The organism is Oricola nitratireducens (assembly GCF_014904745.1).
GTDB lineage: Bacteria > Pseudomonadota > Alphaproteobacteria > Rhizobiales > Rhizobiaceae > Oricola > Oricola nitratireducens.
Genome location: NZ_JACZCS010000018.1, coordinates 1 through 55,370, shown reverse-complemented (window position 1 = coordinate 55,370; position 55,370 = coordinate 1). Strand labels below are relative to the sequence as shown.

Annotated in this window: 58 protein-coding genes, 2 tRNA genes and 1 pseudogene (1 of these 61 running past the window's edge); 27 read left to right on the top strand and 34 right to left on the bottom strand. The window is 64.0% G+C overall.

What is annotated here, in order from left to right:
* The 5 genes from aroC to IG169_RS10685 all read right to left on the bottom strand — a co-directional run.
* Positions 1-139, bottom strand: the 5' end (the start) of a protein-coding gene (gene aroC, locus IG169_RS10705; protein WP_193176199.1) for a chorismate synthase. Its footprint begins 956 nt before the window's first position; 139 of the gene's 1,095 nt are visible here — the first part of the coding sequence; its start codon is at positions 137-139; the stop codon falls past the left edge of the window.
* A 76-nt stretch (positions 140-215) separates the two neighbouring features.
* A complete protein-coding gene (locus IG169_RS10700; protein ID WP_193176198.1) occupies positions 216-824 on the bottom strand; it encodes a histidine phosphatase family protein in 609 nt (202 codons plus the stop codon).
* 37 nt (positions 825-861) lie between these two features.
* The gene (gene fabI, locus IG169_RS10695; protein ID WP_193176197.1) at positions 862-1,674 is read right to left on the bottom strand and encodes an enoyl-ACP reductase FabI; all 813 of its coding nucleotides are present in this window, start codon (positions 1,672-1,674) and stop codon (positions 862-864) included.
* Between the two features lie 131 nt (positions 1,675-1,805).
* Positions 1,806-2,765 carry a DnaJ C-terminal domain-containing protein gene (locus IG169_RS10690; RefSeq protein ID WP_193176196.1) on the bottom strand — a complete coding sequence of 320 codons (960 nt, stop codon included), beginning with the start codon at positions 2,763-2,765 and terminating at the stop codon, positions 1,806-1,808.
* A gap of 92 nt (positions 2,766-2,857) precedes the next feature.
* The gene (locus IG169_RS10685; RefSeq protein ID WP_193176195.1) at positions 2,858-3,262 is read right to left on the bottom strand and encodes an RT0821/Lpp0805 family surface protein; all 405 of its coding nucleotides are present in this window, start codon (positions 3,260-3,262) and stop codon (positions 2,858-2,860) included.
* Positions 3,263-3,429: 167 nt separating this feature from the next.
* On the opposite strand from IG169_RS10685, the gene pdxH reads away from it, so the two are divergent.
* Positions 3,430-4,050, top strand: coding sequence for a pyridoxamine 5'-phosphate oxidase (gene pdxH / locus IG169_RS10680; protein WP_193176194.1), 621 nt, complete (start codon positions 3,430-3,432; stop codon positions 4,048-4,050).
* A gap of 72 nt (positions 4,051-4,122) precedes the next feature.
* Here the strand turns inward: pdxH and IG169_RS10675 are convergent, their stop codons facing one another.
* Positions 4,123-5,013 carry an outer membrane beta-barrel protein gene (locus IG169_RS10675; protein ID WP_193176193.1) on the bottom strand — a complete coding sequence of 297 codons (891 nt, stop codon included), beginning with the start codon at positions 5,011-5,013 and terminating at the stop codon, positions 4,123-4,125.
* Positions 5,014-5,165: 152 nt separating this feature from the next.
* Positions 5,166-5,861: an NAD-dependent deacylase gene (locus IG169_RS10670; protein ID WP_193176192.1), complete on the bottom strand. Its 696-nt coding sequence runs from the start codon at positions 5,859-5,861 to the stop codon at positions 5,166-5,168.
* A gap of 108 nt (positions 5,862-5,969) precedes the next feature.
* Between IG169_RS10670 and IG169_RS10665 the strand changes: the two genes are divergently transcribed.
* From IG169_RS10665 to IG169_RS10645, 5 genes are all read left to right on the top strand, one after another.
* On the top strand, positions 5,970-6,791 hold the full coding sequence (locus IG169_RS10665) for an arylamine N-acetyltransferase family protein (protein ID WP_193176191.1): 822 nt from the start codon (positions 5,970-5,972) through the stop codon (positions 6,789-6,791).
* A gap of 286 nt (positions 6,792-7,077) precedes the next feature.
* Positions 7,078-8,157, top strand: a complete 1,080-nt coding sequence (locus IG169_RS10660) for a coiled-coil domain-containing protein (protein ID WP_193176190.1) — start codon at positions 7,078-7,080, stop codon at positions 8,155-8,157.
* A gap of 117 nt (positions 8,158-8,274) precedes the next feature.
* On the top strand, positions 8,275-8,496 hold the full coding sequence (locus tag IG169_RS10655; RefSeq protein ID WP_193176189.1) for a hypothetical protein: 222 nt from the start codon (positions 8,275-8,277) through the stop codon (positions 8,494-8,496).
* A 13-nt stretch (positions 8,497-8,509) separates the two neighbouring features.
* A complete protein-coding gene (locus tag IG169_RS10650; RefSeq protein ID WP_246717309.1) occupies positions 8,510-10,054 on the top strand; it encodes a peptide ligase PGM1-related protein in 1,545 nt (514 codons plus the stop codon).
* Positions 10,055-10,128: 74 nt separating this feature from the next.
* On the top strand, positions 10,129-10,635 hold the full coding sequence (locus IG169_RS10645; protein ID WP_193176188.1) for a DUF805 domain-containing protein: 507 nt from the start codon (positions 10,129-10,131) through the stop codon (positions 10,633-10,635).
* Positions 10,636-10,642: 7 nt separating this feature from the next.
* Here the strand turns inward: IG169_RS10645 and IG169_RS10640 are convergent, their stop codons facing one another.
* From IG169_RS10640 to IG169_RS10605, 8 genes are all read right to left on the bottom strand, one after another.
* Positions 10,643-12,601 carry a glycosyltransferase gene (locus IG169_RS10640; protein WP_246717308.1) on the bottom strand — a complete coding sequence of 653 codons (1,959 nt, stop codon included), beginning with the start codon at positions 12,599-12,601 and terminating at the stop codon, positions 10,643-10,645.
* Positions 12,602-12,638: 37 nt separating this feature from the next.
* A complete protein-coding gene (locus IG169_RS10635) occupies positions 12,639-14,114 on the bottom strand; it encodes an HlyD family secretion protein (RefSeq protein WP_193176187.1) in 1,476 nt (491 codons plus the stop codon).
* A gap of 181 nt (positions 14,115-14,295) precedes the next feature.
* Positions 14,296-14,370 (bottom strand) — tRNA-Glu (locus IG169_RS10630).
* A gap of 68 nt (positions 14,371-14,438) precedes the next feature.
* Positions 14,439-14,828 (bottom strand): DUF302 domain-containing protein, encoded by a 390-nt coding sequence (locus IG169_RS10625; protein ID WP_193176186.1) that lies wholly within the window; start codon positions 14,826-14,828, stop codon positions 14,439-14,441.
* A gap of 116 nt (positions 14,829-14,944) precedes the next feature.
* Entirely contained in the window at positions 14,945-15,934 is a 990-nt protein-coding gene (locus tag IG169_RS10620; protein WP_193176185.1) for a GSU2403 family nucleotidyltransferase fold protein, read from the bottom strand.
* A gap of 93 nt (positions 15,935-16,027) precedes the next feature.
* Complete coding sequence (locus IG169_RS10615) at positions 16,028-16,504, bottom strand: plastocyanin/azurin family copper-binding protein (protein WP_193176184.1); 477 nt, start codon at positions 16,502-16,504, stop codon at positions 16,028-16,030.
* Between the two features lie 105 nt (positions 16,505-16,609).
* A complete protein-coding gene (gene tldD, locus IG169_RS10610; RefSeq protein WP_193176183.1) occupies positions 16,610-18,043 on the bottom strand; it encodes a metalloprotease TldD in 1,434 nt (477 codons plus the stop codon).
* 77 nt (positions 18,044-18,120) lie between these two features.
* The gene (locus IG169_RS10605; RefSeq protein WP_193176182.1) at positions 18,121-18,642 is read right to left on the bottom strand and encodes an invasion associated locus B family protein; all 522 of its coding nucleotides are present in this window, start codon (positions 18,640-18,642) and stop codon (positions 18,121-18,123) included.
* A 337-nt stretch (positions 18,643-18,979) separates the two neighbouring features.
* Between IG169_RS10605 and coxB the strand changes: the two genes are divergently transcribed.
* The 10 genes from coxB (at position 18,980) to rnhA (ending at position 27,629) form a co-directional block, all read left to right on the top strand.
* Positions 18,980-19,846: a cytochrome c oxidase subunit II gene (gene coxB / locus IG169_RS10600; RefSeq protein WP_193176224.1), complete on the top strand. Its 867-nt coding sequence runs from the start codon at positions 18,980-18,982 to the stop codon at positions 19,844-19,846.
* Positions 19,847-19,881: 35 nt separating this feature from the next.
* On the top strand, positions 19,882-21,537 hold the full coding sequence (gene ctaD, locus IG169_RS10595) for a cytochrome c oxidase subunit I (RefSeq protein ID WP_193176181.1): 1,656 nt from the start codon (positions 19,882-19,884) through the stop codon (positions 21,535-21,537).
* A 114-nt stretch (positions 21,538-21,651) separates the two neighbouring features.
* Positions 21,652-22,581, top strand: coding sequence for a heme o synthase (gene cyoE, locus IG169_RS10590; RefSeq protein ID WP_193176180.1), 930 nt, complete (start codon positions 21,652-21,654; stop codon positions 22,579-22,581).
* Between the two features lie 5 nt (positions 22,582-22,586).
* Positions 22,587-22,751 (top strand): hypothetical protein, encoded by a 165-nt coding sequence (locus tag IG169_RS10585; protein WP_193176228.1) that lies wholly within the window; start codon positions 22,587-22,589, stop codon positions 22,749-22,751.
* A gap of 13 nt (positions 22,752-22,764) precedes the next feature.
* Positions 22,765-23,373, top strand: coding sequence for a cytochrome c oxidase assembly protein (locus IG169_RS10580; RefSeq protein WP_193176179.1), 609 nt, complete (start codon positions 22,765-22,767; stop codon positions 23,371-23,373).
* A 15-nt stretch (positions 23,374-23,388) separates the two neighbouring features.
* Positions 23,389-24,267: a cytochrome c oxidase subunit 3 gene (locus tag IG169_RS10575; protein ID WP_193176178.1), complete on the top strand. Its 879-nt coding sequence runs from the start codon at positions 23,389-23,391 to the stop codon at positions 24,265-24,267.
* Positions 24,268-24,334: 67 nt separating this feature from the next.
* Positions 24,335-25,084 carry an SURF1 family protein gene (locus IG169_RS10570; RefSeq protein ID WP_343225637.1) on the top strand — a complete coding sequence of 250 codons (750 nt, stop codon included), beginning with the start codon at positions 24,335-24,337 and terminating at the stop codon, positions 25,082-25,084.
* A gap of 110 nt (positions 25,085-25,194) precedes the next feature.
* Positions 25,195-26,205, top strand: a complete 1,011-nt coding sequence (gene ispH, locus IG169_RS10565) for a 4-hydroxy-3-methylbut-2-enyl diphosphate reductase (RefSeq protein WP_193176176.1) — start codon at positions 25,195-25,197, stop codon at positions 26,203-26,205.
* A 3-nt stretch (positions 26,206-26,208) separates the two neighbouring features.
* A complete protein-coding gene (locus IG169_RS10560) occupies positions 26,209-27,171 on the top strand; it encodes a homoserine kinase (RefSeq protein ID WP_193176175.1) in 963 nt (320 codons plus the stop codon).
* An 8-nt stretch (positions 27,172-27,179) separates the two neighbouring features.
* On the top strand, positions 27,180-27,629 hold the full coding sequence (gene rnhA / locus IG169_RS10555) for a ribonuclease HI (protein WP_246717306.1): 450 nt from the start codon (positions 27,180-27,182) through the stop codon (positions 27,627-27,629).
* A gap of 19 nt (positions 27,630-27,648) precedes the next feature.
* Here rnhA and IG169_RS10550 read toward each other — a convergent pair whose 3' ends face one another.
* The 3 genes from IG169_RS10550 to IG169_RS10540 form a co-directional block, all read right to left on the bottom strand.
* Positions 27,649-28,725 (bottom strand): D-alanine--D-alanine ligase family protein, encoded by a 1,077-nt coding sequence (locus IG169_RS10550; protein WP_193176173.1) that lies wholly within the window; start codon positions 28,723-28,725, stop codon positions 27,649-27,651.
* Positions 28,726-28,971: 246 nt separating this feature from the next.
* A complete protein-coding gene (locus IG169_RS10545) occupies positions 28,972-29,454 on the bottom strand; it encodes a peroxiredoxin (RefSeq protein ID WP_193176172.1) in 483 nt (160 codons plus the stop codon).
* Positions 29,455-29,540: 86 nt separating this feature from the next.
* Positions 29,541-30,359: a protein-disulfide reductase DsbD domain-containing protein gene (locus IG169_RS10540; RefSeq protein ID WP_193176171.1), complete on the bottom strand. Its 819-nt coding sequence runs from the start codon at positions 30,357-30,359 to the stop codon at positions 29,541-29,543.
* A 159-nt stretch (positions 30,360-30,518) separates the two neighbouring features.
* Here IG169_RS10540 and IG169_RS10535 point away from each other — a divergent pair, with 159 nt between their 5' ends.
* Positions 30,519-31,118, top strand: a complete 600-nt coding sequence (locus tag IG169_RS10535; RefSeq protein WP_193176170.1) for a YqgE/AlgH family protein — start codon at positions 30,519-30,521, stop codon at positions 31,116-31,118.
* A gap of 13 nt (positions 31,119-31,131) precedes the next feature.
* Here the strand turns inward: IG169_RS10535 and IG169_RS10530 are convergent, their stop codons facing one another.
* The 4 genes from IG169_RS10530 to thrC all read right to left on the bottom strand — a co-directional run bounded on the left by IG169_RS10530 (position 31,132) and on the right by thrC (position 37,502).
* A complete protein-coding gene (locus IG169_RS10530; protein ID WP_210325962.1) occupies positions 31,132-34,026 on the bottom strand; it encodes a putative bifunctional diguanylate cyclase/phosphodiesterase in 2,895 nt (964 codons plus the stop codon).
* A 41-nt stretch (positions 34,027-34,067) separates the two neighbouring features.
* On the bottom strand, positions 34,068-34,682 hold the full coding sequence (locus IG169_RS10525; protein WP_193176169.1) for a GNAT family N-acetyltransferase: 615 nt from the start codon (positions 34,680-34,682) through the stop codon (positions 34,068-34,070).
* Between the two features lie 35 nt (positions 34,683-34,717).
* A complete protein-coding gene (locus tag IG169_RS10520) occupies positions 34,718-36,040 on the bottom strand; it encodes a M16 family metallopeptidase (RefSeq protein WP_193176168.1) in 1,323 nt (440 codons plus the stop codon).
* 64 nt (positions 36,041-36,104) lie between these two features.
* Complete coding sequence (gene thrC / locus IG169_RS10515) at positions 36,105-37,502, bottom strand: threonine synthase (protein WP_193176167.1); 1,398 nt, start codon at positions 37,500-37,502, stop codon at positions 36,105-36,107.
* A 212-nt stretch (positions 37,503-37,714) separates the two neighbouring features.
* Between thrC and IG169_RS10510 the strand changes: the two genes are divergently transcribed.
* Together IG169_RS10510 and IG169_RS10505 are read left to right on the top strand one after the other, a co-directional pair.
* Entirely contained in the window at positions 37,715-38,272 is a 558-nt protein-coding gene (locus IG169_RS10510; protein WP_193176166.1) for a hypothetical protein, read from the top strand.
* Between the two features lie 175 nt (positions 38,273-38,447).
* On the top strand, positions 38,448-39,605 hold the full coding sequence (locus IG169_RS10505; RefSeq protein WP_193176165.1) for a site-specific DNA-methyltransferase: 1,158 nt from the start codon (positions 38,448-38,450) through the stop codon (positions 39,603-39,605).
* 7 nt (positions 39,606-39,612) lie between these two features.
* Here the strand turns inward: IG169_RS10505 and IG169_RS10500 are convergent, their stop codons facing one another.
* The 3 genes from IG169_RS10500 to mutY are packed head-to-tail and all read right to left on the bottom strand — an operon-like array spanning position 39,613 to position 41,865.
* Complete coding sequence (locus IG169_RS10500) at positions 39,613-40,143, bottom strand: NADPH-dependent FMN reductase (RefSeq protein WP_193176164.1); 531 nt, start codon at positions 40,141-40,143, stop codon at positions 39,613-39,615.
* 5 nt (positions 40,144-40,148) lie between these two features.
* Positions 40,149-40,760: an HAD family hydrolase gene (locus tag IG169_RS10495; protein WP_193176163.1), complete on the bottom strand. Its 612-nt coding sequence runs from the start codon at positions 40,758-40,760 to the stop codon at positions 40,149-40,151.
* A gap of 13 nt (positions 40,761-40,773) precedes the next feature.
* Positions 40,774-41,865, bottom strand: coding sequence for an A/G-specific adenine glycosylase (mutY, locus tag IG169_RS10490; RefSeq protein ID WP_193176162.1), 1,092 nt, complete (start codon positions 41,863-41,865; stop codon positions 40,774-40,776).
* 102 nt (positions 41,866-41,967) lie between these two features.
* Here mutY and IG169_RS10485 point away from each other — a divergent pair, with 102 nt between their 5' ends.
* Positions 41,968-42,480 (top strand): DciA family protein, encoded by a 513-nt coding sequence (locus IG169_RS10485; protein WP_193176161.1) that lies wholly within the window; start codon positions 41,968-41,970, stop codon positions 42,478-42,480.
* Positions 42,481-42,491: 11 nt separating this feature from the next.
* On the opposite strand, the gene IG169_RS10480 is transcribed toward IG169_RS10485, so the two are convergent.
* Positions 42,492-43,196 carry an SDR family oxidoreductase gene (locus IG169_RS10480; protein WP_193176160.1) on the bottom strand — a complete coding sequence of 235 codons (705 nt, stop codon included), beginning with the start codon at positions 43,194-43,196 and terminating at the stop codon, positions 42,492-42,494.
* A 107-nt stretch (positions 43,197-43,303) separates the two neighbouring features.
* On the opposite strand from IG169_RS10480, the gene IG169_RS10475 reads away from it, so the two are divergent.
* The 4 genes from IG169_RS10475 (at position 43,304) to IG169_RS10460 (ending at position 45,392) form a co-directional block, all read left to right on the top strand.
* Complete coding sequence (locus IG169_RS10475) at positions 43,304-43,777, top strand: YcgN family cysteine cluster protein (RefSeq protein WP_193176159.1); 474 nt, start codon at positions 43,304-43,306, stop codon at positions 43,775-43,777.
* A gap of 57 nt (positions 43,778-43,834) precedes the next feature.
* A complete protein-coding gene (locus IG169_RS10470) occupies positions 43,835-44,251 on the top strand; it encodes a ketosteroid isomerase-related protein (RefSeq protein ID WP_193176158.1) in 417 nt (138 codons plus the stop codon).
* Positions 44,251-44,841, top strand: a complete 591-nt coding sequence (locus IG169_RS10465) for a GNAT family N-acetyltransferase (protein WP_193176157.1) — start codon at positions 44,251-44,253, stop codon at positions 44,839-44,841. Before IG169_RS10470 ends, IG169_RS10465 begins: the two co-directional genes overlap by 1 nt.
* Before the next feature lie 92 nt (positions 44,842-44,933).
* The gene (locus IG169_RS10460; RefSeq protein WP_193176156.1) at positions 44,934-45,392 is read left to right on the top strand and encodes a YHS domain-containing (seleno)protein; all 459 of its coding nucleotides are present in this window, start codon (positions 44,934-44,936) and stop codon (positions 45,390-45,392) included.
* 21 nt (positions 45,393-45,413) lie between these two features.
* Here the strand turns inward: IG169_RS10460 and IG169_RS10455 are convergent, their stop codons facing one another.
* The gene (locus IG169_RS10455) at positions 45,414-46,166 is read right to left on the bottom strand and encodes an SIMPL domain-containing protein (protein ID WP_193176222.1); all 753 of its coding nucleotides are present in this window, start codon (positions 46,164-46,166) and stop codon (positions 45,414-45,416) included.
* Between the two features lie 129 nt (positions 46,167-46,295).
* Between IG169_RS10455 and IG169_RS10450 the strand changes: the two genes are divergently transcribed.
* The 3 genes from IG169_RS10450 (at position 46,296) to IG169_RS10440 (ending at position 48,112) form a co-directional block, all read left to right on the top strand.
* Positions 46,296-46,372, top strand: a tRNA-Ile gene (locus IG169_RS10450).
* 76 nt (positions 46,373-46,448) lie between these two features.
* Positions 46,449-47,081 carry a DUF1007 family protein gene (locus tag IG169_RS10445; protein WP_193176155.1) on the top strand — a complete coding sequence of 211 codons (633 nt, stop codon included), beginning with the start codon at positions 46,449-46,451 and terminating at the stop codon, positions 47,079-47,081.
* Positions 47,078-48,112 carry a HoxN/HupN/NixA family nickel/cobalt transporter gene (locus tag IG169_RS10440; RefSeq protein ID WP_193176154.1) on the top strand — a complete coding sequence of 345 codons (1,035 nt, stop codon included), beginning with the start codon at positions 47,078-47,080 and terminating at the stop codon, positions 48,110-48,112. Before IG169_RS10445 ends, IG169_RS10440 begins: the two co-directional genes overlap by 4 nt.
* Before the next feature lie 29 nt (positions 48,113-48,141).
* Here IG169_RS10440 and IG169_RS10435 read toward each other — a convergent pair whose 3' ends face one another.
* The 7 genes and pseudogenes from IG169_RS10435 to IG169_RS10405 form a co-directional block, all read right to left on the bottom strand.
* A complete protein-coding gene (locus IG169_RS10435) occupies positions 48,142-49,116 on the bottom strand; it encodes a quinone oxidoreductase family protein (RefSeq protein WP_193176153.1) in 975 nt (324 codons plus the stop codon).
* Positions 49,117-49,120: 4 nt separating this feature from the next.
* Entirely contained in the window at positions 49,121-49,531 is a 411-nt protein-coding gene (locus tag IG169_RS10430; RefSeq protein WP_193176152.1) for a carboxymuconolactone decarboxylase family protein, read from the bottom strand.
* A gap of 16 nt (positions 49,532-49,547) precedes the next feature.
* On the bottom strand, positions 49,548-50,396 hold the full coding sequence (locus IG169_RS10425) for a branched-chain amino acid aminotransferase (protein ID WP_428982245.1): 849 nt from the start codon (positions 50,394-50,396) through the stop codon (positions 49,548-49,550).
* 18 nt (positions 50,397-50,414) lie between these two features.
* Entirely contained in the window at positions 50,415-51,911 is a 1,497-nt protein-coding gene (locus IG169_RS10420) for a sugar ABC transporter ATP-binding protein (RefSeq protein ID WP_193176151.1), read from the bottom strand.
* The gene (locus IG169_RS10415; protein WP_193176150.1) at positions 51,911-52,945 is read right to left on the bottom strand and encodes an SMP-30/gluconolactonase/LRE family protein; all 1,035 of its coding nucleotides are present in this window, start codon (positions 52,943-52,945) and stop codon (positions 51,911-51,913) included. Before IG169_RS10415 ends, IG169_RS10420 begins: the two co-directional genes overlap by 1 nt.
* Positions 52,942-55,065: an ABC transporter permease gene (locus IG169_RS10410; protein WP_193176149.1), complete on the bottom strand. Its 2,124-nt coding sequence runs from the start codon at positions 55,063-55,065 to the stop codon at positions 52,942-52,944. Before IG169_RS10410 ends, IG169_RS10415 begins: the two co-directional genes overlap by 4 nt.
* 74 nt (positions 55,066-55,139) lie before the next feature.
* A pseudogene (locus tag IG169_RS10405) lies at positions 55,140-55,370 on the bottom strand (sugar ABC transporter substrate-binding protein); the annotation flags it as partial.

Sequence of the window (55,370 nt, the reverse complement as noted above, 5' to 3'; positions counted from 1 at the left end):
TGTCCAGATAGGCCTGAACCTCGGCCTCGGTGAAGCTGATGCCCGGAGGGCAGCCGTCGATCACGCAGCCGAGCGCGATGCCGTGGCTCTCGCCCCATGTGGTGACTCGGAAAAGATGGCCGAAGGTGTTGTGCGACATGAGAAAAGCCCGTTCTGCGCCCGCTTTTAAGCCGGTTCGCGGCGAAATGGAAAGGGTTCTGTCAGTTTGATGACAATCAGGCCGGTTTGCCCACCAGCCATTGTGTCGCGCTCCCGTCGAACTGGTAGATCTTGTCCTGGGGAACCGGCGTGTCGGCGATGCTGCGTGCGTCTTCCTGTTCGAGCAGGAAACGCGTCGCCCGCACGATGCCGCCGTGGCAGACGATCACCGCCGGCTGCTCGAGATCGCCGAGAAAACCCGCGACGCGCTCGACCGCCTGGGCGTAGCTCTCGCCGCCGGGCGGTGCGTGTTCCCACTTGTTGGCATTGCGCCGCGCCATTTCGCCGGGCTCTTCGGCCTCCAGTTCGACGAGGCGCTTGCGCTCCCAGTCGCCGAAGGTGATCTCGATCAGGCGCTCGTCGATGGCGTAGTCCTCCGGCGCAAGTCCCATCTCCCGGCGCATGATTTCCATCGTGTCGCGGGCGCGCCCGAGCGGACTGGAGACGAAGCGCCAGCTGTTCCAGTCATGGCCGAGCGCCGCCAGCAGGCGTCCGTTGCCGGCTGCCTGTTCGCGTCCGAGCGCGTTGAGCGGAATGTCGACCTGGCCCTGATACCGGCCTTCGCGGTTCCAGTCGGTTTGGCCGTGCCGGATCATCAGGAACGGCGGCCTCGTACCGGCATTCATCGCGAAGTTCGTCCCCTTGGCCGCGTTGGAGCGGTGGTTAGTCCTTGGTGATATCCGGCGCGTCCACGGCCTTCATGCCGACGACGTGGTAACCGGAATCGACGTGGTGGATCTCTCCGGTGACCGACCGCGACAGGTCGCTGAGGAGATACAGCGCGGCATCGCCCACTTCCTCGATCGTTACCGTCTTGCGCAGCGGCGAGTTGTATTCGTTCCACTTCAGGATGTAGCGGAAATCGCCGATGCCGGAGGCGGCGAGCGTCTTGATCGGTCCGGCCGACAGCGCATTGACGCGGATGTTGTTCGGCCCGAGGTCGACGGCGAGATAGCGCACGCTTGCCTCCAGCGCGGCCTTGGCGACGCCCATGACATTGTAATGCGGCATCACTTTTTCAGCGCCGTAATAGGTCAGCGTCAGGATTGAACCGCCGTTCGACATCAGCGGTTCGGCGCGCTTGGCGACCGCCGTCAGCGAATAGACGGAGATGTCCATCGTGCGGCCGAAATTTTCGCGGCTCGTGTCGACATAGCGGCCGGTCAACTCGTCCTTGTCGGAGAAGGCGACGGCGTGAACGACGAAGTCGAGCCGGCCCCAGGTCTTCTCCAGATGCGCGAAGACCGCCTCGATCGTTTCCGGCTCGGTAACGTCGCAATGGCCGCAAACGATGGCGTTCAGTTCCGCGGCGAGCGGCTCGACGCGCTTTTTCAGCGCGTCGCCCTGATAGGTGAATGCCAGCTCTGCGCCCTGGTCGGCGCAGGATTTCGCGATGCCCCATGCGATGGATTTGTTGTTGGCGAGGCCGATAATGAGGCCTCGCTTGCCTTTCATGAGGCCCGAACCGGTGGTCATGGCATGTTTCCCGTCGACAGTCATCGTGTGCCGCGTGCATATCGCACAGCGGCATGACGCCATCAAGCGCGTTTGCGCGCCATGCCCTTAAATCGGTTCATGCCGTCATCGACACGATTTGCGCGCAGATGTCAGACCGTCGATTTCTTGAACAGCGCTTCGAGTGCTTCGCGCTTTTCGTCCGGAAGCTGGATCTGCAGCACCGCGAGAAGATCGCCATGCCCCGATTTGGCGTGCGGCAGTCCCTTGCCCTTCAGCCGGAGCGTCTGCCCCGACGAGGTCCAGGCGGGAATCGTCAGCGCCACCTTCTTGCCATCCGGCGTCGCGAGCGAAACCTTGCCGCCGAAGACCGCCGTTTCCAGCGGCACCTCGACGTCGGCATAGATGTTCGCGCCGTCGATGCGCATGCCTTCGCCGGCCTTGATGCGGACTTTCGCGAGAATGTCGCCACGGTGCCCGGTCGGGCCGGCGATCCCCTGGCCCTTCAGCCGGATGACCTGGCCGTCGACGACGCCTTCGGGAATCTTGACCGCGATCGTCCGCCCGTCGGGAAGCGTCAGCGGCGCCTTGCGGTCGCCGAGAATGTCCTCGACGCCGACGGCGAGGTTCGCCTCGATGTCCTTGCCGCGCGGCGGTGTGGCACCGGCGCGCTTGCCGGCGCCGCCGCCGGCATTCGTGAACGGTCCGGCACCGAAGGGACCGGATGCCCGTCTCGCTCCGCCGCCGAAGGCCGAGCCGAACAGTTCGGACAGGATGTCTTCCGTTGCGCCTTCGCCGCCGCGGAACTGGAATCCGCCGGTACCGCCGCGTGCGGCGAAGCCGTCATAGGCGGTATGGGGATTGCCGCCCGCGAAGCCCTGGAAGGTCTCGCGACCCTCGGCATCGATCTCGCCGCGGTCGAATTGCTTGCGCTTTGTCTCGTCCCCGACGATCTCATAGGCGCGCGAAATTTCCGAAAAGCGTTCCTGCGTTTTCGGGTCGTTCTTGTTCGCGTCCGGATGATACTTCTTGGCGAGCTTGCGGAACGCTGACTTGATTTCGGAAGCGCTGGCCGTCTTTGCGACGCCGAGCACTGCATACGGGTCTCTCATGGCACTCTTGCGCTGTTAAAGCTGGTTTCATCGGGTATATGGCGATGAAACATGGTCAATTCCAGATATGACGGAAAAAAATGGCGCGCCGTTCAGGCGTCCGCGCCCAGGCCGAGCGGCTTGAGGATGCGCGTCCACCAGCCGGTTCGCCGGTCGAGGCAGAGATCGCCCTTGTACAGCGTCACACCGTCATAGGCGTTGCGCGTGGCCGAAAAGCTGCGGCAGGTCTGGCCGGCGACTTTGCGCTGCTCGATTTCGGTGATCACGCCGGATGAGCCGGTCGACTGGTTGGCCCAGGAAAGCGGCCCGCTTTTCCGGGCGCCGAGATCGGCAGAGGTGACGGCATGCCGGATCGTGTCCTCGTCGAGGAGCCGGTCGCGTTCCGCGCCCTCGGCATTTTCGGTGGGGTTGAAGGGATCGTTGGTGATGACGGAAGAATTGTCGTCGACAATGGCGATGGCGCCGACCGACGCCTCGTCGAGGCCTTTGCCGGTCATGCTGCATGCCTGCACAGCCAGCGCGGCCGCGCCAAGCGCGGCGGCGCGGAATGCGGGAACGGACAAGCTCTTGAATGCTTGCGCAAATGCCCCGAATGTGTGCAACACAAAACGCATATAGTCCGACCAATGCCCACCGCGGCAAAGCCGCTGTCCCGGAAGAGATTATGACGTCCGCAGAGTTAACAAACACTGACTTCACGACCCGCGACGATCCTTTTGCCCTGTTCGGCGAATGGCTCGCCGAAGCCGGGGAATCCGAGATCAACGATCCCAATGCGACGGCGCTCGCAACGGTCGACGCCGACGGATTGCCCGACGTGCGCATGGTGCTGTTGAAGGATTTCGACGAGAACGGCTTCGTCTTCTACACGAATTTCGAAAGCCAGAAGGGCGAGGAGATCCTCGCCAGCCGCAAGGCGGCGATGTGTTTCCACTGGAAATCGCTGCGCCGCCAGGTCCGGGTGAGAGGCCCGGTCTCGATCGTCAGCGACGCCGAGGCGGACGCCTATTTTGCGTCGCGCGCCCGCACCAGCCGCATCGGCGCATGGGCGTCGAAACAGTCGCGGCCGCTGGAAAGCCGGTTCGCGCTGGAAAAGGAAGTTGCCAGATACGCGGCCAAATATCCCGTCGGTGAAGTGCCTCGTCCGCCCTACTGGTCGGGCTTTCGCATTGCGCCGGTCTATATCGAGTTCTGGAAGGACGGCGCGTTTCGCCTGCATGACAGGGCGGTCTTCCGCCGGCAGGGCGAGGGCGAGCCCTGGACGAAAACCCGGTTCTATCCCTGAACGGCAGTTCCGCAGCCGGAATAAAAAAAGCGCCGGGAAAACCCGGCGCTTTTTTTAGTGTAATGCTGTGTCTTAGCGGCCGAACGGGATGCGCAGGCCGACGAAAACCGAATGCGTGACGATGTCCGCGCTGTAGGCATTCTGTGGAATGCCGTTGCCGTTACCCGGAAGCGGCTGGTCCGAACCCTGGGCCGTGCCTGCATCGGTGAAGCGGTAGGTCACGTCGAGGAACATCGGCCGCTTGGTGGTCTTGGTCATGTCGACCGAAACGCCTGCGCCGAGGGTCCATGCGAAGTCCCACTTGTTCTTGCCTTCGAAGTTTCGGCCAGTCGTCGCAAATTGGGGCGCCAAACCGCTTCCCATGTGGTTCCACGTTCCGAAATCGTGCAGGGCGGCGCCGATACCGGCGGTCAGGAACGGCGTGATCATGCTGGTACCGACAGCGATCGGGGTTTCCTTTTCCAGGTAGCCGTTCAGCATAAACAGGTGGCTGTTCACCGTACCGGTATTGTGGGACTCGCCGCAGGTAGCGTTCCCGCGCGGAATCTTACAGGAGTCGAGATCGAAATTCCCGAGATAGGTGTAGGAAAAATCGGTGCGCAGATACGGCTTCACATAGGTGCCGACCGCAATGCCGCCGGCGAACGAACCCGAATTGTTGAGGTCCATCATCTGGTACTCGCCGCCTGGCGTTGTCCAGGTCGCGGTGTCGCTCGACGACCACGATCCGCCGAGTTCGCCGCGGATATAGTATCCGTCGCCGGCCGACGCTGTTGCCAGCGATGCGCCAAGCGCGCCGACTGCCAGAATTGCGGTGAGTGAATGACGAAGAATTTTCATGCCCAGCTCTCGATTTTCCCGCCACCCTTTGAATCGAGGATGGACGTTGTTGTTGTCTGAATCTTCTATCTGGAAACCTACCGCGGATGGCAACCGCTTACCGAGCGGTATTCGGAAATTCACATTCTATTTTCGGGATTTATCGCTCGGCGTTGCGATTCCGCAACATCGGGGGAGGTTCGGTTTCTTTTTTCGTAACGGAAGGTTAGCGGTCATCTCCGGTGAGCCATGCCGACGAAATGGACGCCGGATCGATCCCGACTCGCAAGGGTCGTTCAGGGCCGTCCGATCAGTTCGTCCACGAAGGCGGGGACGATCCGCGTCGCCGCACCATGGCGGTAATCGTTGAACAAGGCGGTGCCGTCGGACGGCTGCAGGTTGAGTTCGATGGTCTCCGCGCCGGCATTCGCCGCGATGTCGACGAATCCGGCGGCGGGGTAGACCGCGCCGCTGGTGCCGATCGCGATGAACAGGTCGCAACAGTCGAGCGCGCGCAGGATTTCGTCCATCCGGTAGGGCATTTCGCCGAACCAGACGATGTCGGGCCGCATCAGCCCGGTCTTTCCGCAGGCGGGGCAGGCGGTTTCGGTCGAAAGATCGTCATCCCAGTCATGGCGGGTGTCGCAGGCGCGGCACCACGCGCTGCGCAACCGGCCGTGCATGTGGACGAGGTCTTTCGAGCCGGCGCGCTCGTGCAGGTCGTCGACATTCTGGGTGACGAGCAGAAAATCGCGCCCGAATGCGGCTTCGAGGCGGACAAGCGCTTGGTGCGCCTCGTTGGGGGCGACGTCGCGCAACTGGGCGCGCCGCGCATTGTAGAAGGCATGCACGAGCGCCGGATCGGCGGCGAAGGCCTCGGGCGTTGCCAGCTTCTGCGGGTCGTGTTTCGCCCAGGCGCCGTCCGGATCGCGAAAGGTGGCCAGTCCGCTTTCCGCCGAAATCCCGGCGCCGGTAAGAACGACGATTTTCATGGCGTGATCCGGTTGTCGAACAGGCCCAAGGGTGCCCCGATTGCATTTGCGCGGTCAATCGGCGAAAGCTTCGGCGTTTTTTCAGGGGATCGGATCAAGGGATCGCATATGGATATCGACCGCTATCTGAAGCGCATCGGACTTGAGGGTTGTGACGCGACGGCCGGCGGGTTGCGGGCGCTGCAGGCGGCGCAGATGTGCGCCATTGCCTTCGAGAACATCGATCCGCTGCTCGGGATCGTGCCGGACGTCTCGCTGGACGGCATCGAGGACAAGCTGATCGCCCAGGGGCGGGGCGGCTATTGTTTCGAACTCAACACGCTGTTCGGGGCGGCGTTGTCGGCTTTCGGGTTCCGGGCGGCGCGGGTGATGGCGCGGGTGCGCAACGGCGCGCCGCAAGGCGGTCAGCGCAGCCACCTTGCCTGGATCGTGACGCTTGATGGCGAGGAATGGCTCGCCGATACGGGCTTCGGCGGAGCTGGCGCCTCGGTCCCGCTGAGGATCGGCGCGCGCGACGTTCAGGCTGCCCCGACAGGCCGCTACCGGTTTGCCGAGGATGAAGCCGCCGGCGAACTGGTGCTGGAGCGCGAGACGCCGGAGGGCTGGTTTTCGCTTTACGGTTTCGACCGCGTGCCGGTGCGCGACGCCGACATAGAGGCCGCCAATTTCGTCTGCGCGCGTTGGGAAAAGGCGCCGTTTCCGGCAAACCTGATGCTGAGCCGTCATCGCGAGGACGGCCGGATCAGCCTGCTCAATACGGCGCTGCGCGTGGAAAACCGCGCCTGCGTGACGAAGAGTGTGATCGGGTCACTTGCGCAGTTGCACGAGACGCTCGCCGGTGAATTCGCCCTGCCATGCGACCGCGACATGGTGGCCGCCGTCTGGAGGCGGCTCGAGGTGCTCGGTCATCTGGAAGAGGCCGGCGTGTAGCGTTGCTCCCGGACCGGGGGACAACATGCCCCAAGTCATCAATCCGCATGTGCCATGTAGCGTAGATACAATTTCTCTAAAATTTTACGCTTAATCATAATCTATTGCTCACATTGACCGAGGGTCATGCATAGTAATATTAACGATTTATTGACGATAAGGGTTATTGAGGTTCGTGATGGGTACGGTTGAGCGTTTGAAGAACGGCGTTTTCGGATCAGCTGCAGTGATGAATGCTGAATCGGGCGCGTCGAATGGCCAGAACTTGGCAGGGATACATACGGACATGACCGGGCTTGACGAGTTGGAACAGCAGATCGTGCTCCAGTTGGAAGAGGAGTTCGGCTCCAAGGACAGCCCGATGGAGCTGGACATGCCGGCGATCCCGGAGATCACGGATCTGCCGGAGAACGAAACGTCGAGCCGGCTTCTGGAGATCCGCCGCAAGCGCGATCTGAGTTCGGAAATTGAAGACGAGATCCGCGAAGGTGCGGGGCTTCTCGGAAATCTGGCCAAGCAGATCGGTACGCTGTCCGATTATCTCGAAAAGGCGGAAACGGATCTGAAGCGGCTCGAGCGGATCGAAGCAAGTTCGACCAAGCTGCGTATCGCAAGCGAAGGGCTCGTCCGCAACAACCACGAGATGAAGGCGACGATCGAGGAGCAGCGTAAAAAGATCACGCTGCTGGAATCGAAGATCGCTTCGCTGCGCGACGCCAATGAAATCGCGCGCACCAATCTTGCCCGGCTGATGGAAGAAAAGCGGATCGCGACCGTCGATCTCTCCGCGTTGCAGTCCGATATCGCACGGATGGAGAACGATAAGCGCATCGTGACCGAGCGCGCCGAGCAGGCCGAAGAGGAAAACCGCGCTCTCAAGGGCGACCTGTCCCGCGCGAAGGACCGCGAAAAGATGGCCGCGCTCGAAATGCGCAAGCAGGAAGACGATAACTCGCGCAAATCGGCCGAGATCGACGAATTGCGTGAACTCAAGACGCAGGCATCGATCGAGATCGAGGAGCTCAAGTCCAGGAATGCGGCGCTCGAAACCGTCACCGTCGAGCAGAAGTCGCGGATCGAGGAACTGACCTTCGAGCTGAAATCCGGGCGCAAGGAAATGGAAGAGGTGATCCGCCTCAAGCAGCAGCGGATCCTCGAGCTTGAAGCGCGCGGTGTCGAACACGGCAAGGACCGCCAGGAGATCGCCGAAACCCCGCCGATCGCCCCGGAAGAGGGGCACAACGGAACGCGGACGTCGAAAGCGGCGGTAAAAACCGCCCCGAAGGCACCCGCCAAGGGGGACACCAAACCGGCTTCGAAAACGGTCGCCAAGCCGGAAGTGAAACAGCCGGCAAAGGCCGTCTGAACGCCACGGATGCATCCGCGCCGCGGTCAAAGTTGGCCGGCTTGATGCCGGTCAATTCCCATGCGCGTCCGCGGATGCTATCTCAATCTGGAAAGACAACTTCCAGGACGGTGACAAATGGCATTCGAGGGACTGATCACGCGGTTGAACCTGATGTTCAGCGAAATGGAGAATCAGCCGCATGACGCGCATGAGCTTCTCGAACAGATCCATCAGGAGCTGAACCAGATGAAGGCGACCGGTCAGCCGTTGCCTCAGGATTTGCTCGACTTCGAGGAGCGCATGAACGCCGAATTCGAAAAGCGTGGCAGAACGCCGCCGCCTGCGCCGCACAAGTAGCCGGCATCCGGGAATGACTGGCGCGATGGCGGATGCGGATATCGGACCATGTAACGATGCTCCCGAAAGCGCCGCCTTCCGGCGCCTGCAGGCGCGGTTGCGAGGCCTCTACGAAAACGTATTTCCCGATCCGTCGCTGCCCCGCACCGTGCTGATCGTTCCGAGTCTGACGCTCGACAGCGACGTCCTTGCCCGGGTCGCGGGCGTTCCGCATTACGAGGAGCGCATGCTGTGCCTCCTGCTGTTGTTGCGGATGCCCCGGACGCGCGTGGTCTATGTCACCAGCGCGCCGATCGACGAGGCGACGGTCGACTATTATCTTCATCTTCTCGAAGGCGTTCCGCATCGCCATGCCCGCAATCGCCTGATCCTGCTCAATTGCCACGATTCCTCCGACCTGCCCTTGAGCACCAAGATTCTCGATCGACCCCGGCTTCTGAAACGCATCGATGACGCACTGGGCGACAAGGCGCTCGCCCACATGGTCTGTTATACCGTGACGACGGTCGAGCGGCGTCTCGCGCTCGAACTGGGAATTCCGATCTATGGCTGCGATCCGGATCTGCTGCCGCTCGGTTCGAAAAGCGGCGGCCGCAAGCTGTTTCGCGAGGCGGGCGTCACCGTTCCCGACGGTTTCGAGGACCTTGCAAGCGAGGACGAGATTGCCGATGCCTTGGCGGAACTGAAAGCGCGGCATCCGCGAATGCGCCGCGCCGTCGTCAAGCTCAACGAGGCGTTTTCGGGCGAGGGCAACGCGATCTTCTCGTTCGACGACGCTCCGAAAGGCGCGGCGCTGGTGGCATGGGTGCGCGAAAACCTGCCCGGTCTGGCTTTCGATTCGCACGACATGGATTGGGACAGCTATCGGGCCAAGTTCGCCGAAATGGGCGGCATCGTCGAGGCCTTCGTGGAAGGCGCCGACAAGTGTTCGCCCTCGGCGCAGTTCCGCATCGATCCGGCCGGCGGTGTCGAGGCCGTTTCGACGCATGACCAGGTGCTTGGCGGCAAGACCGGTCAGGAGTTTCTCGGCGCCCGCTTTCCGGCGCGCGCGGACTATCGCCTCGAAATCCAGGCCGAAGCCCTCAAGGCGGCCAATGCGCTTGCCGAACGCGGCGTGCTTGGCCGTTTCGGGATTGATTTCATCTCGGTGCGCGAGGGCGACGGCTGGAAGCACCTCGCCATCGAGATCAATCTGCGCAAGGGCGGCACGACGCACCCCTTCATCATGCTGCAATATCTGACGGATGGCGCCTATGATCCTGAGACCGGACTGTTCAACACGCCGGAGGGGCCACCGCGCTACTACTACGCCACCGACAATCTCGAATCGGAGCGCTACCGCGGCCTGCTGCCGGAAGACCTGATCGACATCGCGGTGCGCAACGGCATCCATTTTCATGGCGCGACGCAAACCGGCGTCGTCTTCCACCTGATCGGAGCATTGTCCGAATTCGGCAAGCTCGGCGCGGTTTGCGTCGGCAAGAGCCCCGAAGACGCCGAACAGCTCTACCGCGCGATGGTTGCGATCCTTGACCGGGAATGCGCCGCACCGGGCTGAACGCCGATTGCCACGGTCGCATGCCGTGGTTTAGCATCCCGGCCGGGGCGATCGTTCAAGACCGGGAGGAATCCATGGGATTTTCCGAAGCGATCCGGACCTGCTTTCGCAAATATGTCGGTTTCTCCGGCCGCGCCGCACGGCCGGAATACTGGTGGTTCGTGCTGTTCGTCTTCATCGGCAGCATCCTCGGCAACGTCATCGACCGGATTCTTTTCGGCGGTGGTCCGATGGCGAGCACGCCGGTGACCAGCATCTTTCAGCTTGCCATCTTTCTGCCGATCGTCGCCGCCGGCTGGCGGCGCATGCAGGATACCGGCAAGCCCGGCTGGCTGATCCTGCTGCCTGTCGCGGTGTCGCTCATTTCCATGGTCGGCCTGATGGGTGGGGTCTTCGGTTTCGGCATGATGCAACACGGCGGCATGGCGCCCGAGGCGCTGAACGGCCCCGCAGCGATGATGGGCGGAGCGGGCTTCATCATTGCTGTCATCGTCCAGCTGGTTGTCGCGGTGCTGATGATCTGGTGGCTGACGCGCCCCGGCGATCCCGGCGCCAATAAATACGGTCCGCCGCCCGCCTGACGGATCGCTATGACGAAAGGCGCGCAAGCACCCGGCGGGCCACCAGCGCGAGGCTGATGTTGCGCACGCTGGAGTGGAACCCGCCGGAATAGACGTGCCGCACCATCGCCGTTCGCGCCTTCAGGCTGTTTTCGACCTCGATGGCGAAGTCTGTGCCGGACCGCCGAACGATCCGGCCATCGAACCGGTCCGGACCGAGTTCGATCGTCACGGTGTCGCCGACGGCCGCGTTCACGGCGCCGAGGAGGCGCATGCCGCCGACCGAGATATCCGCCGTCGAGAAAACGCCTGTCTGTCCGCCGACGATCACCTTGACCGTCTCGCCGCCATGCAGGCGGTCGCTGCGGCGCATGCGCGGCTTCTCGATGCAGACCGCGATCGCCGCGATCAGGATCAGCATGTTGTACCAGCTCCAGTAGAGCGCGACGGCGCTGGAATCCTGCAGCGCACCGTTGCGGCCGAACGAGACGGCGATGCCGAGCACGGTCAGGAGCAGCAATGCGGAGAACATCGTCAGCATGCGCCACTGCACGACTGTCTTGCTGCGGTCGCCGCCCTTGGCGGTGACCTTGAACTTCTGCCCCTTGGGGCGGAACAGCCCGACAGCGACGCCGGTGAGGATCTCGCGCGCCGCCAGGAGCTGCGACACGTCCGTCATGACCGGAAGAACGCGCTGTCCCGACAGCCATGCCATCACGGTGATTTGCGAGAAGTAGTAGGGCAGGAAATGCGCGATGCCGTCCGCCGTTCCGACATTGACGGCATGGATGCCGAACAGGAGGTAAAGGATGGGGATCACCAGTCCGGCGACCCGGAACATATAGGCGCCTGCCCAGTAGAGCATGCTTTCCACGAGGCTGATGCGGTCGATGAAGCGCAGGCCGTTGCCCGGCCTGAAGGGCCCGTCGGCACCGCGAATGATCTGGAAAAAACCGAGGCACCAGCGGCTGCGCTGCGTGATGTATTCCTGCAGCCCCTCCGGCGCGAGGCCGAGCGACAGTTGCTCGTTAAGATAGACGGTGCGGTAGCCGAACCGCTGCAGCCGCAGCGTCAGCAGATAGTCCTCGGTGACGGATTCGGTCGGAAAGCCGCCAGCCTTGGCAAGAGCCTTCATCCGGATCACCGACGACGTACCGCAGCAAAACGCCGTGCCCCAGGCATCCTTTGCCGGCATCAGCACATCGAAAAAATAGCGCTGTTCGTCCGGCCAAGCGTCGGAGGCGCGCAAATTGGCCTGAATCGGATCCGGATTGATGAAATGCTGCGGCGTCTGCACGATCCCGACGCCTTCGTCGCGAAATAGCGTCAGCGCCCGCGACAGGAACACCGGCGTCGGCACGAAATCGGCGTCCAGCACCGAGATGAAATCCGGCGGCACGTCGAGCCCGCGCACATGTTGGATCGCATGGTTGATGTTGCCGGCCTTGGCGTGGTTGTTGTCCGGGCGGGTGAGATAGTTGCAGCCCAGTTCCGCGGCAAATTCCCTGAGCCATTCGCGCCGCCCGTCGTCGAGAACCCAGACCCGGTAATGCGGGTGATTCATCGTCATCGCGCCGAGCATCGTGCGCTCGAGGATTTCCTTGTTCTCGTTGTAGGTGCAGATGAAAACGTCGACCAGCGGCGGGCGCTTGAGACCCTTTAGCCAGGGCTTGTTGGCTTCGACATCCGGCGTGCGGTTCTTCGTGCGAGACAGCGTGACGTAGGAAATGACCGAACCGGTCACGGCCATGAGTTCCACGATGAAGAACAGCCAGCCGGCGAAGAAATCCACGAGATTGTCGGAAGTCGGGATCGTGACGGTGGCGCGCCAGTACATGTAGTGGACCGTGAAGACCAGCACCGCGGCGATCGGCAGGGCGCGCCAGCGGCCGTTACGGTCGAGCCACGGGATCACCACGAACATCGCCGCCGCGAGCAGCAGGCCCGGCGTGGCGCCCTCGAGCAGCGTGGACATCATCGGGTTCATCGGCGGTTACCGTCCGTTTCGCGCGCTTTCGCGCCGCCTATTGTCCGGCCGCGCCGAAAACGACCCGGCCAGTCCGGCCAACCGAGCAGGCGGTGGCGTTCGGCGCATCGTCAAGCGACACCGCCACCCGATAGGATTCCTTGGTCAGCGCGGAGGGCACGATCGCGAAATTGGAAGAGGCCGATGCGACGCCGCTCAGCTGGACGACATGTCCGGGCATCGCCTCGCCGCCCTCGCGGAAAATGAACCGGGCCGGTATGCCGACAGAAAGGCTGTTGTAGACGGCTTCGGAGACGGCGGCGGTGACCAGCGGCTGCGCGCAGTTGAGAACGCTGAACAGCGCCTGTCCGGCGGCGACCTGTTCGCCCGGCGCGGTCAGGACTTCCCAGACGCGGCCGCTGACGGGTGCCGAAAGATCGGCTGACTGGACAAGCGCGTAGGCGTCGCGTTCGCGCTTCAACGCGGCTTCGGCGCGCGTCACGCGCGCTTCCTGCCGGGCGAGATCGGCGCGGATCGAACCGATCGCCTGCGCGATCTCGTCGAGGCGCTGCGCCGAGCGCGGTTCGTCATTGTAGCTGTCGCCGACATAAACGCCGGAGCCCAGCGCGTCCCGCTCGACCATCAGCGCCGCGCGCTGGGCGCGCGCCTCGTCGGCCGAGGCCTGCGCGACCGAAGCCTCGCGGGTGGCGTCTTCCAGCGTGGTCTGCGCGACGAAACCCTTTTGCGTCAGCGTTGCCTGGCGCCGGCGGCTCTGCTCGACATTGCCGAGCACGGCTTCCGCCGCGGCGATGCGGGCGTCGGCCTCCGCGACGCGGGCGTCGATCTGGCGAATGCGATTGTCGCGGAATGCGGCCAGCTGCGCGGCGAGGTCGGTGCGGAGGCCCTGCAGGTTCTTCAGCTTCGCGGCCAGTGCGTCGCGTTCCTCGCGGGCATCGCCGAGTTCGGCGATCGCGTCGTCGAGCCGGTAGCGGTCGGCGCGCGGATTCGTGATTCTGGCCAGATGGCCGCCGGCCGAGACCGGCTCACCGACCGTCAGCCCGGCCGTATCGATGCCGACCACGCCGTTGATCGGCGAACGCACGGTGACGAGGCGGGCGTTGACGACGGCTTCGACGCTCGAGACCTGGAACAGGCGCTGCGCCGGCATCCAGCCGGCGATGGCGATGATGGCGAGACCGATGAAAGCCTTGATCAGGCGCGAGAGGTAGCGCGGACGCGCCGGCGGCGCTGCGGCCGGCTTCGGCGTTTCGGTCTGCTCGTCGCTTGTCTCGGCTTCGGCGGCACCGGGCTCGATGCGTTCGCGCAGCAGCGCCTGCAGCGCGGCCGCGTCGGCCTGGCTCGCGTCGAAGGGGATCGTGTTCGCGGTCTCGGTGCCTTCGGGAGCGGTATCGGCCGCGAAAATGTTGGTGCCCGCGTAAAGCGGTGTCACCGGGGCGGCGGGGCGGGCGCGCTCGCGCCGTTTCGTCGTCGTGCTCTCCGTCTTCTTGCGTGCGGAACTTGCCTGTGAAGCCATTTGCGCTCAAACCGCGTCATGCGGTCCCTGTCTGGTTGAAACCCGATGCCCGCAATCCGGCCGTGCGGCGTCACGTTGCGGTTAGGTGGCGCATGATTAGCGGGAATTGAAGTTCAATTTCCTAAACTTCGAAGCAAATCCGAAGATATGGCTAAGACTTCGTGAACGTTAGGGAAGGTTCTGGTACTCCCAAGGGGAATCGAACCCCTGTTTCCGCCGTGAGAGGGCGGCGTCCTGACCGCTAGACGATGGGAGCGTACGCGGAAGACGCGCATATAGGCGCGAGACGGCGCAACGTCAATGCGAACCGCGCAGGCGCGCTGTTCACACGCCCTCGATCGCCCCTGCCAGCATCTCGCGCACCTGGACGGCGACGTCCTTCAGCGTCTGGTTGGGGATCGCCTGCATCGAGGCGACCGGGTCGATGGCGGAGACCATCACCTCGTCGTCGCCGGTCTTGCGCACGATCACGTTGCACGGCAGCATCGCGCCGACGCGCGGCTCCAGCTTGATCGCCTCGAAAGCCATCTTCGGATTGCACGCGCCGAGGATCAGGTAGTCGCCCATCTCGACGTCGATCTTCTTCTTCATCGTCGCCTTGACGTCGATCTCGGTCAGAACGCCGAACCCCTTGTCGGCAAGCGCCGCGCGGGTGCGCTCGACAATGGTATCGAAGCTTTCGCCGGTGAAGGTGCGATCGATCGTGTAGCTCATGATGTGTTCTCCGGTTTCACATGTCTTGAACGGAATGTGAGGTCGCAGCATGGCAACGGCAAGGCGGGTGTGCCGCGTTGACGCGGGCAGGGGCGGATACCGGAGCGTGGCGGACGTCAGGCCGGGTGGAAATCCTCGCCCAGGTTTATTTCCTTCAACGACCGGCGAACGGGCGTTTCCCAGCCTTCCCTGCCTTCGGCGAAGGCCGCGTCGCGTGCGTCCTCCAGCGCATAGGGATCCGATTGTCGCAGGACGGTGACGAGGGCAGAGGCCTGGGCGAGATCCTTGTCGCGCTTGACCCTGTCCGCCGTCCGCTTCTGCGCGATGATCAGCTTGTGGATCGCATAGCGTGCCGGCTGCGGTACCAGAACGGGGATTCCGGCCGAGAACAGGACTGCGGCTCGCACGGGTTCCGCTATCAGCCATTTGAGATATTGCAGCGGCGTCGCACCGGCTTTCGGCTTTTCCATGGGCATCGGGTTGGCGTCGTCGCGGCGCAGTTGCGGTGTCAGAAGATCGACCATGAGGCCGGAGGCGGACCGGAAATGGGACGGCAGCGCTTTCCTGTTCAATCCCGGTACGGAAGTAAAGCTCGCGTCGGCGCGTTTGAGAATGGTTTCCATGTCCTCGCCTTCCTCGTCAGCCTCGATGGTGAGCGACAGCGCCGCGAAGTCGGCGTCTTGCGTCATGAGGTGCGGGGCCGGAAGGTGGACGCCCGTGAGTGGCGCATAGCATTGATAGGCCGCCGTGCCGACGACGACCATTTTCAGGAGAAGACCGGCATCGTCGAGAGCGTCGAGGACGGCGCCAAGCTGCGCGGCGGGAGCCGGCACGCCGCCGGCTTTCAGGGCGGAAATGGTTTTTCGGCGCGCCTTGGCCCGTTCGTTCTCGGCTTTTATGGCTTCGATACGGGCGACTGTTTCCGGATCGTCGGCCCGTCCGAGAAATACGTCCCGGCGTGTCGCGCCGACGGAACGTTTCGCATAGGCATAGTCGATGTCCTTGATCACGCGGGTATAGATCGAACCGGGACGTTCGCTGCGGGCATGCAACTCCTGCGTCAGGTCGGCGTAGAGCGTGCGGATGGCGGGCGGAATTGTTTTCATCGGTTACAGACAGTTTCGGAAAAACTGTCTGTAACACAGGATGGTTACAGACACAATCTTGAAAACTGTCTGTAACCTGAAGCCGGCAATCGCCTATTTCACTTCGATTGTCGTCCACATCCCGGCCATGTAGTGGCCCGGAATGTTGCAGTACAGAATGTAAAGCCCCGGCTTGAGACTGAGCGTAAGCGAGCCGCCCTGGCCCGGCTCGAGTTCGGAAACTTCTCCAAGATCGCCAGAGGCGTCCTCGTCGACACGGTTTTCGTCGGCGTTGTAGGGCAGCACGACATTCATGTCCGCGATCGGGGCCACGATCATCTCGTGTTCCGCTTCCTTCGAGACATTGGTCACATCGAACGTGACCTTGCCCGCCGGAACGGAAGCCTGGTCGACGGTGATGCCCATCGTCGCCATGGACATGTCGGCATTCATGCCGAGGCCCATATGCGCCGACATGTCCATGTCGCCGCCCTTGTCCCACAGATCGACCTTGACGGTCGCATCGGCCAGGGCGGGGGTAGCGAATGTGAATGCCAGCGCGATGCCGGCAACGGCGTTGATCAGTTTCATTATCTCCTCCTCGTCGCCCGACAGGATGCGGCGCGACAGGAGAAGCCTAGACCCTTACTCGGCGTAAGCCTTGATGTCGGTCAACACGGCGCGACGGCGGGATTTCTACCGCTCCGTCCCGCCCACCGTCATCTGGTCCATCCGAAGATGCGGCTGGCCGACGCCGACTGGCACGCCCTGGCCGGCCTTGCCGCACATGCCGATGCCCGGATCGAGCTTCATGTCGTTGCCGATCATCGAGACGCGGTGCATCGCCTCCGGGCCGTTGCCGATCAGCATCGCGCCCTTGACCGGATAGGTCACCTTGCCGTCCTCGATCATGTAGGCCTCGGTACAGCCGAACACGAACTTACCGGAGGTGATGTCAACCTGGCCGCCGCCGAAGGAGACGGCGTAAAGACCCTTCTTCACCGAGGCGATGATCTCGTCGGGCGTCTTGTCGCCGCCGAGCATGTAGGTATTGGTCATCCGCGGCATTGGCGCATGCGCGTAGGATTCGCGCCGGCCGTTGCCGGTCGGCTTGACGCCCATCAGCCGCGCATTGAGCCGGTCCTGCATGTAACCGGTGAGCTTGCCGTCCTCGATCAGCACATTGTAGCCCGACGGCGTGCCCTCGTCGTCGATGGACAGTGAGCCGCGCCGGTTCTCGATCGTGCCGTCGTCGACGACGGTGACGCCCCTGGCGGCCACCTGCTCGCCCATCAGGCCGGCAAAAGCCGAGGTGCCCTTGCGGTTGAAATCACCTTCCAGCCCGTGGCCGACGGCCTCGTGCAGCATGACGCCGGGCCAGCCGGAGCCGAGAACGATGTCGAACGTTCCGGCGGGCGCCGGCTTGGCTTCCAGATTGACCAGCGCCTGGCGCAGCGCCTCGTCGGCACCGTGCTGCCATGTGTCGGTGGCGATGAATTCCCCGAATGCCTGCCGTCCGCCCATGCCGTTCGAGCCGGTCTCCTGGCGGTCGCCGTCGCCGACCATGACCGAGATGTTGATCCGCGTCAGTGGGCGGATGTCCTTGGCGAAATGGCCGTCGGCGCGCAGGATCTCCACCACCTGCCACGAGGCGGCGAGCGAGGCGGTGACCTGGCGCACGCGCGGATCCTTCGCCCGCAGATAGGCGTCGATCTCGGTCAGAAGCTTCACCTTCGCCTCGAAGGACGGCTCGCCGATCGGGTTGGCGTCGCCATAGAGCTTGCGGTTTGTGCCCTGCGGGGCTGCGTCATATTTGCCGGAATAGCCGGTCGTCACCGCGCCCACGGCGTCCGAGGCGCGCTTCAGCGCTCCAAGCGAGAGTTCGCCCGATTCGGCGTAACCTGTCGCTTCGCCGGCGACCGCGCGCAACCCGAAGCCGCGCCCGGTGTTGAACGAACCGGTCTTCAGTCGGCCGTTGTCGAACATCAGCATCTCGGATTCCGAGTGTTCCAGGAACAGTTCGCCGTCATCTGCCTTGGCGAGCGTCTCGGCAACAATGGACTCCAGCGTCTCCCTGGAGACGTCGAAGGAATTGATCAGGTCGGGAACGGAGGTTTTTTCGGCGGGCATGGCGTGTCCTTTTTCTCGGACACTCATGTAGGCGCCGGGGAGGCGGGCGGCAACCGTCTGGCCGCCGCGCCGCGCGATTACGGCAGCGCCTTGTAGCCTTCGGCGAATCCGTTCAGGTCGACGGAGATGCCGATGCCTTCTTCCGGCGTCTGGAAGACGTAGAAGGTCGCCGTCTTGCCTTCCGACAGGCTCTTGATCAGCGAATCCTCGAGAATCACCTCGGCGTAGCAACCGTCGGTGAAGCAGCGCACGAAATAGGCGCGGCCGATATCGTTGCCGTCGATATTGAGGCCGAGCCCGTTCGGCAGCAGCACGCCGAGCGGCGCCAGCACGCGCAGGATCTGCGCCTTCTTGTCGGCGGTCTTGAGAACGACGACCGACAGGCCGAACTCCTCGCGGTCGGCGGCGACCACGTTCTGCATCAGGACGCATTGCTCGGACGAGGCGCCGGGCGGCGTGTCGCAGACGATCGACCATGCGCCATGCGTGGCGCGCACGGCGCCCTGCTGGGCGCTGGCGGGCTGGGCCAGCACCAGTCCGGCAAGGATGGCGGCGAAGAGGGGGACTGCTCCGATGGCGAGACGTGCTCTTTGGATCATAAGGCAGATACCGGTTTCACGGTTCGAATCAGGATTGCACCTTTCTTACGCAGGGTAGCGAAAAAAAGATACGCGGGTTGCGCACCGCTTCACACATCCTTTCACGTCGAAATCATGGCCGGCGTACTTTTTTGTCGCGCCGGTGCTTGGCAAAAGGCGAATTCGGCAATATGGCCGGGCTACCGGCCCGCGCGCAAAAATGACGCATGGATTCGACTTGCGTTTCAGTTGCTTCAAAATGCGGTCTATGATTGATACAGGTCAATGACGGGCGCATGCCCGGCGCAGTCGCGCACACGGCTGCCTCATGATTGGGAGTAAGAACGTGCTGAAAAAGATGGCCTGGCTCTCAGGCGTTGTTTCCACCGCATCCGTAATCCTGCCCGGCATCGCGTCGGCTGCCCAGCCCATGCCCTGGCAGGTCGATCTGCAGCCCGCCGGCACCGGCATCATGCGCGAAATCCGCTGGTTCGAGGAATACACGCTCTGGTTCCTGATCCCGATCGTGTTGCTGGTCCTTGGCTTGCTTCTTTACGTCATTGTACGCTTCAACAAGCGCTCCAATCCGACGCCGTCGCGCGTCAGCCACAACACGATGATCGAAATCATCTGGACCATCGGTCCGGTGTTGGTCCTGCTGATGTTCGCGGTGCCGTCCTTCCAGCTCCTGACCGCGCAGTACACGCCTCCCGGCGAGCCCGGCCTCACCATCAAGGCGACCGGCAACCAGTGGTATTGGGGCTACGAATACCAGGGCGACCAGGCCGAGGACGTCTCCTTTGACGCCTATATGCTTCGCGACGCGGATCGCGCCGAATACGGCAAGGAAGACAAGGCCGTCTATCCGCGCCTGCTCGCCGTCGACAACGAGATCGTCGTTCCGGTCGACACGACCGTGCGCCTGCTGGTCACCGCCGGCGACGTGCTGCATTCCTGGGCGATGCCCGCCTTTGGCGTGAAGATGGACGCCGTCCCGGGCCGCCTCAACGAGACCTGGTTCCGCGTCGACAAGGAAGGCATCTATTACGGCCAGTGCTCGGAACTGTGCGGCAAGGACCACGCCTTCATGCCGATCGCCGTGCGCGCGGTTTCGAAGGAACAATACGACAAGTGGCATGCGGCTGCGCTCGAGGATGTCGGCGTCGCCAACAAGCAGCTGATGGCTGCGATCGAATCGCAGCAGAAGCTGGCCTCCGCCGAATAAGCGGACCGGGAAAACTTTTGAGGAGCATGTAAAACATGGCTGGAACCATTGCCCACGACGGCCACGCCGATCACAAGCCGCAAGGCTTTGTGCGGCGCTGGATGTTTTCGACCAACCACAAGGACATCGGTACGCTCTACCTGATCTTCGCGATCACGGCGGGCATCCTCGGCGGTTTCCTGTCGGTTATGATGCGCTGGGAGCTTGCCGAGCCGGGCATCCAGATCTTCCACGGCCTCGCTTCGATGATCTACGGCGTCGAGGGCGATGCGGCGATTGACGCCGGCAAGTCCATGTACAATGCCTTCACCACGGCGCACGGCCTGATCATGATCTTCTTCATGGTGATGCCGGCGCTGATCGGCGGCTTCGCCAACTGGATGGTTCCGATCATGATCGGCGCGCCGGACATGGCGTTCCCGCGCATGAACAACATCTCGTTCTGGCTGCTTCCGCCGGCCTTCCTGTTGCTTCTCATCTCGATGTTCATGCCGTCCGCTCCTGGCGCGCATGGCGTCGGCGGCGGCTGGACGATTTACCCGCCGTTCTCGACCGTCGGCCAGCCCGGACCCGCGATGGACTTCGCGATCCTGTCGCTACACATCGCCGGCGCGTCCTCGATCCTCGGCGCAATCAACTTCATCACCACGATCTTCAACATGCGCGCTCCGGGCATGACGCTGCACAAGATGCCGCTGTTTGCCTGGTCGGTGCTGATCACCGCCTTCCTGCTGCTGCTGTCGCTTCCGGTCCTGGCCGGCGGCATCACCATGCTGCTGACGGACCGCAATTTCGGCACGACCTTCTTCGCGCCTGACGGCGGCGGCGACCCGCTGCTGTTCCAGCACCTGTTCTGGTTCTTCGGTCACCCGGAAGTCTACATCCTGATCCTGCCGGGCTTCGGCATCATCAGCCACATCGTGTCGACCTTCTCGCGCAAGCCCGTCTTCGGCTATCTCGGCATGGCCTACGCCATGGTCGCGATCGGCGTCGTCGGCTTCATCGTGTGGGCGCACCACATGTACACGGTCGGCCTGTCGCTCGACACGCAGCGTTACTTCGTCTTCGCGACGATGGTGATCGCGGTGCCGACCGGCGTGAAGATCTTCTCGTGGATCGCCACCATGTGGGGCGGCTCGCTGGACATGCGCACGCCGATGCTCTGGGCGATCGGCTTCATCTTCCTGTTCACCGTCGGCGGCGTGACGGGCGTCCAGCTCGCCAATGCCGGCCTCGACCGCTCCCTGCACGACACCTACTACGTGGTTGCCCACTTCCACTACGTGCTGTCGCTGGGCGCTGTCTTCGCCATCTTCGCCGCCTGGTACTACTGGTTCCCGAAGATGACCGGCTACATGTACAACTCGACGGTCGCACGCATCCACTTCTGGGTGACGTTCATCGGCGTGAACCTGATCTTCTTCCCGCAGCACTTCCTCGGTCTGGCCGGCATGCCGCGCCGCTACATTGACTATCCGGATGCGTTCGCGGGCTGGAACCACGTTTCGTCGATCGGCTCCTACATCTCGGCCGTCGGTGTGCTGATCTTCCTCTATGGCGTGTTCGAAGCCTTCGCCAAGAAGCGCGAAGCCGGCGCCAATCCCTGGGGCGAAGGTGCGACGACGCTGGAATGGCAGCTGTCTTCGCCGCCGCCGTACCACCAGTGGGAACAGCTGCCGCGCATCAAGTAAGAGGCGGCACCTGACATCGGAAAATGCTGCCCGGGTGATCGTTCCCGGGCAGCGAGCATCAAAGGCCCGCTTGGGGCCCGAACAACGGCCCGGGATGGGCCTGGCAAAGACAGCATGGCGTTAGTCGAAAACATCGAAAGCAATGAAACGCTGGTCTCCGAGGCTCTGCCCGGGGATTATTTCGCGCTTCTCAAGCCGCGCGTGATGTCGCTCGTCGTGTTCACGGCCTTTGTCGGCATGGTACTGGCACCGGCGCACATTCATCCGATGACCGCGCTGATCGCCATCCTCGCCATCGCCGTCGGCGGCGGCGCCTCCGGCGCCCTCAACATGTGGTACGACGCCGATATCGACGCCGTGATGACGCGCACGGCCAAGCGCCCGATCCCCACCGGCAAGGTGACCCGCGGCGAGGCGCTGGCCTTCGGCTTGACGCTGTCGGTCTTCTCTGTCCTGACGCTCGGCACGCTGACCAACTGGGTCGCGGGCGGGCTGCTAGCCTTCACGATCTTCTTCTACGCCGTCGTCTACACGATGTGGCTGAAGCGCTCGACGCCGCAGAACATCGTTATCGGCGGCGCTGCCGGTGCTTTCCCGCCGATGATCGGCTGGGCCGCGGTGACCGGCTCGGTCAGCGTCGAAAGCGTGATCCTGTTCCTGATCATCTTCCTGTGGACACCGCCGCATTTCTGGGCGCTGGCCCTGTTCAAGCTGCGCGACTACGACATGGCCAACGTGCCGATGCTGCCCAACGTCGCCGGCGAGCGCCACACCAAGCTCCAGATACTCCTCTATTCCGCAGTTCTGGTGACGGTCGCCGCGGCGCCGTGGCCGCTCGGGTTTGCCGGTCCCGCCTATGGCGTGACGGCGATCGTGCTCGGCGCCAATTTCCTCCGCCATGCCGTTGCCGTCTGGCGCATGGAGGACGGCGACGCGACGATGGTCCCGGCCAAGAAGATGTTCGGCTTTTCGCTCGTCTACCTTGCCGCGCTGTTCTCGGTGATGCTCGCCGAGGCGCTCGTATCCATGGCGCTCGCGGGGTGATGGCGATGGTCGACAACAAGCCGGAACTGGTCGAAATGACCAAAGCGCAGAAGAAGGCGCAGCGCCGCCGGTCCGTCGCGATCGGGCTGGTTCTAGCCGCCTTCGTCATCATCGTCTATGTCGGATCGTGGGCGAAAATGGGCGGCGCATTGTTCAGCCGGCCAATGTAGGGATGAAGCGCGAATGACGACGGAAACGAAGAAGACGGTGAACCAGGGGCGCAGGAACGGGCTCATTGCCTCGATCTGCCTCGGCGTCTTCGTCGGCATGATCGGGATGGCCTACGCCTCGGTCCCGCTCTACAAGATTTTCTGCCAGGTCACCGGCTATGGCGGCACGACGCAGCGCGTCAACGCGCCGACGGGCGTGGTCCTCGACAAGACGATCACCGTGCGCTTCGACGCCAATACCAGCCCGGGTATCAACTGGAAGTTCAGGCCCGAGCAGCGCAGCGTAACCATGAAGATCGGCGAATCGACCCAGATCGCCTACTGGGCGAAAAACATGGCCAGCCACAGCGAGACGGGAACGGCGGCGTTTAACGTCACCCCGCAGCAGGCCGGCGCCTATTTCAACAAGATCCAGTGCTTCTGCTTCACCGAGCAGACGCTGAAACCGGGCGAGGAGAAGGACATGCCGGTCGTCTTCTTCATCGATCCGGACATCGTGAATGTGCCCGAACTGAAGGACATATCCACGATCACCCTGTCCTACACACTCTTTCCTGTTGACGATCCCAAGCCCGTTGCGCAATCAGTCACGGACGGCGACGTTAAGAAAACGATACAATAAACCGGGGATAGCCATATGGCCGACGCACACACCAAACATCATGATTATCATATCATCGATCCGAGCCCGTGGCCGCTCTTCGGCTCGATCGGCGCGCTGCTGATGGCGATCGGCGGTATCGGCTGGATGCAGGCGCTGAAGGGCAACGAATTCGCCCTGCTCGGCATTCCGCTGTCCAATCCGTGGCTGTTCTTCATCGGCCTGCTGACCGTGCTCTACACCATGTTCGGCTGGTGGGGCGACACCATCAAGGAAGCTCATCAGGGCCATCACACCAAGGTCGTTTCGCTTCACCTGCGCTACGGCATGATCATGTTCATCGCCTCCGAGGTGATGTTCTTCGTCGCCTGGTTCTGGGCCGTCTTCGACGCCAGCCTTTTCTACGACCAGGCCAACGAGGTCGCCCGTCTTGCCTATACCGGCGGCACCTGGCCGCCCAAGGGCCTGGAGGTCCTCGATCCGCTGCACCTGCCGCTCTACAACACCGTGATCCTGCTGCTCTCGGGCACAACCGTCACCTGGGCACACCACGCCCTGCTGCATGGCGACCGTTCCGGCCTGAAATGGGGTCTCGCGCTCACCGTCGCGCTCGGCATGCTGTTCACCAGCGTGCAGGCTTACGAATACGCCCACGCACCGTTCGCCTTCTCCGGATCGCTCTACGGCGCGACCTTCTTCATGGCGACGGGATTCCACGGCTTCCACGTGCTGGTCGGCACGATCTTCCTGATCGTCTGCCTGCTGCGCGCCATGGCCGGCGACTTCACGCCGAAACAGCATTTCGGCTTCGAGGCGGCCGCCTGGTACTGGCACTTCGTCGACGTCGTGTGGCTGTTCCTGTTCTTCTCGATCTATGTCTGGGGTTCCTGGGGCGCGCCGATCGCGCACGGCTGATCCGGGCCAGATCGAAACAAACCGGAGGGGCGGTCGTCACGATCGCCCCTTCGCTTTTTGGGAGACTGTGTTGAACGCGCAAACCGCTGCAAAGGAAAAGACGAAGGGCTTCCCCTGGGCTCTCGTCGTGGCGACGCTGGTCGCGCTCGCCATCCTCGTCTCGCTCGGCAACTGGCAGGTGCGCAGGCTCGCCTGGAAGGGAAATCTTCTGGCGACGATCGACCAGCGCATCCATTCCGATCCGGTTCCGCTGGCGGACGCGCTGGCCCGCAAAACGGCGGGCGAAGACATCGAATATCTCCCGGTGACGGTCGGCGGCAGCTTCATACCCGGCGTCGAGGAACACGTCCTGTCGACGTGGAACGGCGCGTCGGGCTGGAACGTCTATGCGCCGCTGCGCACCGGCGGCGGAGACGTCGTCTTCGTCAATCGCGGTTTCGTGCCCTATGACCGCAAGGATCCGGCCAGCCGGCCGGACAGCCAGCCGCAGGGGCCGCAGCAGATCTCCGGACTGGCGCGCCTGCCGCTGGCCGCCAAACCGTCCTTTCTGGTTCCCGACAACGTCCCGGCGAAGAACGAGTATTACTGGAAGGATCTCGCCGCGATGACGGCGGCGGCGGGGCTCGGCGGCGAAACCGTCCTGCCGGTCTTCATCGATGCCGGTCCGTATCCCGATCCGGCGAAACTGCCGATCGGCGGTGTGACGATCATCGACCTGCCGAACAACCATCTGCAATACGCCGTGACATGGTACGGGCTGGCTGCCGTTCTCTTCGTGATCTCCGGTCTGATGATCTGGCGCCGGCTGCGCAACTGAGCGCCCGCCGCCCGGCGCGAATATCGACGGTGACAAGCGGCGCTAGCTACGCGCCCGGCTTGACTTCTCCGGCCGCGACTTCCAAATCGGCAACGAACCGGGACATTCAAATGAACATTTCCCAGAAGCCTCCGCTGACCATCCGTCTGTGCGAACCGCGCGGGTTTTGCGCCGGTGTCGACCGGGCGATTCAGATCGTCGTGCTGGCGCTGAAGAAATACGGCGCGCCGGTCTATGTCCGCCACGAGATCGTGCACAACCGCTTCGTCGTCGACGGCTTGCGCGCGCGCGGCGCGGTCTTCGTCAAGGAACTCTCCGACATCCCGGCGGAACACAAGGACAAGCCGGTCGTCTTCTCCGCCCATGGCGTGCCGAAGTCGGTGCCGGCCGATGCCGAAAACCGGCACATGTTCTATCTCGACGCGACATGTCCGCTCGTCTCCAAGGTGCACAAGCAGGCGATGCGCCACCAGCGCCTCGGCCGCCACGTGCTGCTGATCGGCCATGCCGGCCACCCGGAGGTCGTCGGCACGATGGGGCAGCTTCCCGAGGGGTCCGTAACGCTGGTCGAGACGGTCGAGCAGGTGGCGGGTCTCGTGGTTCCCGACGAGGCTCAGCTGGGCTATGTGACGCAGACGACGCTGTCCGTCGACGACACCGCCGACATCATCGCGGCACTCGAGAGCCGCTTTCCGAAACTGACCGCGCCGTCCTCGGAATCGATCTGTTACGCCACCACGAACCGCCAGGAGGCGGTCAAGATGGCTGCGCCCGGAACCGACATGTTCCTGGTCGTCGGCGCGCCGAACTCGTCGAATTCGCGCCGTCTCGTCGAGGTCGCCAAGCGCCACGGCGCGGCCGACGCCGTGCTTGTCCAGCGTGCCGGGGAAATCGACTGGGAGGGCATGCAGGGCATCACGACGATCGGCGTCTCCGCCGGCGCCTCGGCGCCTGAGATCGTTGTCCAGGAGATCGTCGACGCCTTCCGCGACCGGTTCGACGTCACCGTCGATATCGCGATGACCGTCGAGGAGACCGAGAACTTCCCCGTCATGCGCGACCTGCGCGACACCGGGCTCGCCGTTTCGGACATGGCCTTCCTCAAGGGGGCGGGCGACTGATCCATGGCCGTCTACACCGACATCACGGAAGCCGAACTCGGCGCGTTCCTGGAACAATATGACGTCGGCGCGCTGCAATCCTATCGCGGCATTGCCGAGGGTGTCGAAAATTCCAATTTCATGGTCCACACCACGGCCGGCCAGTACATCCTTACGCTTTACGAAAAGCGCGTGAACCGGGACGACCTGCCGTTCTTCCTCGGCCTGATGCAGCATCTCGCCGAGCGCGGCGTCTCGTGCCCGCTGCCGGTGCACCGTCGCGACGGGGCGATGCTCGGCGAACTCGCCGGCCGGCCTGCCGCGATGGTGACCTTTCTGGAAGGCATCTGGCTGCGCCGCCCGCAGCCGCAGCACTGCGCCGAGGTTGGCCGCGGCCTCGCCGAAATGCACCTGGCGGGCGAGGACTTCGCGTTGACGCGCCGCAACGGCCTGACGATCGGCGACTGGCGGCCGCTGTGGGAGAAATCGCGCGACCATGCCGACGCCATCGACGCGGCGCTGCGCCCCGAAACGGAAGCGCTGCTCGACAGGCTGGAGGCTGAGTGGCCGCGCGACCTGCCCGAGGGCGTCATCCATGCCGACCTGTTTCCGGACAATGTCTTTTTCCTCGGCGACAGGCTGTCCGGCTTCATCGACTTCTATTTCGCCTGCAACGACGCGCTCGCCTATGACATCGCGGTCTGCCTCAACGCCTGGTGCTTCGAACGCGACCACGCCTTCAACATCACCAAGGGCCGCGCGCTGCTGAACGCCTACAATGCCGTGCGCCCGCTGTCGGACGCCGAGATGGCGGCGCTGCCGATTCTCGCGGCCGGCGCCGCAATGCGCTTCATGCTGACGCGCCTCTACGACTGGGTGATGACCCCGGAAGGGTCGCTGGTCGTCAAGAAGGATCCGCTCGAATATCTCGCCAGGATGCGCTTCCACCGCGCCATCCGCGCGGCCAGCGAATACGGGCTCGACTGATGGCGGACATGGCGCAAACCAAGACGATCGAGATCTTCACCGACGGTGCCTGCTCGGGCAATCCGGGGCCGGGCGGCTGGGGCGCGATCCTGCGCTGGAACGGCACCGAGAAGGAGCTGAAAGGCGGCGAGGCGGAGACGACCAACAACCGCATGGAGCTGCTGGCGGCGATCCGCGCGCTGGAGGCGCTGAAGGGCGGTCCGCACCGCGTCGAGCTCTACACGGACTCCTCCTACGTCAAGGACGGCATTTCCGGCTGGATCCATGGCTGGAAGCGCAATGGCTGGAAGACGGCGGCCAGGAAACCGGTCAAGAACGCCGAACTCTGGCAGGAACTCGACGAGCTGTCGCGCCGCCACGAGATCAAGTGGAACTGGATCAAGGGCCATGCCGGCCATCCGGAAAACGAGCGCGCCGACGAACTGGCGCGCGAGGGCATGAAGCCGTTCAAGAAATAACCGGCGTTCCCGCCGGGTCTCACCGGCCCGCTCTTGCGAGCCCGTGTGCCACCAGCCGGTCGATGATTTCGGGATAGCTGACGCCGCTTGCCGCCATCGCCTTGGAATACATCGAGATATCGGTGAAGCCCGGGATCGTGTTGATTTCGTTGACGAGAAGCCGAAGGTCGGCCGTGACGAAGAAATCGACGCGCGCCATGCCGTCGCAACCGGTCGCTCTGAACGCGTTTCCGGCGATCTCGCGGAGGCGGCTCTCGATCTCCTGCGGCAGCTCCGCCGGCACCTTCAGCACCGCACCGCTTTCGTCGACATATTTCGCGTCGTAGCTGTAGAAGCCGTGGCTCTCCGCCGGCACGATTTCGCCCGGGCGCGAGACGAACAGCCCGCCGGCCGCATCCTCCAGAACGCTGCATTCGATCTCGCGGCCGGCGATGAACTCCTCGGCGAGCAGCTTGCGGTCATGCCTGAAGCCCTCTGCGAGCGCAGCCTCGAATTCGCCTTCCGTCGCCACCTTGCTGACGCCGACCGACGATCCCTGCCGCGCCGGCTTGATGAAGACCGGCAGTCCGAGCGCGCTTTCGAGATCGGCGAAGGAGGGCGGGGCGGACTGGCGAATGGTGATCGAGCGCGCCGTGGCCAGACCCGCCGCGTCGAGCAGCCGCTTGGCGATATCCTTGTCGAGCGCGACCGCCGAGCCGAGGATGCCGCATCCGGCAAGCGGCACGCCGGCGACTTCGGCAAGTCCCTGCACCGAGCCGTCCTCGCCGTGCATGCCGTGTAGGACGGGAAACAGGATGTCGATCTTTGCCACGTCGCGGGCGTCGCCGCCGGGCGCGATCGCGATCATCCGCCCGCCTCCGCCGGGGACGAGGCAGACCTCGCTCCCGTTCTCCGGCTTCGACAATTCGCCGTCCGCGAACGAGCTCAAAAGCCACTTTCCGTCGCGGGTGATGAAGACGGGCACCGCGTCATATCTGGCCGGATCCAGAGCGCGCATCACGTTCGTCGCCGAAAGCACCGACACGTCGTGTTCGGCGGATCGCCCGCCGAAGAGCACGGCAATTCGGAGCTTCGTTGGGTTTGAGGCCTTGGTCATGAAGAGTCTCGGAACAGAGTTCGGGTTGGCCGACAGTTCGCGATTCCCGGACTGTTGACAGGATTGCGCCGTGAAACTCCACAGGCAAAACGACTGTTTTACGGCGAAACAGGGCACGACCGCGAAAACGGGCGCGCCGACAGCGCCAGGATCGTCGCGGCGCGCTTTGGCGACGGGACCGATGTCACCGTCAGCGGCTCGGAACGCTTCACCTTCTCCGGTGTCGTGATCGAGGTGGTCTGGGGCTCAGTCGCCGAGCTGTTCCAGCAGCGCGGCGGCGCCGGATGTCGTCACGCCGCGGTTCTCCTCGATATTGAGCGCGGTGACGGTGCCGTCGTCGACGATCATCGAATAGCGCCGCGAACGCAGCCCGAGAACGCCGAGTTCGGCGTCGAGATCCAGCGCCTTGGTAAAGGCGGCGTCCCAGTCGGCGACGAAGCGGATCTTGCCCATCGCGCCCGACGCGTCCGCCCAGGCCTTCATGACATGATGGTCGTTGACCGAGACGCAGATGATGTCGTCGATGCCCTTGGCGAGGATGATGTCGTGGTTCTCGATGAACCCCGGCAGGTGATTGCGCGAACAGGTCGGCGTAAAGGCGCCGGGAACGCCGAACACGACGACCTTCTTGCCGCCGAACAACGCGTCGGTGGTCATGTCGGCCGGCCCGTCATCTGTAATCACCTTCAGTGTCGCCGCAGGCAACTTGTCACCGGTTTTGATGGGCATCGCATACTCCATGGAAAAATTTATACCGCAGGAGATAACTTATCGGCGGCAAATGGGAAGAGGCGCTCGGCTAAATTTCGGTGGCGTCAGGGAGCCGGCATCGGTACGGCCGTCTCGGCGGTATCGTCGCCGCGCCGCGCTGCCACGATCAACTCGACATCCCCGTTTTTGCCGGGTTCGAACAGGGGATCGGCGCGAAACACCGTCGTCGTGCCGTCGTCGGAAACCGCCACCGGCTTGCGGAACTGATGCTCGGCGCCGGCGGAAAGGAACAGCTCTGCCTTGCCGTCGCCGCCGGTGTGGACGAGGCTGATTTGCAGTCTGCCGTCGTCAGTCCATGACGGGGTGCCGATCGACAGTGACGCCGAATTGCCGCCGGGCAGGGCGGCAAAGGCTGCGTCGACCTGCATCGTCTGCAGGTTGCTGCCCGCCGATGCGGTCAACGGGACCTCGAAATGCGCGCTGACCGGAACGCAGATATCCTTGCAGATGCCGAGGAAGACGTCGGCCGCGATATCGTGCAAGGAACCGTTGCTGGAAAGCGTGAATGTCAGCGGTAGCGTCACCGGATGCTTGTAGCCCGCCCACGAGCCGTAATCGTCGTCAACCCAGTTCGGGACCGGGAAATGGATCGCCACCCGCGCGGCATCACCGGCGACTGTCACCTGCGGCGGGATACCCGCCGAGCCCGGTTCGCGCCAATAGGTTTTCCAGCCCGGTTCGAGCTCGACCTGCAACGCGCCGCGCAGCGTCGCCATGCCCGTTTGCCACGGCTCGGTGACGATCCTGAGCCGTCCGCCATCCGTCACTTCCCAGTGCGAAGCCGCGGCCATGACCGGTTGCGGCGAGAGCGTGCACGCAATGGCAATAATGACCGGGAATTTCGAATACGGGATAAAAGCCATGACCATTTCGTGATGCCAACCCGTTTGCTTTGCAAATGAATTTTGCCGGTGATGCGTCTCAACTCTTTGTGAGAGAACGAAAATCGCGGCCGAATCGCGCACCGACAAAAATTGCTGACCAAATCGGAAAGCGATGTTACGCTTTCTTCCATGGAAATTTTGACGAAACGGAAATATTCGACCGGATGCGGGCAGTTCGAGGGCAAGTTCCTCGTCGCCATGCCGTCCCTGTCGACGTCATTTTTCGCCCAGACGATCATTTATGTGTGCGCCCACAACGAAGAGGGCGCGATGGGTTTCGTCGTCAACAAGCCGCGCGGCATGACATTCTGGGACCTCGTCGAACAGACAGACGTCTTCGACGACAGCGCGATGCCGCATATGCCGAACAGCGTGGCGCACGCCCCGATCGGCCATGGCGGACCGGTGGACGAGCATCGCGGTTTCGTTTTGCATTCCGCCGATTACTGCGGCGACGCGACAATCCCGATCTCGGAATCCGTGTTTCTCACCTCCACGACCCAGGTCCTGCGCATGATCGCCAACGGGCAGGGGCCGGAACAATGCGCGATCTCGCTCGGCTATTCCGGCTGGGGGCCGGGGCAGTTGGAAACCGAGATGATGGAAAACAGCTGGCTGACGCTCGAGGCCGATCCGCGCCTCGTCTTCGACCAGGACCACGACACAAAATACGAGCGCCTGCTGCGCGCCGCCGGCATCCAGCCCGCCCATTTCGTGGCCGATTGCGGCCACGCCTGATCCCCTGACTTGACTATTCGGCCGCCGCGTCGTCGTTGGTGACGACCGGGTTTTGCGTCATGACGAGTTCGGTCGCGGCTTCGGCGGTCACCGGTACGCCAGCGACGAATCCCTGGATATACTTGCAACCCATTTCTTCGAGCTTGCGCACGTCGTCCATGTTTTCGACGCCCTCGGCGACGGTGGCGAGCCCGAGATTGTTCGCCATCGAAATGACCGACTGCAGAAGGATGTCGCGCTGCGTCCAGTCGTTGCGCACCAGCGACTGGTCCAGCTTGATCGTGTCGAACGGGAACTGCTGCAGATAGGCGAGCGACGAATAGCCGGTGCCGAAATCGTCCATCGCGAGACCGATGCCAAGCGCCTTGACCCGCTCCAGAACGCGCGCGTTGTGTTCGGGATTCTGCATCAGCACGGTCTCGGTGATCTCCAGGCGCAGCTTGTGGCGGCGCGACGAGAACCGCGCCTGCATGCCCGACAGCGTGTTGGCGAAATCGCGCATCATCACCTGCTGGCTCGATACGTTGACCGAGAGGAACAGCCCGGCATCGGGCAGCGCCAGGTCCCAGTCCATCAGCTGGCGCATCGCCAGTTCCAGCGCGTGGTTGCCGAGTTCGACGATCAGGTCGGAGCGTTCCGCCACCGCGATGAATTCCGACGGCTGGATCTCGCCGCGGCGCGGGTGGTTCCAGCGCATCAGCGCCTCGAAACCGGCGACGTCGAGCGTGCGGGCATGGACGATCGGCTGGTAGGCAAGCGAGATCTCGCCGCGCTCGATGGCGCGCCTGAGATCGGATTCGAGCTGCAGCTTGTCGGAGCCCGACGTGCGGAAGGCCGGCCGGAACGGTTCGACGCGGTCGCCGCCGAAACGCTTGGCTTGGAACAGCGCCAGCTCGGCGTCGCCGAACAGGTCCTCGTCCTGCGAACGCGCCTGTGTCCAGGTGGCAAGCCCGATCGAGGTTGTCAGGATGATCTGGCGTTCGGCGAACGAGATCGGCGCCTTGATCGTCTTCTTCACCGCGTCGGCGAACCCGGCGATCCGGCCGGGATCGGTCTCCGACAGGAGGATGATGCCGAACTGGTTTCCGGAGATGCGCGCCAGCGTGTCGTGCGGCCTGAGCAGGCGGCGCAGGCGCCGGGCGATGGTGATCAGCAGCGTGTCGCCGGCCGCCATGCCGATCGACTCGTTGACCTGCCGGAACCGGTCGATGTCGACGATCAGCGTGGTCGGGCGCATCGCCTCGTCGACATTGGCGATCGCGATCGCGTTGCGCAGCCGGTCCATGTACAATTCGCGGTTCGGCAATCCGGTCAGATTGTCGTGCACGGCATCGTGCAGCAGGCGCTCCTCGGCGCGCTTCTGGTCGCTGACGTCGATGATCGTGCCGATGCAGCGGATCACTTCACCGTTGGCGCCTACGACGGGCCGCGCGCGCACGGCGTACCAGCTGTAGTGATTGTCGGGACCGCGCAGGCGCATCGCCATGTCGATCTTGCCGCGCTTCTTTTCCAGTACCGAATCGAGCGTCATCCGGAAGCGGTCGCGGTCGTCGGAATGGATATAGGGCAGCCAGTTCTTCGGCTGTCCCTGCAGCGTGCCGGCGCCGAAGCCGATCACGGCGCCCAGGTCGGGCGTCGTGGACAGCTTGTCGCGGCCGACGTCCCAGTCCCACACGATGCCGCCGGACCCTTTCACCGCGAGCGCCTGGCGCTCGACATTGGACAACAGGTTCTGCTGGAAGGCGCCGCCCGAAAAGGCGTTCTGCATGACGGTGAAGCCGATCAGCAGGACGATCAGGACGAGACCGCCGGCGAGCGCCGGCTGGATGATGTCATTATCGATCTGGCCGGATATCGTCATGTATCCGGCCGCGATCCAGGCGATCAGCAGCGCCCAGGCGGGCACCAGCATGATCGCGCGGTCGAAGCCGCGCCAGGCAAAGACGACGATCAGCGCCAGCCCGAATACCGCGGTCGCGGCAAGCGAGAACCGCGCGATGCCGGAGGCGAGCGCCGGATCGTAGAGGACGAGCGCGGACAGGCCGGCGATCCCGAGCACCCAGGCGATCGCGCCGTAGCTGAGGTGCTCGTGCCAGCGGTTGAGATTGAGATAGGTGAACAGGAACAGCGCCAGCGTCGCCGCCAGAGACACCTCGCTCATCGCCCGCCATGTTCGGATGTCGGCGACGGGCACGTCGAAGAACCGGTCGATGAAGCCGAAATCGACGCAGATATAGGCCAGAACGGCCCAGGCGAGCGCCGCCGCGGCCGGGAACATCGACGTGCCGCGCACCACGAACAGGATGGTTAGAAACAGCGCCAGCAGGCCGGCAATGCCGAGCACGATGCCGCGGTAGAGCGTGTAGGAGTTGACGATGTCCTTGTACTGGTCGGCTTCCCACAGATAGACCTGCGGCAGGTTCGGCGAGGCGAGCTCGGCGACGAAGGTGACGACCGCGCCGGGGTTGAGCGTGATCGAGAATATGTCGGCGTCGCGGCTCTCCACCCGGTCGAGCGCGAAGCCTTCGCTCGGCGTGATCGCGACGATGCGCTTGGAGCCGAGATCCGGCCAGAAGAAATGCGAACCCACGAGCCGGAAATGCGGCGCGACGATCAGCCGGTCGATCTGGGTTTCGGTGGTGTTGGCGAGCGCGAAGACGGCCCAGTGGCCGTCGGTTCCCGGCTGCGTCGCCTGGACTTCGATCGTGCGCACGATGCCGTCGATGCCCGGTGCCGTCGAAATCCGGAAGGTTTCGCCCTTGTTGCGATAGATCGTGACGGCGCGCGAGAGGTCAAGCGCCTCGGAATTGCGGCCGATCGAGATCGGCTCGACAGCGAATGCCGGCGCGGCGAGGGTTGTCAGGATCGCGGTCAGCGCGACGAGAAACGTCACGCAAATGCGCAGCAGGCGAAAGCCGCCGCGGCATTCCGTTTTCCCGATCAATTCCTTCAAACCGTCTCACCTTGTTCCACCGGTGCGCCGACGCGCTCGTGGCGCGGGTTAATGCGCGCGTAAAGCACATGGTCGCGCCATATACCATTGATCTTTAAATAAGATCGTAAATATCCCTCGCGAGCGAATCCGGCCTTCTCCAGAATGCGGATCGAGCGTGTATTGTCCGGGATACAGGCAGCTTCAAGGCGGTGCAATCCGAATTGGGCGAAAGCATGGTCGCACAGGATTGCGAGCGCTTCGCTCATGATTCCGTGGCCCTTGTAGCGCTCCCCGATCCAGTAGCCGATCTGGCCGCATTGCGAGACGCCGCGGCGCACATTGCCGAGCGTGATGCCGCCGAGAATCGCACGGGTCTTGTGGTCGCAGATGAAGAACGGAAAGCCGGAACCCGAAGCGATTTCCTGGTTGTAGCGGCGGATGCGTGTCCGGAACGCGGCCTTCTCGAGATCGTCGTCGGGCCAGGCCGGCTCCCAGGGGCGCAGGAACGAGGCGCTTTCGGTGCGCAACGCCGCCCACTCGGCATGGTCCGACATGTCCGGATAGCGCAGATAGACATTCCTGCCGGTGATGATCTGCTGGCGCGTGCCCCGAAATGGAAAGGCGATCATGTCCGGCACCGGGTTGTTCAGCAACGGAGTTTGGGTCAGCCGACGGCGAGTCGCATGCCGGCGCGTGATGAACCGTAAACGTCGGACCCTGCGCCAGACGTGAGCTCCGTACGCATCGTGTCGATATCCATCAGCCGGTCGACCGGGCCGATGGCCGAAACCGTCGGGGCCGACGACGTGAACAGCCGGCCGGCGAGACCGCGCAGGCGCTCAACTGTCAGCTTGTCGAGCCGGTCGAGCAGTTCCTCGTTGGGGATCGGGCGGCCGAACAGCAGGATCTGGCGTGCGATCTGGCCGGCGCGGCTCGGCGCGCTTTCGCCCGACATCAGCAGGCTGGCGCGGAACTGCGCCCGGGCGCGTTCCAGTTCCGGCGTATCGATGTCCTCGGCGGCGCGGCGCAGTTCAGCCAGGACGAGGTGCACGAGTTCGTCGAGATCGCCGGGTTCCGTCGCCGCGTGGATGCCGAAAATGCCGGTGTCCGAAAAACCCCAATGGAAGGCGTAGATCGAGTAGCAGATGCCACGCTTCTCGCGCACTTCCTGGAACAGGCGCGAGGACATGCCCCCGCCGAGCAGCATGGCGAGAACCTGCGAGGCGTAGAAATCGCGTACATGATAGGCGCGGCCCTCGAAGCCGAGCAGGAACTGCGTGTCCTGCAGCGGACGGTGTTCGCGGTAGTCGCCGCCGATATAGTTGGCGAGCGAGACGGCCTTGCCGCGCGGTTTCGCCTGGACGGTGCCGAACTGGCTTTCCACCAGCTTTACGAAGGCGTCGTGATCGATCGCGCCCGTCGCCGCGATCACCATGCGCTCGCCGCAATATTCGCGGTCGATATAGGTGCGGATCTGGTCGGGCGTGAACGAGGTGATCGTGTCGCGGGTGCCGAGGATGGCGCGTCCGATCGGCTGGTGCCGGAAGGCGGCTTCGGTGAAGCGGTCGAAGACGGCATCGTCCGGCGTGTCGTTGGCGGCGCCGAGCTCCTGCAGGATGACGTGCTTCTCGCGTTCGAGCTCGTCCTCGTCGAATTTCGAATTCTGCAGGATGTCGGAGAGCAGGTCGAGCGCGAGCGGGACGTCGTCCTTCAGCACGCGGACGAAATAGGATGTGGTCTCGACGCTTGTGCCGGCGTTGATCTCGCCGCCGACATTTTCGATTTCCTCGGCGATGGTGCGGGCGTCACGCCGCGCCGTGCCCTTGAAGGCCATGTGTTCGAGCATATGCGCGATGCCATGCTCGTTTTCCAGTTCGTTGCGGGATCCGGCCTTGATCCAGACCCCGAGCGCTACACTCTCGACATGTTCGAAACGCTGAGTGGCAACGGTAATTCCGTTGGAGAGACGTGTCGTCTCTACTATCATATGCAAGCTCCCTGGATCGGTCGGTAATCCGACCGTACGCTTCCTCACAATTGGCCGCGCAATGTCAATTTGCCGCTCGCGCGTGCCGGGAAATGTGATCTTCCACTATTTTCAGGTCAGATGGAAGCTCCGTGAAGCTTTCGTGACGTTCCATCAGGTCGGACAGCCAGTCGGGCAACGCCGGATCGACACCGCAGGCCTCCTTGACGGCCGCCGGGAACTTCGCCGGGTGGGCGGTTCCGAGCACCACCATGGGCGCGGCGCTCTTCGCGGAGTGCCGTGCGACATGCACGCCGATCGCGGTATGCGGATCGAGCAGATAGCCGGATTTCTCGTTTACGTGCCGGATCGTCGTCGCGGTTTCGGAGACATGCGCCGTGCCCGCCGAAAAACCGCCGCGGATAGCGGCAAGCGTCTTTTCCGGCAATTCGAAGCGGTGTGCCTGTTTCAAATTCGCCATCGCTGCGCGCACCTGGGCGTCGTCGCGTCCGCTCGCATCGAACAGCAGCCGCTCGAAATTGGACGAGATCTGGATATCCATCGAGGGCGACGTCGTCTTGACCACGTTGCGCATCTCGTAGACGCCGGTCGAAAGCGTGCGCGCCAGGATGTCGTTGTCATTGGTCGCGATGACCAGCGTTTCTATCGGCAATCCCATCTGTTTGGCGACGTAACCGGCGAAGATGTCGCCGAAATTGCCCGTCGGCACGGTGTAGGCGACCGGCCGGTCCGGTCCGCCAAGCGATAGCGCCGAGGTGAAGTAGTAGACCACCTGCGCCATGATGCGCGCCCAGTTGATCGAATTCACGCCGGACAGCTTCACCGACTGGCGGAAGGCGGCATGGTTGAACATGTCCTTGAGGAGTGACTGGCAGTCGTCGAAATTGCCCTCGATGGCGAGCGCATGCACGTTCGATGCGGAACTGCTCGTCATCTGGCGCTGCTGCACCGGCGAGACACGGCCCTTCGGGAACAGGATGAAGATGTCGGTGCGGTCGCGCCCGGCGAAAGCCTCGATCGCGGCGCCGCCGGTATCGCCCGAGGTCGCGCCGACGATGGTCGCGCGCTCGTCGCGCGTCGCCAGCACATGGTCCATCAGCCGCCCGATCATCTGCATCGCGACGTCCTTGAAGGCGAGCGTCGGGCCGTGGAAGAGTTCGAGCACGAACTCGTTGGCGCCGGTCTGGACCAGCGGGCAGACGGCTTCGTGGCGGAAGGTAGCATAGGCCTCGCGCACAATTCTTTCGAAGGTCTCCCTCCCGATCTCGCCCTCGACGAAGGGCCACATCACCATGACCGCGATCTCCTCGTAGGACTTGCCGCGCATCGCGCGGATGTCCGCGGCGGAAAAATGCGGCCATGTCTCGGGCACATAAAGCCCGCCGTCGCTTGCGAGGCCCGCAAGCATGGTGTCGCAAAAACCGAGGACGGGCGCCTGACCGCGGGTCGAGATATAGTTCACTTGGGTTCGCTCACTTTTTGTCTGCGCGCTTGTAGCGCTTTTTTCCCGCGCTGCTTAACCGAAATCCGACAGCTTCTAAAGACCGAAGGACGTCCGCGCCCATTGACTAGCCAAACAAGAGTATGGAAGTTGCGCGCGCCACCGCATGATTGCCATTTTCGTGTTGGTAAGGCAGGGGACTTTGGATGGTTTTTCGGGATAACGGGTTCATCATGCGTTTCGCAAATATTGCAGGAGTCGCGCGTATCGGCGTGCTGTTCAGTCTCGTTGCGCTGGCGTCGTGCCAGACGGCGAAAGTGTCCGACACGCTCGGCGGGACGAAACCCGGCGACGAGAACCTGACGATCGACGATCTGCGCGCCTATTGCCCGCGCGTGACCCTGCTCGAGGGCACGGCGATCCTGCGCACCTACACGAAGGGCAAGAAGGACGATCCGGACGAGATCATTTACCAGGCGACGATCACCGACGTAACGCGTACCTGCAAATACGAGGCCGGAAATCTCTACATGCAGGTTGCCGCGGCGGGCCGCGTCGTCTTCGGTCCGAAAGGCGCCGCCGGCAATCTCGAACTGCCCGTTCGCGTCGCCGTCAAGCAGGGCGAGAACGTGCCTTATTCGCAGCTTGGCAAGATCCAGGTCGCCGTTCCCGCGGACGGCGAGGCGACGCAATTCATCTACAAGGACGAACAGGTCGTGGTGCCGGCGCCGAAGACGCCGTCGCTGCAGGTTCTCGTCGGTTTCGACGAAGGGCCCTACAACACGCCTTGAGCGCCAGCGCGGTATCGTGAGCAGAAAGAAGAGATGGTCTAAAGTTTCGGCCGTCTCTTGGCTCGCCGATCCGGAAACGGTACGTTTCACAAAGCGTTAACTACGTTTCCTAACGCGGCATTCACCCTGATGGGTAACCATGCACCCCAGTTGTTTTGCGTAAACCGGGTGTATCATGTCTGTCGTTCGCCTCGCCTCCAAGGGCCGTCCTGTCGCGGCCAGTGCCGCTCCGTCCTCCCGCTCCGTCGCCGATGTCCTCGACACGATCATCAAGGGCGATTGCGTCGCGGCGCTGGAAAGCCTTCCCGAAAAGTCGGTTGACGTCATCTTCGCCGATCCGCCCTACAATCTGCAGCTCGACGGCGATCTGCATCGCCCCGACCAGTCGAAGGTCAACGCGGTCGACGACCACTGGGACCAGTTCGATTCCTTCCAGGCCTATGACGCCTTCACCCGCGCCTGGCTGCTCGCTGCGCGCCGGGTCCTGAAGCCGACCGGCACGATCTGGGTCATCGGCTCCTATCACAATATTTTCCGCGTCGGCGCCAGCCTGCAGGACCTCGGCTTCTGGATTCTCAACGACGTGATCTGGCGCAAGACCAACCCTATGCCGAATTTCCGCGGCCGCCGCTTCCAGAATGCCCACGAGACGATGATCTGGGCCTCGCGCGACCAGAACGCCAAGGGCTACACCTTCAATTACGAGGCGCTGAAGGCGGCCAATGACGACCTGCAGATGCGCTCCGACTGGCTGTTCCCGATCTGCACCGGCGGCGAGCGCCTTAAGGACGAGAACGGCGACAAGGTTCATCCGACCCAGAAGCCCGAGGCGCTGCTCGCCCGCGTGCTGATGTCGTCGACCAAGCCCGGCGACGTGGTTCTCGACCCGTTTTTCGGATCCGGCACGACCGGCGCCGTCGCCAAGCGTCTCGGCCGCCGCTTCATCGGCATCGACCGCGAACAGGCCTATATCGACGCCGCGATGGCGCGCATCGATGCCGTCGAGCCGGCCGATCTCGCCACCCTGAAGATCGTCGCCTCCAAGCGCGCCGAACCGCGCGTCGCCTTCGTGACGCTGCTCGAAAGCGGTCTGCTCAAGCCCGGCGCAACGCTGACCGACACCAAGCGCCGCTGGATGGCGACCGTGCAGGCCGACGGATCGCTTAGCCATGGCGGCGAGCAGGCTTCGATCCACCGAATGGGCGCCAAGGTGCAGGGTCTCGATGCCTGCAACGGCTGGACCTTCTGGCATTTCGAGGACGAGGGTGCGTTGCAGCCGATCGACGCGCTGCGTCAGGAAATCCGCAAGACCATGGCTATCGCCGGGGCCTGACCGGCGGTCAGTCTCCGCTCAAAACGAAGCGTTCGAACTCTTCCAGCTTGGAGCGCATCGCCGCGCGCATCTCCGGCGCGGCGAGGATATCGCGCACTTGCTGCGGATCCTTCTTGATCAGATGTGCCTCGAAATCCGGTCCGGGAAAGAGCCGGCAGGAAATCGTCTTCAGCACTTCGCGCAGATGGTCGCGCAGATAGGCGCTGCGCGTCGAGGCGTGCACCAGCATCACCGGCTTGCCCGGGATCTCGAAGCGTGAGACCAGCCAGTCGAGCGCGTTCTTGAAGGCGCCGGGAATGCCGTGCGCATATTCCGGGCATGCGATCAGGATGCCGTCGCAGCCGGCGACCTTATCCGCCAGCCGCAGCACGCTGTCCGGCGTATCGGCCTCCAGGTCCGGCGAAAACAGCGGCAGATCGCCCATCCCGTCGAAAACCTCGACCGTAATGCCTTCCGGCGCGATGTTCGCGAAGGCATGCAGCAATGCCGTGTTGGTGGATGCGGAGCGCAAGCTGCCGGATAGGGCGAGAAACCGCATGGCCGTCAGGCGGCGAGCCGGAAGGCGGCGAGGTCCTCGCGCAATTGCTCCGCATCCTCGAAATGGATCGCCTGCCAGCCGAAATCGCGCGCCGAGACGACGTTCTTTTCCGAGTCGTCGATGAACAGCGTCGCCGCCGGATCGAGGCCGAATTGTTCGGTGTGGTGCGCGTAGATCGCCGGATCGGGCTTGATGATCCTGATGTCGCCGGACACCGTGACGCCGCGCGAGTCCTTCAGGAACGGATACATCTCCTGCGCCTCGCGGAACGTGTCGGAGGCGAAATTGGTCAGCATCGTCACGTCGCGGCCGGCATCGAGCTGTTCGCGCAGGATCGCGACGCTGTCCTCGTAGGCATAGGGCACCATCTCCGTCCAGTGACGGCGGAAGGCGCGGATATTGTCGGCCTCGTCGGGGAAGCGCGCGATCAGTTCGTCCTCGGCCTCGATCCAGCTGCGGCCACGATCCTGCTCGGCGTTCCATGCGGGCGAGCAGACTTCTTCCAGGAACCAGGCGCGGCGGCGGTCGTCGGGGATGATCCGCCGGAACGGTGCTTCCGGGTCGTAGTGCACCAGCACCTTGCCGATGTCGAAGACGATGTGACGGATGGTGGTCATGTTTTCGGCCTGGTCAGTCTTCCGATTCGCTCTCTATGGCGAGAGCCAACACTTTTTTCATGACAGTGGGTAGGGCTTCTCCGCCGAGCGACGCCGGATCGCTCCACCACTGGTTTTCGCCCGCCCGCATCTCGCGCTCGGCGCTGTAGACGGAAAGGCGCAGTTCGAAATGCGTGAAGACATGGCCGACGGTCCCGCAATGCATCCAGTCGGCATTCGCCACGGGCGCTTCCGACGTGTCGGTCGTCCCGTCCTGGCGCGCGGTCCATGCCGTCGTCGGCACCTGCGTCATGCCGGCGAGCAGGCCGCTGTCGCCCCGTTTCTCGAGCAGGAAGGCGCCGTCGCGATTGGTCAGCACGAAGGCCGCGCCACGGCGCAGGGGCTTTGTCTTCTTCGCCGGCCTGACCGGGAAGCGCTCCGGATCGCCGGCGGAAAGCGCGCGGCAGTCCTCACGCAGCGGGCAATGCATGCAGGCCGGCCGCTTCGGGGTGCACAGCGTCGCGCCGAGATCCATCATGCTTTGCGCGAAATCGCCGGGCCGCGCGGGATCGGTCAGTGACCGGGTGATCGCGCGGATTTCCTTCTTCGCCTCCGGCAGCGGCGTATCGATCGCATGGAGCCGCGTGATGACGCGCTCGACATTGCCGTCGACGACGGCGGCGGGTTCGTTAAACGCGATCGCGGCAATCGCCGCGGAGGTATAGTCGCCGATGCCCGGCAGATCGAGCAGACCCGCTGACGACGTCGGAAACGTTCCGCCATGGTCGGCCACCACCGCGTCGGCGCATTTCTTCAGGTTGCGGGCGCGCGAATAATAGCCGAGCCCGGCCCAGGCTTTCAGGATGTCGTCCTCATGCGCGGCGGCGAGCGACGCGACGTCCGGCCACTTGGCGGTAAATTTAGCGAAATAGTCCTTCACCGCGGCGACGGTGGTTTGTTGCAGCATGATCTCCGACAGCCAGACGCGGTAGGGATCCGGGCGGATGCCCCTGGCAAGATCGCCCGGCCCGACCCGCCAGGGCAGCTCGCGCGCATGCCGGTCGTACCAGGCGAGCATTTTGCACGCGACGGTGGATGCGGTGGTGTCCGGGGAGGGGCTGGCCATGTCTGTCTTGTGCGCGAAACAGCGCCCCGAGATCAAGCATTCGCTTTTGCGCGTCCGCACGATTATCATGGCGCCATCCGCAAGTGCCGAAAGCGAGGCGGCGTGACGACCGGGAAACCACGATACGGACCATGGAAGACCTACGCGCCCGAGCCCGTCGGCGGTCTCGTATCGGCCGTGCTCGACCCGGTGCTCGCCAAACGCGCCGGCATGACCAGCGCGCTTCTCGCCGCATGGCCGCAGATCGTGCCCGCGATGCTCGCCGAAACGACCCGGCCGCAGAAGATCAACTGGCCGCGCCGCGCCCACGAGGACGATCCGTTCAAGCCGGCGACCCTGATCGTCGCCGCCGAAGGCATGGCGGCGCTGCACGTCCAGCACCAGTCCGGCGAGATCATCCAGCGCGTCAACGCCTTTTTCGGCTTCCAGGCGGTCGAGCGGCTGCAACTGGTGCAGAAACCGGTCGCTCCCGAACGCAAGCCGCAACGCCGCAAGGCGCCGGTCTCAGCCGTCGACGAAAAGCGCATCGAGGCCCTTGCCGGAGGTATCGAGGACGAGGGCCTGCGCGAGGCGCTGATCCGGCTCGGCAGAAGCGTCAAGCAGGACAGGCGGTAGGCGGAACCGGTTCAACTCGGCCCGGTCACCGGGACCAGCGCGCCGTGGATATCGGCGGCGTCATCCGAGCAGAGAAAGGCAATGACGCCGGCGAGGCTCTCAGGCGTCACCCATTTTCCCGGATCGGCCTTCGGCATCGCCGCACGGTTTTCCGGCGTATCGATGATCGACGGCAGCACGCAGTTGACGTTGACGCCGTGTCCTTTCAGCTCCGCGGATGCGCTCTCGGTCACCCGCATCACCGCCGATTTCGAGGCCGCATACGGCCCCATGGTCTTGCCGCCGGTTTTCGCGCCATTCGCGCCGACGGTGACGATCTTGCCGGCGCCGCGCTCGATCATGCCGGGCGTGACGGCGGCAAGCGCCGAAAGCAGCGTGCCCAGGTTGAGATCCATCATTTTCTGCCAGGTTTCGGCGGCGACTTCATGCACCGGCGTGCCCATGTCGAAGCCGCCGGCGATCGCGCAGAGGATCGTCGGCGGCCCGAGCGTCTCGGTCGCCTGCGCGACGGCCTGTTTCGTCGCTTCGCGGTCGGTCAGGTCGACGCCGAAGGCCGCATGCTTGCCGTCCAGGCCGGCGGCGACGGTCTCCACCTTCTCGAGCCTGTGCCCGAACAGCGCGACCGATGCGCCTTCCGCGGCAAACCGGCTCGCGACGGCGCTGCCGAGGTTTCCGGCGGCGCCGGTGACGATCACGGTGTCTCCCTTGAAGCGCATGGGCCTTCTCCTTTCGTGTCGAACTAGGTCGCGGGAGACAATAATCGAGTGCGGCCCGCGTTCCATCCCGCCTTGCCAGCGTCACCGCGATGTGATTGTTCGCGGCAATGACCGCAAACGCAAAGACAACCGAAATCCGCGACCGTTTCTGGGAGACGGTGCCGCTCGAGGAGATGAATGCCGCCGAGTGGGAGGCGCTCTGCGACGGCTGCGGCAAGTGCTGCATGTCGAAGCTGATCGACGACGACACCGACGAGATCTACTATACGACAGTCGCCTGCCGCCTGTTCGATGCCGGGGCATGCCGCTGCACCGACTACGAGAACCGCCTGGAGCAAGTGCCGGACTGCGTGCGGCTGACGCCCGAGAACGTGCGCACCATTCCGTGGCTGCCGAAGACCTGCGCCTACCGGCTGCTCGCCGAGGACCGTCCGCTGCATAACTGGCATCCGCTGCTCACGGGTGATCGGGACTCGGTGCACCGGGCGCATGTCTCGATGCGCCATCGCGTCACCGCCTTCGAGCAGGACATGGCGCATGAAGGCGAATATCTCGACCACATGGTCGAGGAGGGAATGTAGGCGGGAACCGCGCGCGAAGCGAAGCGTTTTCCCCCAAGAACAGCAAAGAGGACAGATATGGCCGAGACCGAAACCGGGACGCTGATCGAACGCTATCTCGCCGCCTTCAATGCGGGCGATACTGATGCGATGCTCGACTGCCTGCACGAGGATGTCGCCCACGACATCAATCAGGGCGGCCGCGAGATCGGCAAGGAGAAATTCCGCTGGTTCAACGCCGAGATGACCCGCCATTATGACGAGCGGCTGGCCGACATCGTCGTCATGGTCGCGGAAGGCGGCGTGCGCGCCGCCGCCGAGTTCACTGTACACGGCAAGTATCTGGCGACCGCGGAGGGCCTGCCGGCGGCCAACGGCCAGTCCTACACGCTGCCCGCCGGCATCTTCTTCGAAATCGACGACGGGCTGATCAGCCGCGTGACGACCTATTACAATCTGCAGGACTGGATCGCGCAGGTTTCCAAGGAAGGCTGATGACTGTCGAGGTCCGTCCGCTGCCGCGCGACGAGGTCGTCGCGCGCTTCGACGATCTGGCGCGCCTGCGCATCGCGGTCTTTCGCGCCTGGCCCTATCTCTATGACGGCGACATGGACTACGAGCGCCGCTATCTGGAAACCTATCTGGAAGCGCCCGGCGCTTTCGTCTGCGGCGCCTTCGATGGCGGCAGGCTGGTCGGCGCGGCGACGGCTTCACCCTTGGCGGAGCACAAGGCCGAGTTCGCCGAGCCCTTCGCGAGGCTCGGCTTGCGTGTCGACGACTTTTTCTATTTCGGCGAATCCGTCCTGCTGCCGGACTATCGCGGGCAGGGCGTCGGCGTCCGCTTCTTCGGGGAGCGCGAGGCGGAGGCCCGGGCCCAGGGCTTTTCGAAATGCATCTTTTCCGCCGTCATCCGCCCGGACGACCACCCGATGCGGCCGGACGATTACGTGCCGCTCGACGCCTTCTGGCAAAAGCGCGGTTACGCCCGCGTCGAGGGCCTGACGACCGCCTATTCATGGAAGGACATCGGCGCGTCGGACGAGACCGCGAAGCCGATGCAGTACTGGATGCGCGACCTGGGCTGAGCCTCACGCACATGTGTTTGGATTCAGGCCGGCGCGTCTTGCGGATCGTTTCCCGGCGCGATAGCAGGCTCACGCATTGGGGGAGAGGAACGATGATCACAACCAGACGCGCATCGCTGCGGGTCCTGCTTGCCGGCGTGACGATCTTCGCGATCGGCAGGACCGCTCTCGCCGGAAAGATGAACCTCGCCGTCGATGGCCTCGCGATCGAGGGCTACGATCCGGTCGCCTATTTCACGCAGGACAAGGCGTTGGAGGGTTCGCCGAAGATCACGGCCGTCCACGACGGCGCGACCTACCGCTTTGCGAGCGCCGAAAACCGCGACGCCTTTCTCGCCGATCCGGCGAAATACGTGCCGCAATATGGCGGTTTCTGCGCCTTCGCGGTGTCGCGCGGCGCCACCGCCGCGGTCGATCCGCAGGCCTTCTCCGTCGTCGACGGCAAGCTCTATCTGAACTTCACGAAACGGGTCCGCAGCCAGTGGCAGACCGACATTCCCGGCAATATCGCGAAGGCGGATGCCAACTGGCCGGGCTTGTCGGGCGAGTGAGGGGCATAACGCCCCTCTGCGCTACTGGTCGATGGCGAAGGTGACGTTGACGGTCACCGAATAGGCGTTCTCGCCGGTCGCGACCGGAACCGGCGCGGCGTCCGAGGCTTCCATCATCGCGACCTTGGCGCGCGCCAGTGGCACCGGCTGCGGCCGGAAGGAATTCTCCGAAATTTCCAGCACCTTGCCGAGGCCGACGCCGGCGGTCTCCGTCAGCGTCTTCGCCTTGGCCATCGCCTCCCGCATCGCCTTGACGCGCGCTTCCTTGATCGCGCCTGAGGGATCGTCATTGGTGAACGCGATGCCGCCGCCCTGGTTGACGCCGAGCGTCACCGACCTGTCGAGGATCGCGCCGACCTTGTCGAGATCGCGGACCCGGACCGTCAGCGAGTTGCGCACGGTGTAGCCGACGATTTTCGGCGGCTGGCGGTCGCCGTTGGAGGAATTCTTCGGGTAGAGATATTTCGGCTCGATGGAAAAGCCCGAGGTCTGCAGGTCGCGATCCTCGATGCCTTCCGCCTTCATCGCGGCAAGCACGTCGCTCATCGCCGCCGTGTTGTCGTCGAGCGCGGCACGCGCCGTGTCCGCTTCGCGCATCACCGTCAGCGAAAGCACCGCCATGTCCGGCGCGACGGTGGCCATGCCTTCGCCCGATACCATGATGCGCGGCGTCGGCTCGCTGTCCTGCGCCAGCGCGACGCCTGGGGCAGTGGCCGCGACCGTTGCGAGCACGAGGGTGGAGAAAAATGCGTTGCGTGTGAAAATCATCGAAATGTGGTCCCGTAAAAAGCCCTTCGCATCCGGCGGTGCCACGCCAATGCGCCGCAATCAAGGCGCGCAATCCATGCCCGGCGCAAACCCGCTTGTGAAGCGCGAACGATTCGGATAATTGATCCCGGCGTGGGGCCTGTAGCTCAGTTGGTTAGAGCCGGCGGCTCATAACCGCTTGGTCGTAGGTTCGAGTCCTACCGGGCCCACCACCTCTCCCATCTTTCTGCCTTATTTGTTTCCCTTTTTTGCAGCGTGGGCAAAGCAGGTGACATCGTCGGAAAAATCGTGGCTGCCGGGGCGGGCGTTGCGTGCCTGGCAGGGCCTGTCGCCGCACATCCCCACGTCTTTGCCGACGGCCATGTGGTGCTCGACGTCAACGCGAAACACGAACTTGTCGCCGTCACCAACATATGGAAGTTCGACGCGCCGTTTTCCGCCCTCGCGGTGACCGGCCTCGACACGAATCGTGACGGCAAGCTGCAGCCGGCCGAATTGAAACCGCTCGCCGAAACGTCCATGGATTCGCTCAAGGACTATCACTTCTTCACCTGGGCGACGGACGGCGGCGTCGATTCGCAATTCTCCCGTCCGCGCAATTACACATATCGCATGGTCGGCGGCCGGCTGATCCTCGATTTCACCATGCCGCTCAAAGCGCCGCTCCGGCTGGACAAGAACCTGAAGGTCGAGGTTTTCGATCCCGAATATTTCGTCGCCTACTCCTTTCCCGATCGCGGTGCGGTAGAGATAAAGGGCGGCGCCGCGGATTGCGCCGCGGTTTACACGCCGCCAAAGCCGTTGGATGCCGAAATGATGGCCAAACTGGCCGCTATCCCGGCGGAGCAACACGATTTGCCTTCCGCGCTTGCGGATGCGGCGGTGGGTCTGGCGCATATCTTCACGGTAGATTGCCCGTGAGACGGGTCGCGCTTATCTCGGTCGCGGCAGCGATGCCGATCGCGTTCGCGCCGGCATTCGCATGGGCGGGGTCCGGCCCGTTCGGGGTCGCCACGCCGGATTCGCCTTTGGGAAACGGCATTGGCGGTCCGTTTGCTCCAGTACTTCTGTTCGCCATGCGCATGCAGACGCAGTTCTACCAGAAGCTTGTCGCGGCATTGGACGCCTTCTCCGGCAATGCCCATGCCGGCGTCTGGTTGATGGGGCTGAGTTTTCTTTATGGCGTGTTTCATGCGGTCGGCCCCGGTCATGGCAAGGCGGTGATCGCGTCCTATCTGGTCGCGACCGGTGACACCCGACGCCGTGCGGTGCTCTTGTCGATCGCCGCCAGTGTCCTTCAGGCCGTGACGGCGATCGTCATCGTCTCGGTGGCGGTGATCGTTTTCAACACGACTGCGGCCGCCATGGCGCAGGTTACCGACGGCATTGAAATATTCAGCTACGCACTGGTCGCGCTTCTGGGGCTGGCGCTGATCGTGTCAAAGGGGCAGGCGATGCTGGCCGCCTGGCGGGTACGGCAAGTCAACAGAAGCGCATTTTCCTGCGATGCCATACCCGCTGGCGTGACCTCCGCCGACGCCCTCGAGCCGGACATGGTGCGTCATGGTGTCAACTGCGCATGCGTGGAAATGAGCCGGCTCGCCGTCGCGGGACCGAAAGCGAGCTCGCGGCAAATGCTCGCCACCGTTTTCTCGATGGGAATGCGGCCATGCTCCGGTGCCCTCATCGTTCTGGTGTTTTCCCTGTCGCGCCACCTTTATCCCGCCGGAATGGCCTCGGTCTTCGCCATGGCGGCGGGCACGGCCTTGACGGTCAGTCTCGTTGCGCTGCTGTCCGGTACGGCCCGTGATCTCCTCGGCCGGCTGGCCTCGTCGGACAACGCCGGAGCGGCTGTCTTTTCCGCCTCCCTGCAGGTTGTCGCGGCCTTCGTCGTCTTCGCTTTCGGACTGACCATGGCAGCGGGCGTTCTGGCCGCCGACGGATTGCTTTAACGCGCCGCGTTCGCTAAATCCTGTGTCTCTCACACCAGCAGGATCGTCGATCCCACCGTGCGCCGCGCCTCGAGGTCGGCATGCGCGGCGGCCGCCTCCCTGAGCGGGCGGGTCGCCGCGATGTCGAGGCGGATCGTGCCGTCGAGGATGCGGGCGAACAGGTCGGCCGACCGTTCCAGCAATTCGCCGCGCTCGGCGATATAGTCGAACAGCACCGGCCGGTTGGCCGACAGCGATCCGCCGGCGGCGAGGTCGGCGAGCGAGAAATCGCGGATCAGGCCGGAGGACTGGCCGAAATTGACGAACATGCCGCGCCGTTTCAGGCATTTCAGCGATCCGCGCCAGGTATCGGCGCCGACGCTGTCATAGACCGCCGCGCAGCCTTTTCCGCCGGTCAGCCGCTCGACCTCGGCGACGAAATCCTGCGCCTTGTAATCGATCACGTGCGCGTAGCCGTGCTTCGATGCCAGCGCGACCTTCTTCGGGCCGCCGGCCGTGCCGATGGCATGCGCGCCGAGCGCCTTCAGCCACTGGCCGAGGATCAGGCCCACGCCGCCCGCCGCGGCATGGACGAGCACCGTGTCGCCCGGCTGCACGGCATAGGAGGAGGTGACGAGATACTGTGCCGTCAGGCCCTTCAGCATAGCGCCGGCGATGGCGACGGAATCGATCCCGTCGGGCAGCGGAACGAGCCGTTCCGCCGGCACCACGCGCCGCTCGCGATAGGCGCCGTGCGGCATCACATAGGCGACGCGGTCGCCGCGTCTGAACTCAGTCACGCCGGCGCCGACCGCCTCGATGGTGCCCGATGCCTCCGCGCCGGGGATCATCGTCCCCTCCGGCCACGCATAGAGACCGGTGCGGAAATAAACGTCGATGAAGTTGACGCCTATCGCCTTGTGCGCCACCAGCACCTCGCCTGGCCCTGGCTCGGGGGTGGGCAGATCTGCCCACTCCATCGCCTCGGGGCCGCCGGGCACGCGTGCGACCAACCCGCCGGCCATCGTCTCAGCTTTCCACGAGGAAGGCCGGATCGACCGGCAATTGCATCGCAGTCACGAGATGGTTCGTCTGCGCAGCGAGGCCGATGACCGCCAGCAGTTCGGCGTGCTGGGCGTCGGACATGCCCTTCGCCTTTGCCGCCGCGGTATGTGAGTGGATGCAGTAATTGCAGCCATTGGCGGTCGAGACCGCGATATAGATCATCTCCTGCACCATCGGGGGCAGGGCGGTGTCGCCCGTCATCACCGCCTTCAGGCTTTCCCAGGTGCGTTTCAGCGTCACCGGATCGTTCGCCAGACCACGCCAGAAATTGTTGATGAAATCGGTTTTCCGGGTCGCGCGGATGTCGTCGAACACCGCCTTGACGGCGGGGATCGCGTCGGCCTCGGCATCGCTCAAGAGTTTTACGGTCGCCATGTCGTTCTCCCGTTTGTCAGGCTTTCGCCCAGTCCCAGTAAAGCTGCCGCGCCTTGCGCGCGATCGGCCCGAATTGCAGTTCGCTGCCGTCGAACCCGATCACCGGGACGACCTTGGAAATGTTGCCGGTCGAGAAGATTTCCTCGGCCTCGCGGAAATCGTCAACCGACAGCGTCACCTCGTGCACGCTTACTCCGGCCTCGCGCAGAAGACCGATCACCCGTTGCCGCGTGATCCCGTTCAGGAAGGTGCCGTTGGGGATCGGCGTGAACACTTCGCCGCCGCGCGCCATGAAGACGTTCGAGGTGGCGAGTTCGGCGACATTGCCGTTGGCGTCGCAGCAAAGCGCGTTGTGATAGCCCTTCGCCTGGGCCTCGCGCACCATGCGGGCATTGTTGGCGTAGAGGCACGCCGCCTTCGCGTTGACCGGCATCACCTCCATCGTCGGGCGGCGGAACCGGGTCGTGGTGATGGTGAAGCCGGTCGGCTCCACCATCGGCATCTCTTCCAGGCAAAGCGCGAAATCCGTGCTGTCGGGCTTCGGCGGCAATACGCCCGCGTCGCTCTCCTCGGCCCAGTACATCGGCCTGATATAGACGTCGGTGCCCGGTTCGAACTTCTTCAGCCCCTCGAAGGTCAGCGCCTCGATCTCCCCGCCGGAGAGCGTCGGCTTGAGCCCGAGCGCCCGCGCGCTGTCGTTGACGCGGGCCGAATGGCGGTCGAGGTCCGGGGCCACGCCCTCGAACAGGCGCGCGCCGTCGAAGACGAGGCTGCCGAGCCAGGTGCCGTGCGACGCCGCTCCGAGCACGCGCAGGTCGCCCTGGTGCCAGTCGCCACGCCAAAATGTCCAGATTGTTTTTGCCACGGTTTCCTCCTTTCCGTCCTAGTGGACGGCGGCATACATGATCTTTTCTTCGGTCGCCTCGACGGGCGATAATTCTTCCACGATCCGCCCCTGCCGGCAGACGAGAATCCGGTCGGACAGGTTCATGATCTCCGGCAGGTAGGACGAAATCACCACCACCGCGAGGCCCCGGTCGGCGAGATCCTTGATGATCTGGTGGATCTCGGCGATCGCCGCCACGTCGACGCCACGCGTCGGTTCGTCGAAAATCACCATGCGCGGTTTCTGGATCAGGCCCTTGCCGATCACCACCTTCTGCTGGTTGCCGCCCGACAATTCGACGACGCGCGCATCCGCGTTGATCGTCTTGATGTTGAGCCGCCCGGTCCATTCCTCGGCAAGCTCGCGGATCGTGCGTTGCCGGATCACGAAACCCTCTTCGCGGCCCGCCGAAAGAAGGCCGCCGAACATGTTCTCGCCGATCGACATGGTCTCGAAAATGCCTTCGGATTTGCGGTCTTCCGTCACATAGGCGATGCCGTCGCGCACCGCTTCGGCTGGCGTGTAATAACGCACCGGCTTGTCGTCGAGGGCGATGGCGCCGCCGCCCCGGAAATCGCGCTTGTAGATGCCGGCGACGATCTTGAACGTCTCGGTCCGGCCCGAGCCGATCAGGCCGAAGACCCCGGTGATCTGCCCCTCGAACACCGAGAACGACGTGTTGCGCACCATGGCGCCCATCGAGATGTCCTGTACCGACAGCACCTTGCGGCCGGCCTTGCGCAGATGGGTGACGTCGCGCTTCTTGTAGAGTTCGCCCGACAGCGTCCGGCCGACCATCGCGGCGACGATCTTGTCGCGATCGAATTCCTCCGTCGGACCGGTCGCGACCAGTTCGCCGTCGCGCAGGATGGTGATGCGGTCGGAGATCAGCAGCGCTTCTTCCAGCGCATGGCTTATGAAGACGATCGACACACCGCGCGCCTTCAGCCGCCGCAGGAGTGCGAAGAAGTGGCGCTTTTCCTCCGGCGTCAGGGTCGCGGTCGGTTCGTCGAAGATGATGACGCGGGCCTCGTGATGGACCGCGCGGGCGATCTCGATCATCTGCCGCTTGGCCGCGCCGAGCGTTTCCACCATCGCTGTCGGATCGACCGGGAAGTTCAGCGATTGCAGGAACTGCTGCGCCGAGATGTAGATTCCGCGCAGGCGATTGAGGAAGTTTTCCGAGCCGAGATAGAGGTTCTGCGCCACCGTCATCGACGGCACCAGGCTCGTTTCCTGGAACACCATGGCGATGCCCGCCTGCAGCGCCTCATGCGGCGTCGTGAACCGGACTTCCTTGCCGAGATAGGTCATCTTTCCGGAGGTCGGTTCCACCACGCCGGCCATCACCTTGGTCAGCGTCGATTTTCCGGCGCCGTTTTCGCCGAGCAACGCGTGGATCTCGCCTTCGCGCAGGTCGAAATCCACGTCCTTGACCGCCGGCACGCTGCGGTAGGCCTTGGTGATCTTCTCCATGCGGACGATCGGGTCCATCACATCGCCTCCGGAGCCAGAATGCAGTCGCCGCCCTTCGCGGCGACCAGAAGCCGACCGTCGGCCTCCATGACGCTGGTCGTGCCGTGGCGGCTGCCATTGGCGCGGCTGTGCAGGCTCTCCACCGGCGCGAGATCGCGGTCGAGCCGCACGACGAGGCCGTGGGAGCGGCTCGGCGCCCAGGCTTTGTGCACGCCCATCGTGCGAATGCCGCCGCATTGCAGCGGTTCGAGGAAACTGCGGCCCGAGGACAGGGAGGGCGCGATCCAGAATTCGCGCGGCACGCTCGCCATCATGTCATAGCGGTAATGCTTTTCCTGCAGGACCAGTTCGATCAGCCGGTTGCGCGGCGCAAAGATCGCCAGCCACGCGCCGCCATCGGCGGCAGGCGACAGCCGGGCAGGGTAGCCGGGCAGGTGTTTCAGCACGGGCTTCGCGCCGCCGGAGCCAACCCGCACGAGCCGGTGCCGCCAGCTTTCGCTGACGATCGCCTCGTCGCCGAGCGGCAGGATTCCGTAGGGCCATTCGATGCCGCCTGCAACCTTGGCGAAGGCATTGCCCGGCTTGCGCCGCCAGACCGAGCCGGACGCGTTCTTTTCCATCAGGTCGGCCACCCATGCCGAAGCCGGCTGCTTCTCCGAACCGTTGGCAAGCCACAGCGAACCGTCGTCGCCATAGGCGAGCGCGGTAATGCAGGCGATACCCTTCGGCAGCGTCACCGGCTTCCCGCCTTCCAGCAGGGTCCCGTCGTCGAGCGCGACGGCGAGTGCCCCGTCCTGCGCGGCGGCAAGTGCCGTGATCGTGGAGGCAAATGTCTCGACCTGTTCCGGCGCGCCGCCGTCTCTCAGGGCATAAAGCCCCGCACCGCTCGATGCGAACAGGCGCCCGCCCGCTGCGCACAGATTGTCCGCCGCCGGCAATTCGGCGAAGACGGCGGAATCGTCCAGCCCGGTATTGGCGCGAAACGCGCCGTCGAGCGGCGGGATCGTGATCGCCTTGCCGCGGAAGATGTCGAGGATCGGATCGAAGATCATGTCCGTTTCCCCCAATAGGCCTCGTTCGCGTCCCAGTCGGGATTGGCGCCCTCGATCCTGAACCGCCCGACGCGATTGTTGAGGATACCGCCGATGAAGAGATGCCCCTTGTGCTCGCGCATCGAGGTGACCATCGGATGCGCATGGCCCGACAGGTCGGCCATCGTCTGAACGATGTTGCAGTTCTCGTCGAACTTCACCACGCCGCCGGTGTTGATGTTCGGGAACAGCCATTCGTCCTGCGGCAGCCGCCGCGTCATGCGCTTGCGCATCGCCGGGTGGCGCAGGGAAAGATCGAAGGACGGTGTGCGCATGCCGAGCCAGGCCATCCAGTAGGTTCCGTCGGAGGCGCGGTTGATGTTGTCGGTATAGCCCGGCATATCCTGGATCACGCATTCCGCGGTGCCGGCCTTCGGCCCCTCGATCCAGTAGCGATGAATGCGGCAGCGCCAGCTTTCGGCGAAGAACAGCGACTTGTTGTCATGCGCCATGCAGACGCCGTTGGTGTAGCGATAGCCGTCCAGAAGCGTCGTGGTCGAACCATCCTTCGGATCGTAAACCAGCAGCCGTCCCGTACCGCGGTTCTCGATCGAATCGAGCGCCCAGTCATGCGCGTCGTAGCGCTTGGTGGAGTCGGTGAAGTAGATCTTGCCGTCGGGCGCGATGTCGAGGTCGTTCGGATCGCGCAGCCGCGCGTCGTCCTGGATCGAGGTCCAGGACCGGCGTGTCTCGGCCGACAGCTTCGTCACCTCGCGATCGGGCGAGATCGAGTAGAGCCCCATCGCGCCGACGCAGCTGATCAGGTTGCCCTCGCGGTCGAAGGCGAGGCCGAGCGGGAACCCGCCGATATGGGCGAAGACTTCCGAACGGGTGTAGTCGGGCGCAAAGAACCGCACGATCTCGCCATGCCGGGTGCCGCAATAGAGGTTGTCGTCGCGGTCGAGGATGACGTCCTCCGGGCCTTCCAGTTCGCCGAGACCGATATGTCCGGCCTCCGACAGGCGGTTGTTGAGTTCATACGGCGTGCCCGAACCGGGAACCGCCGATTGCGGCTCGCCCATCTTCAGATAGACCGGCGCGACATAGACCTCGTTCAGCACCTTGTGGCGGTTCTTCAGCCAGCGGATGTCGATGGTCACAGCGACGGCGAGCAGGATGCCGAGCACCATCTGGTTGGTTCCGGTGCCGTAGCCGAGCCGGATCAGTCCGTTGGTCATCACCAGCACGATCACCGCGCCCATCAGTCCCTTGACCACGGAGCCGCGCCCGCCGCCAAGGCTGTTGCCGCCGACGACCGCCGCCGTCAGCGCGAGGATTTCGAGGCCGTGGCCGGTGCCGGGGCCCGCGCCGGACAGACGCGTCGCGATCAGGAAGCCCGCCGCCGCCGAGCACAGACCCGAGAACACGTAGGTCAGGAACACCGTCAGGCGCACCTGGATGCCGGCATTGTGCGCCGAGCGCCGCGATCCGCCGACGGCGAGCACGTGCCAGCCGGGGCGCGAGCGCGTCAGCGCGATATGGGTGACGATGGCCAGCGCAATTGCCGAAAGCACCGGGATGGAGACGCCCAGTAGCGTACCGTCGCCGATGTAATCCCAAGCGTCCGAGGAGGCCATCGAAAGCTGGATCTTCGATCCGAAGGAGACGACGAGAATGTCATAGAGCGCGCGGCCGATGATGAAGGTCACCAGCGTGGTGATGAACGCCCTGAGGCGCAGGAAACCGATCAGGTAGCCGTTGATCGCGCCGAACACGAAGCCGGTCGCAAGCGAGGCGGCAAAGGCCAGCCAGACCGGCTGTTCGAAAATGAAGAAGGTCGACACCGCCGCAAACGCCGACAGCGCGAAGATCGAGCCGACCGCGAGGTCGATGCCGCCGCCGAGCATCACGACCGTCAGGCCGATGACGACGAGGCTGAACTCGCCCAGTTGGCGCGTCGATTCCTGCAGCGAATAGAGCTTGAAGAAGCCCGGAATGATGCTGCCGAAGGTCGCCACCGTGATCACGAGGGCAAGAAACGGGATTGCATTGTCGGTCCAGCGCTTGCTCAGGATCTCGCCGATCACGTGGTCGGGAATGAGATTGTAGCGCCAGGCCTGCAGCCGCTCGCGGAGTGTCATCGGGTATCCATAAGGTCAGAAGGAGGGGGCGGCCGGAACGCTCCGGCCGCCGGCTTCAGGCAAAAGCCCGATGATCAGTTGCCGGCCATTTCCTGCAACGCCTTCAGGTCCCAGCAGCTGTCCGGCCGCATATTGTCCTTCGTCGTCGCGTGCAGCAGCGTGTAGATATAGGCCGACGAGGTGCCCGCCGGCTGGCCGCTCTGCAGCAGGTACTTGATCATGGTGACCATGTTGTAGCTTTCCTGCGCCAGCTCGGTCATCACGACGGCGCCATAGGTGCCGTTCTCGATCATGTCGCAGTCGGC

What these genes read in the sequence shown, in the direction of transcription:
- IG169_RS10640 (WP_246717308.1), bottom strand. Translation starts at nt 12,601, where the DNA reads ATGAACCCGATGATGTCCACGCTGCTCGAGGGCGCCACGCCGGGCCTG.
- IG169_RS10620 (WP_193176185.1), bottom strand. Translation starts at nt 15,934, where the DNA reads ATGAAAACAATTCCGCCCGCCATCCGCACGCTCTACGCCGACCTGACG.
- IG169_RS10525 (WP_193176169.1), bottom strand. Translation starts at nt 34,682, where the DNA reads ATGATCGCCTTTCCATTTCGGGGCACGCGCCAGCAGATCATCACCGGC.
- IG169_RS10625 (WP_193176186.1), bottom strand. Translation starts at nt 14,828, where the DNA reads ATGAGCTACACGATCGATCGCACCTTCACCGGCGAAAGCTTCGATACC.
- pdxH (WP_193176194.1), top strand. Translation starts at nt 3,430, where the DNA reads ATGACGTCCGCAGAGTTAACAAACACTGACTTCACGACCCGCGACGAT.
- IG169_RS10540 (WP_193176171.1), bottom strand. Translation starts at nt 30,359, where the DNA reads ATGGCTTTTATCCCGTATTCGAAATTCCCGGTCATTATTGCCATTGCG.
- IG169_RS10585 (WP_193176228.1), top strand. Translation starts at nt 22,587, where the DNA reads ATGGTCGACAACAAGCCGGAACTGGTCGAAATGACCAAAGCGCAGAAG.
- IG169_RS10685 (WP_193176195.1), bottom strand. Translation starts at nt 3,262, where the DNA reads ATGACCGGCAAAGGCCTCGACGAGGCGTCGGTCGGCGCCATCGCCATT.
- mutY (WP_193176162.1), bottom strand. Translation starts at nt 41,865, where the DNA reads ATGGCCAGCCCCTCCCCGGACACCACCGCATCCACCGTCGCGTGCAAA.
- IG169_RS10615 (WP_193176184.1), bottom strand. Translation starts at nt 16,504, where the DNA reads ATGAAACTGATCAACGCCGTTGCCGGCATCGCGCTGGCATTCACATTC.
- IG169_RS10520 (WP_193176168.1), bottom strand. Translation starts at nt 36,040, where the DNA reads ATGATAGTAGAGACGACACGTCTCTCCAACGGAATTACCGTTGCCACT.
- IG169_RS10580 (WP_193176179.1), top strand. Translation starts at nt 22,765, where the DNA reads ATGACGACGGAAACGAAGAAGACGGTGAACCAGGGGCGCAGGAACGGG.
- IG169_RS10650 (WP_246717309.1), top strand. Translation starts at nt 8,510, where the DNA reads ATGACTGGCGCGATGGCGGATGCGGATATCGGACCATGTAACGATGCT.
- IG169_RS10670 (WP_193176192.1), bottom strand. Translation starts at nt 5,861, where the DNA reads ATGAAAATCGTCGTTCTTACCGGCGCCGGGATTTCGGCGGAAAGCGGA.
- IG169_RS10550 (WP_193176173.1), bottom strand. Translation starts at nt 28,725, where the DNA reads ATGACCAAGGCCTCAAACCCAACGAAGCTCCGAATTGCCGTGCTCTTC.
- IG169_RS10505 (WP_193176165.1), top strand. Translation starts at nt 38,448, where the DNA reads ATGTCTGTCGTTCGCCTCGCCTCCAAGGGCCGTCCTGTCGCGGCCAGT.
- tldD (WP_193176183.1), bottom strand. Translation starts at nt 18,043, where the DNA reads ATGCCCGCCGAAAAAACCTCCGTTCCCGACCTGATCAATTCCTTCGAC.
- coxB (WP_193176224.1), top strand. Translation starts at nt 18,980, where the DNA reads ATGGCCTGGCTCTCAGGCGTTGTTTCCACCGCATCCGTAATCCTGCCC.
- ctaD (WP_193176181.1), top strand. Translation starts at nt 19,882, where the DNA reads ATGGCTGGAACCATTGCCCACGACGGCCACGCCGATCACAAGCCGCAA.
- IG169_RS10495 (WP_193176163.1), bottom strand. Translation starts at nt 40,760, where the DNA reads ATGACCACCATCCGTCACATCGTCTTCGACATCGGCAAGGTGCTGGTG.
- fabI (WP_193176197.1), bottom strand. Translation starts at nt 1,674, where the DNA reads ATGACCACCGGTTCGGGCCTCATGAAAGGCAAGCGAGGCCTCATTATC.
- IG169_RS10410 (WP_193176149.1), bottom strand. Translation starts at nt 55,065, where the DNA reads ATGACACTCCGCGAGCGGCTGCAGGCCTGGCGCTACAATCTCATTCCC.
- IG169_RS10665 (WP_193176191.1), top strand. Translation starts at nt 5,970, where the DNA reads ATGGATATCGACCGCTATCTGAAGCGCATCGGACTTGAGGGTTGTGAC.
- IG169_RS10435 (WP_193176153.1), bottom strand. Translation starts at nt 49,116, where the DNA reads ATGGCCGGCGGGTTGGTCGCACGCGTGCCCGGCGGCCCCGAGGCGATG.
- IG169_RS10475 (WP_193176159.1), top strand. Translation starts at nt 43,304, where the DNA reads ATGACCGCAAACGCAAAGACAACCGAAATCCGCGACCGTTTCTGGGAG.
- IG169_RS10420 (WP_193176151.1), bottom strand. Translation starts at nt 51,911, where the DNA reads ATGGACCCGATCGTCCGCATGGAGAAGATCACCAAGGCCTACCGCAGC.
- IG169_RS10430 (WP_193176152.1), bottom strand. Translation starts at nt 49,531, where the DNA reads ATGGCGACCGTAAAACTCTTGAGCGATGCCGAGGCCGACGCGATCCCC.
- IG169_RS10690 (WP_193176196.1), bottom strand. Translation starts at nt 2,765, where the DNA reads ATGAGAGACCCGTATGCAGTGCTCGGCGTCGCAAAGACGGCCAGCGCT.
- ispH (WP_193176176.1), top strand. Translation starts at nt 25,195, where the DNA reads ATGAACATTTCCCAGAAGCCTCCGCTGACCATCCGTCTGTGCGAACCG.
- IG169_RS10510 (WP_193176166.1), top strand. Translation starts at nt 37,715, where the DNA reads ATGCGTTTCGCAAATATTGCAGGAGTCGCGCGTATCGGCGTGCTGTTC.
- rnhA (WP_246717306.1), top strand. Translation starts at nt 27,180, where the DNA reads ATGGCGCAAACCAAGACGATCGAGATCTTCACCGACGGTGCCTGCTCG.
- IG169_RS10460 (WP_193176156.1), top strand. Translation starts at nt 44,934, where the DNA reads ATGATCACAACCAGACGCGCATCGCTGCGGGTCCTGCTTGCCGGCGTG.
- IG169_RS10635 (WP_193176187.1), bottom strand. Translation starts at nt 14,114, where the DNA reads ATGGCTTCACAGGCAAGTTCCGCACGCAAGAAGACGGAGAGCACGACG.
- IG169_RS10545 (WP_193176172.1), bottom strand. Translation starts at nt 29,454, where the DNA reads ATGCCCATCAAAACCGGTGACAAGTTGCCTGCGGCGACACTGAAGGTG.
- IG169_RS10560 (WP_193176175.1), top strand. Translation starts at nt 26,209, where the DNA reads ATGGCCGTCTACACCGACATCACGGAAGCCGAACTCGGCGCGTTCCTG.
- IG169_RS10480 (WP_193176160.1), bottom strand. Translation starts at nt 43,196, where the DNA reads ATGCGCTTCAAGGGAGACACCGTGATCGTCACCGGCGCCGCCGGAAAC.
- cyoE (WP_193176180.1), top strand. Translation starts at nt 21,652, where the DNA reads ATGGCGTTAGTCGAAAACATCGAAAGCAATGAAACGCTGGTCTCCGAG.
- IG169_RS10605 (WP_193176182.1), bottom strand. Translation starts at nt 18,642, where the DNA reads ATGATCCAAAGAGCACGTCTCGCCATCGGAGCAGTCCCCCTCTTCGCC.
- IG169_RS10465 (WP_193176157.1), top strand. Translation starts at nt 44,251, where the DNA reads ATGACTGTCGAGGTCCGTCCGCTGCCGCGCGACGAGGTCGTCGCGCGC.
- IG169_RS10660 (WP_193176190.1), top strand. Translation starts at nt 7,078, where the DNA reads ATGACCGGGCTTGACGAGTTGGAACAGCAGATCGTGCTCCAGTTGGAA.
- IG169_RS10470 (WP_193176158.1), top strand. Translation starts at nt 43,835, where the DNA reads ATGGCCGAGACCGAAACCGGGACGCTGATCGAACGCTATCTCGCCGCC.
- IG169_RS10575 (WP_193176178.1), top strand. Translation starts at nt 23,389, where the DNA reads ATGGCCGACGCACACACCAAACATCATGATTATCATATCATCGATCCG.
- IG169_RS10655 (WP_193176189.1), top strand. Translation starts at nt 8,275, where the DNA reads ATGGCATTCGAGGGACTGATCACGCGGTTGAACCTGATGTTCAGCGAA.
- IG169_RS10415 (WP_193176150.1), bottom strand. Translation starts at nt 52,945, where the DNA reads ATGATCTTCGATCCGATCCTCGACATCTTCCGCGGCAAGGCGATCACG.
- IG169_RS10500 (WP_193176164.1), bottom strand. Translation starts at nt 40,143, where the DNA reads ATGCGGTTTCTCGCCCTATCCGGCAGCTTGCGCTCCGCATCCACCAAC.
- IG169_RS10700 (WP_193176198.1), bottom strand. Translation starts at nt 824, where the DNA reads ATGAATGCCGGTACGAGGCCGCCGTTCCTGATGATCCGGCACGGCCAA.
- IG169_RS10645 (WP_193176188.1), top strand. Translation starts at nt 10,129, where the DNA reads ATGGGATTTTCCGAAGCGATCCGGACCTGCTTTCGCAAATATGTCGGT.